The sequence below is a fragment of the Citrobacter portucalensis genome, from assembly GCF_023374935.1.
Classification (GTDB): domain Bacteria; phylum Pseudomonadota; class Gammaproteobacteria; order Enterobacterales; family Enterobacteriaceae; genus Citrobacter; species Citrobacter portucalensis.
This window is the reverse complement of record NZ_CP092466.1, coordinates 230,687-288,357: the sequence shown is the minus strand read 5'-3', so window position 1 is coordinate 288,357 and position 57,671 is coordinate 230,687. Positions and strand designations below refer to the sequence as shown.

Below are 57,671 nucleotides of genomic sequence, written 5' to 3'. Positions count from 1 at the left end.
GTTTTAAAGAAAACCTGCCGCTGATTTCGCTGATTATCATGATGGCGATTAGCTGGGGGCTGGAGCAGTTCAATCATCCCTTCGGTCAGATAGCGTTTATCGCCACCACGCTGGTCGGCCTGTATCCCATTGCCCGTCAGGCCCTGCGTCTGATGAAAACCGGCAGCTACTTTGCCATTGAAACGTTGATGAGCGTCGCCGCCATTGGCGCACTGTTTATCGGCGCGACGGCGGAAGCCGCCATGGTGCTGCTGCTGTTTTTAATTGGCGAGCGTCTGGAAGGTTGGGCCGCCAGCCGCGCCCGTAAAGGGGTCAGCGCACTGATGGCGCTCAAACCGGAAACCGCCACACGCCTGCGTAACGGTGAGCGCGAAGAGGTGGCTATCAATACCCTCCGGCCTGGCGATGTTATTGAGGTTGCCGCGGGTGGGCGTTTACCTGCCGACGGCAAACTGGTCTCCGGCTTTGCCAGCTTTGATGAGAGCGCCCTGACTGGCGAATCGATCCCGGTTGAACGCGCCACCGGCGAGAAAGTCCCGGCGGGTGCCACCAGCGTGGATCGTCTGGTTACGCTGGAAGTGCTCTCCGAGCCGGGTGCCAGCGCGATTGACCGTATTCTGAAGCTGATTGAAGAAGCGGAAGAACGCCGCGCTCCCATTGAGCGCTTCATTGACCGTTTCAGCCGGATTTACACTCCAGCCATTATGGCGGTTGCGCTGCTGGTCACCCTCGTACCGCCACTGCTTTTTGCCGCATCCTGGCAGGAGTGGATTTATAAAGGGCTGACGCTACTGCTGATTGGCTGCCCTTGTGCTCTGGTGATTTCAACCCCCGCAGCCATTACTTCTGGTCTGGCCGCTGCGGCACGTCGTGGGGCGTTAATCAAAGGTGGTGCCGCGCTGGAACAGTTGGGTAGAGTCACGCAGGTGGCGTTTGATAAAACCGGCACCCTGACCGTCGGTAAACCACGCGTCACGGCGATTCATCCGGCAAGCGGTATTGGTGAGGCTGAACTGCTGGCACTGGCGGCAGCGGTAGAGCAAGGCGCGACGCACCCGCTGGCACAAGCAATTGTTCGGGAAGCACAAACGCGCGAGCTGACTATTCCTGTCGCAAAAGAGCAACGGGCGCTGGTTGGCTCTGGAATTGAAGCGCTGGTCAACGGCGAACGCGTACTGATTTGCGCCGCCGGTAAGCAGCCTGCCGATGCCTTTGCCGGGCAGATTAGCGAGCTGGAAAGCGCGGGCCAAACGGTGGTGTTGGTGCTGCGTAACGATACCGTTCTCGGCGTACTGGCCTTACAGGACACGCTGCGCGATGACGCTCGCAGCGCCATCAGCGAGCTTAATCAGATTGGCGTGAAAGGGGTGATCCTGACCGGTGATAACCCGCGTGCGGCCGCCGCCATTGCCGGTGAACTGGGCCTCGAATTCAAAGCAGGACTCTTGCCGGAAGATAAGGTGCAGGCCGTTACCCATCTTAACCAACAGTCGCCGCTGGCGATGGTCGGCGACGGCATCAACGACGCCCCGGCAATGAAAGCGGCTACCATCGGCATTGCGATGGGAAGCGGGACCGACGTCGCGCTGGAAACCGCCGATGCCGCTCTGACCCACAACCGTCTGCGTGGTCTGGTGCAAATGATTCAGCTGGCGCGGGCTACCCACGCCAATATTCGCCAGAACATTGCGATTGCGCTGGGCCTGAAGGGGATTTTCCTCGTCACCACGCTGCTCGGGATAACCGGACTGTGGCTGGCGGTGCTGGCGGATACGGGGGCGACGGTGCTGGTGACCGCGAACGCGCTGCGGTTGTTGCGTAAAGGGTAGTGCCTGTTTCTCGCCTGATGGCGCTTCGCTTATCAGGCCTACAGGTTACTCAGTCTTTATAGGCCGGAGAAGCGTTAGCGCCATCCGGCATGACAAGATTACTGCCCTTTGCGCACTAAATAACGGTACGGCAGCGAGTCGGTCTCTTTGGCCACCAGCTCATGTTCCATAAAGGTACAGAAGCCAGGAATATCGCGGGTTGTTGCCGGATCGTCGGCAACAATCAGCAGCGTTTCACCGGCCTGCATGCCGCGTACGGTTTTACGCACCATCATTACCGGTTCCGGGCAGCGCAGCCCTTGGGCATCAAGAGTATGGTCGGGGGAAGTAAACAGGTCGCTCATCGTCGTCTCATTCATACAAAAACGGCGTTATTTTACGCTCTGTTGTGGCGTAAGCCAATCAGGTTAACGATTGCGTGAAAAACAACCATTGCAATGTGCTCTTAAAGCAGTATCATGCGACGGTTTTTTATTGGGTTCCCTCACCCCATCCAACAAAAAGGTCACAATATGACTCCGTTTACACAAACTCAGCGCGTAAAAGCGTTGTTCTGGTTATCGCTATTTCATCTGCTGGTGATCACCTCCAGCAACTATCTGGTGCAGCTTCCAATCTCCATTTTTGGTTTCCATACCACATGGGGCGCGTTTAGCTTTCCGTTTATTTTCCTCGCGACCGACCTGACCGTGCGTATTTTTGGCGCGCCGCTGGCCCGACGTATCATCTTTGCGGTTATGATCCCCGCGCTGCTGATCTCCTATGTCGTTTCATCACTGTTCTATATGGGATCGTGGCAAGGATTCGGCGCACTGCTGCACTTTAACCTGTTTGTCGCCCGTATCGCCGCCGCCAGCTTTATGGCCTACGCGCTGGGACAAATTCTGGATGTGCATGTCTTTAACCGCCTGCGTCAAAACCGTCGCTGGTGGCTGGCACCGACGGCGTCCACGCTGTTTGGCAATATCAGCGATACGTTGGCCTTCTTCTTTATCGCTTTCTGGCGTAGCCCGGATGCCTTTATGGCCGAGCACTGGATGGAAATCGCACTGGTCGATTACTGCTTCAAAGTGCTGATCAGCATTATTTTCTTCCTGCCAATGTATGGCGTGCTGCTGAATATGTTACTGAAAAGGCTGGCAGATAAATCTGAAATCTCTGCATTGCAGACGAGTTAAAGGTTCATTTTCCGAGTTGTGATAAGATGGACGAATGAGCCGTTATGGCCGTTTATCGAAAGGAAGAAGTCAATGCGCAATCTGGTTAAATATGTCGGTATTGGCCTGCTGGTTATGGGGCTTGCGGCCTGTGATAATAGCGATACAAAAGCGCCAGCCGAGGGTGCTGCCGCAGAAAGTAACGCCACCGGACAACCGGTCAGCCTGCTGGACGGCAAACTCAGTTTTTCCCTGCCAGCGGATATGACCGATCAGAGCGGTAAGCTGGGCACCCAGGCGAACAATATGCACGTATATTCTGACGCAACCGGCCAGAAAGCAGTGATTGTGATTGTTGGCGACAACACCAACGAAGATCTGGCGGTGCTGGCAAAACGTCTGGAAGATCAGCAGCGTAGCCGTGACCCGCAGCTGCAGGTCGTCACCAATAAATCTATTGAGCTGAAAGGCCACACGCTGCAGCAGTTAGACAGCATCATCTCGGCCAAAGGCCAGACCGCATACTCTTCCGTGGTGTTGGGGAAAGTGGACAACCAACTGCTGACGCTGCAAATCACGCTGCCTGCTGACGATCAGCAAAAAGCGCAGACGACCGCAGAAAACATCATTAACACGCTGGTTATCCAGTAACGGTTAAGACGATGACGCGGCCTCCGGTGACACCACCTGAGGCCGTTTTTTTAACCGCCAGGTCAGCAATAACGCCACCGCTACCAGCCCTGCCGCCGCCAGATAGATAACCGGCACACCCGCCCACGTCATGACCAGCCCGGCCAGCGGCCCGGTAACCCCCAGCGATAAATCCATAAACACCGTGTAGGTCGCCAGCGCAGCGCCCTGATTTTGCTGAGGAACGGCTTTTACCGCCACCACGCCCAGCGCCGGGAAAACCAGTGAGAACCCAGCCCCGGCCAGCAGAACGCCGATTTTCGCCATCCACGGCATCGAAGCCATCCCGACCAGCAGTAGCCCGACAATCTCGACACTAAAGCAGATCATCGCCACATTCAGCCCGCCTAAACGGTTGATACCATTTGGGAACAACAAACGAGTACCGACAAACGTGCAGCTAAAAAGCGTCAGCGCGAATGCAGCGCCATCCCAGCCTTTGGCATCATAGAACAAGGTAATGAAGGTAGCGATTACCCCAAATCCGGCGGAGGCCAGGGCCAGCGCCATGCCATACAACCAGACGCGCCCAAGCACCGCGCGAAATGGCAACGGTTTACCTTTACTGGCCTTCACCGCCGGACGAGGGAGCGCCAGCAGTATCGCCAGCAACGCCACGCCCATCACCGTCAGCGCCAGCCCCTGTAAACCACCCCAGGCATAAAACAGAACACCCAGCGGCGCGCCTATCGCCATCGCGCCATAGGTCACGATGCCATTCCAGGAAATCACCCGTCCGATGTGCATTGAGCCAACCACCCCTACGCCCCACAGCGTAGAGCCGGTCCCGGCAAAGCTTTGCCCGATCCCGAGAATCACCCGCCCCAGGCATAACAGCAGCAGACTGGCCAACGGCCATCCGTTCGTTGATCCCGCCAGTAAATAGCCCAGGCCACTTAAAAAGCAGCCGCACAGCCCAAATACCACAATTTTCTTTGGCCCCAGCAGATCGGCATAGCGACCGGCATGCGGACGGCTCAGCAGCGTAGCGAAATATTGCAGGCTGATGACCAGTCCGGCCCAGAAAGCGCTAAATCCCATTACATCATGGACGTAGCCAGGCAACACCGCGAGCGGCAGACCGATGGTCAGGTAGCTGGCGAAGTTAAACATCACCACAGAGACAATACGCAGGTTCAGGCGTAAACCGCTAAGCGTCGGTTCAGCGACGGGTTCGGGCATGGAGGGTCACCACATTTTCACAACAGTGTTTCATTTCTACCATGTTGCAGAGCAGAAATCAGTAGCCAGTTTAGGAGTTTTAGTCGCAAACCAGCCGCTACACTTAATGCAAAAACGCAAACAGGAAGAAGACATGATAACCACCCAGCCCGATAAAACGGGTTTGCACATTTTGCTCAAACTGGCCGCTCTGGTGGTGATCCTCGCAGGTATCCATGCTGCGGCGGATATCATTGTGCAGCTGCTGCTGGCCCTCTTTTTTGCCATTGTATTGAATCCACTGGTCACCTGGTTTATCCGCCGGGGAGTCGGTCGCCCAATCGCTATTACCTTAGTCGTGGTGGTGATGCTGATCGTTCTTACGGCGTTGGTTGGCGTGTTGGCGTCATCAATCACTGAATTCATGGACCTGCTGCCAAAATACAATAAGGAGCTAACACGCAAGGTTCTGTATTTGCAAGAGATGGTGCCTTTTCTGAATCTGCATATGTCCCCGGAGCGCATGCTGCAACGCATGGACTCTGACAAGCTGATGACCTTCACAACCACGCTGATGACGAGTCTTTCTGGTGCCATGGCCAGCGTCTTTCTGCTGGTGATGACGGTAGTTTTTATGCTGTTTGAGGTGCGTCATGTCCCCTATAAGATGCGTTTTGCGTTAAATAATCCGCAAATCCACATTGCGGGGCTACATCGGGCGCTAAAGGGTGTGTCACACTATCTGGCGCTGAAAACGCTGCTCAGCTTATGGACCGGTGCCATAATCTGGCTGGGTCTGGCGCTGATGGGGATTCAGTTTGCTCTGATGTGGGGCGTACTGGCATTCCTGTTAAACTACGTGCCCAACATTGGCTCGGTCATTTCCGCCGTCCCGCCCATGATCCAGGCACTGCTTTTTAATGGCATTTACGAATGTCTGTTGGTTGGCGCACTGTTTCTGGTGGTGCATATGGTGATTGGCAACATTCTCGAACCCCGAATGATGGGGCATCGGCTGGGATTATCGACGCTAATCGTCTTCCTCTCTCTGTTGGTATGGGGATGGCTGCTCGGTCCGGTAGGTATGTTGCTCTCCGTGCCATTAACCAGCGTGTGTAAAATCTGGATGGAAACCACCAAAGGCGGCAGCAAACTGGCGATTTTGCTGGGGCCCGGCAGGCCCAAAAGTCGGCTTCCCTGAAAAACTACCAACCGAGGTAGTTTTTATATTTTTATATGACCGTTAAAATGACGCTAACGCAGTTATATATAGAAGCTTATCTTAAATAAAGAGTGAAAGGGATTTCATTCTTTATAAAGAAAATACATAAGTCAAGATGATGGTTTCTTTACCGAAACGCATAAAAATAATGAATCCCCCCAAAGCATTTAACTTAAGCTATCTACTTAGCTTTAAAGGTTATTTTATTTGATACATTTTCTCTAAAAATCTATACTTCTCGCCAATGATGATGCTGAAAAATTTCTGTTGAAGAAAGTCCTGGGACATTACTATCCGGTCATCTCATTACCTTGCTACCAACCATATGAAATAAAATGCTAATTTAGCTTAAATATAATCATAGGCAATACAAGGTGCCCATGATTTCGGAGTTTATTATTTAATACGTATAAACGGTACTTTGATAGGGAGCTTTAATGAAACAGTATATTAAGTGGTTTGCGGCCATTGCCGTTGTCGGTGCTCTGGCGGGTTGTGCACGTACTGCGCCGATTGATCAAGTTCACACCAGTGTGAGCGCGGGGCATACTCAGGACCAGGTTAAAACCGCGATCCTGAAAGCCGGTATTCAACGCCAATGGGTCATGTCTGAAGCCGGACCAGGTGTTATTAAAGCTCGCCAACAAACCCGCGATCATGTAGCTGAAGTCCGTATCACTTATACCGCCACCAGCTATGACATCAAATACGACAGCAGCCTCAACCTGCAGGCATCTGGTGGAAAAATTCACAAAAACTATAACCGCTGGGTACGCAATCTGGATAAAGACATCCAGCTTAATCTGTCAGCCGGTGCCAATCTGTAATTATGCCTAAAGTCGGGCTGAAAAGGCCCGATACTCTTATTATCTGCCATTTAACAGGTTGTCCCCACATGTACGAACAGGATTCGCTTAGCGCACTGGATGCCATTACTGAAGCACAACGTATCGCCTTTGCCCCTATGCTTTTTCAAACCGCGTTGTGTCTGCGAAATGCGGGAGTACTCACCTGGCTAGACAAGCAAGGTAAACGCGGCGCCACGCTCGACGAAATTACCGAAAACAGCACCATCAACGAATATGCCGCCAGCATCCTGTTGGATATGGGGTTAAGTGGGCGAATCATTACCCACAAAGAAGGATATTATTACCTCGCTAAAGTCGGTCATTTTCTTTTACATGACACGATGACGCGCGTGAATATGGACTTCACTCAGGATGTTTGCTACCAAGGATTGTTCTATCTTGAAAATGCGTTGAAAGATGGAAAACCCGCGGGACTAAAAATTTTTGGCGACTGGCCAACAATCTATCCTGCGCTATCACAATTACCGCTGGCTGCGCGTGAAAGTTGGTTTGCTTTTGATCATTACTATTCAGATGGCGCATTTGATGCCGCATTGCCATATGTATTCGCCAGCGCCCCTGCAACCCTGTACGATGTCGGTGGAAATACCGGAAAATGGGCATTACGTTGTTGTCAGCATGATGACAATATTACAGTCACACTCTTAGATTTGCCGCAACAAATTGCACTTGCCCGCGAAAATATAGAAAATGCAGGTTTATCTCATCGCATAAATTTCCATGCTGTGGATATGCTTAGCGACTCGCCTTTACCTGACGGCGCTGATATCTGGTGGATGAGCCAATTCCTGGACTGTTTTTCCCCGGAACAAATTATCGCTATGCTAAGCAACGTTGCTCGGGTGATGAAACCGGGCGCGAAGCTGTGCATTATGGAGCTGTTTTGGGATGCCCAAAAATTTGAGGCGGCCTCATTTAGCCTGAATGCGTCTTCGCTTTATTTTACCTGTATGGCGAATGGCAACAGCCGTTTCTACAGCGTAGAGAAGTTTTATCACTATCTGAATCAGGCAGGTTTTCAGGTAGATGAACGCCACGACAACTTAGGTGTTGGGCATACTTTATTGATATGTCAGAAGAAAAAATAAGAAACAATCGGAACAACCGATTTACCGCGGATACGCGTTGATGAAATTTGCTTTCAACATTATTGACTGGCAGGCCAAGGCACCAGGGTTAAGCGAAACAGAACAGTGGCATGAATGGTCACGGCTTTCGCACGCCATCGATCCCACCGCGCCGTTGGCTAAGCTCCATGAGTTACCGATGATGACAGCTCGCCGCCTCAGTTCCGGCAGCAAACTGGCCGTCGATTGCGGTCTGGCGATGCTACGCCGTCATGATATCAATGCCGTTTTGTATACCAGCCGCCATGGTGAACTGGAGCGTAACTACAGGATCCTGCACGCTCTCGCGACTGAGCAAGCGCTCTCACCGACCGATTTTGCCCTTTCTGTCCATAACTCTGCTGTGGGTAACCTGACCATCGCCGCAAAAAAACCGATTGTCTCCTCCTCGCTTTCTGCTGGCAGGGATACATTCCAGCAGGGGTTATGCGAAGTCATCGGGCTGTTGCAGGCGGGATATCAGCGCGTATTGATGGTCGATTTCGACGGTTTTCTGCCCGAGTTTTATCACCCACAGTTACCACCAGACATGCCAACATGGCCGTTTGCCGTCGCGCTGGTTATTGAATCCGGTGATAGCTGGCAATGTGAAACCCGTCCACACAGCGCACAGAGCGAGACAACGTTACCGCAAAGCCTGTTGTTTTTACAACATTACTTACAAGATGCCAGGGCGTTTACCCTGCCTGGCGAACGCGTACAGTGGCAGTGGAGTCAGGGATGAACACGATGATCCTGCGGCTTAACCGGGTATGGCGACTGGTGATGACCGGTTTTTGCTTTGCCCTGTTTGGCCTCGGCGGGCTCCTCCTGTCTACGATTTGGTTTAACGTCCTGCTGATCGCGGTATGGGATAAAGCCCGACGTCGGCGTATCGCCAGACGCAGTATCGCCGCCAGTTTTCGTCTCTTCTTAACCGTGGCGAAGCGGCTTGGCGTGCTGGATTACCAGATTGAAGGGCGAGACATTTTACGCAACGAACAAGGGTGTCTTGTCGTCGCCAACCACCCGACGCTCATCGACTATGTCCTACTGGCCTCGGTCATGCCAGAAACCGACTGTCTGGTGAAAAGTGCACTACTAAAAAATCCTTTTCTCGGCGGCGTAGTCCGGGCCGCAGATTATCTGATTAACAGCCAGGCTGATGCGCTATTGCCCGCTTGCCAGCAACGTCTGAAGCAAGGCGATACCATTTTAATTTTCCCCGAGGGAACCCGTACACGCCCCGGAGAAGCAATGACGTTACAGCGTGGTGCAGCAAATATCGCCGTGCGCTGCAGCAGTGATTTACGCATAGTGACTATTAACTGCAGCGAACAAATGCTGGATAAAGAAAGCCAATGGTACAACGTCCCATCTGTAAAACCGATGTTTACCATTTCAGTACACGAACGGGTTAAGATCGACCAATTTTACGACGCAAACTCACAAGAACCGGCGCTGGCCGCAAGGCAGTTGAACCGGCATCTTTTGCTTCAATTACAACCAGGTACTTTACCTCTTTCAGGAATTAATGATGCAAGCGCTTTATCTTGAAATCAAAAATCTCATTATAACGACATTGAATCTCGACGAACTGACAGCTGATGATATTGAAACCGAAGCGGCACTCTTTGGCGATGGCTTAGGTCTGGACTCAATCGATGCCCTGGAGCTGGGTCTGGCGGTGAAAAACGAGTATGGCGTGATCCTCTCAGCAGAGAGCGAAGAAATGCGTCAGCACTTCTTCTCCGTCGCCACGCTGGCATCTTTCATTCACGCGCAACGTGCCTGAGGATAGTCCGTTATGACCGAACAAAAAGCCATTTACGCAGAAGTCTCCTCGCTGCTGGTCAAGCTGTTTGAAGTTGACCCGCAAGATATCAAGCCTGAGGCGCGCCTGTACGAAGATTTGGAACTCGATAGCATCGATGCCGTCGACATGATCGTGCATCTGCAAAAGAAAACCGGTAAGAAAATCAAGCCGGAAGAGTTCAAAGCAGTACGCACCGTACAAGATGTCGTCGATGCGGTAGAACGCCTTCTCAAAGAAGCGTAATTCTCCGTGTCGGGCACACGCTCGTTGCCAGTCGTACAACTGCTGACAGGTCTACTGTTGCTGGCCTGGCCGTTTTTGATCTGGTTTGGCCTGGCGCATAACAGTCTGCACTGGTTGCTACCGTTGATGGCGCTACTCCTTTTTTTACGCTTTCGCCAGACCCGGCGACAGGCGGGGCCGCTGCGCGTCGTGACACAGGTAGTGGCGGTCGCGGGTATCACCTTGTGCATTGCCAGTTATCTGCTCAAAACGCACCAGCTGCTGCTGTTTTATCCGGTAGTGGTAAACGCCGTTATGCTGTCGGTTTTTGGTGGATCGTTATGGTCAGCAATGCCCATTGTTGAACGTCTGGCACGACTGCGCGACCCAAATCTGCCCGATGCGGGCGTGCGCTACACGCGCCGTGTGACACAAATCTGGTGCGCCTTTTTCATCCTCAATGGCAGCATTGCGCTCTTTACCGCACTGAATGGCGATATGACCCTGTGGACCACCTGGAACGGCATGGTTTCCTATCTGCTAATGGGAACATTGATGGTAGGCGAGTGGTTAATTCGCCAACTGGTGATAAAACGAGATACCCAATGAAGCAGCCCCTCACACTCGCTCAATGGCTCTGTGCCCCACGTCCGGACGACGTTCCTGTTGCGTGGCAGGAAGAGCATACCTGGACGCTTGGCCATCTGCGCCATGATGTGGCCCAGTTGATAACATATCTGCGACAGCAGGAAGGTGAACGCTGGGCATTGTGCTTCGAGAACAGCTATTTATTCATCGTCGCGCTGCTGGCAACGCTCCATGCCGGCAAAACACCGGTGATCCCAGGACATTGTCGCGTTTCGTTGTTAAACGAGCAGCACTTGCTGTTTGACGGCGTACTGAGCGATAAAGCGATGGACTGGCAGGGAACGCTGCGGGTGGTCAGCTCCGCCATGACATCCGTGGCTCACGACATCACGTTCCCAGCAATACGCAGTGACGCCTTTGTGGAGCTATTCACTTCCGGTTCGACCGGCCAGCCGAAACGCGTGATCAAACCGATCGCTCGTCTGGATAGCGAAGCGGCATTGCTCGCTACACGCTTTGCCGATCGTCTGGCAGGTTGCCGGGTGGTCGCGTCAGTGGTACCGCAACATCTGTATGGCCTGACGTTCCGTATCTTTTTGCCGATGGCCTTAGGTCTGCCGCTGCACGCGGCGATGCTTTGGTATGCCGAACAACTGGCGGCGCTGAGCGCTGATCATCGGTATGCGTTTATCAGCAGCCCGGCGTTTCTGAAACGCCTCGACCACAACCTGACACCGCCGCCGGTCGAACTGATTCTGTCTGCGGGCGGCATGCTGCCCTGGCAGGACGTCACGCAGGCTGCTGACTGGCTAAATGTCTGGCCCGATGAGATCTACGGCAGCACTGAAACCGGGATCCTTGCGTGGCGCTATCGCCATCAGGATGATGTGGCATGGCTGCCCTTTCCCGGCGTCAGATTCCAGTCAGAAGACGACGCATTTCGTGTGTTTTCACCGCTAATTAACGCTGATGATGGCCTGTTACTCGATGATGTACTGCAGTTTATCGAAAATGGACAGTTCCGCCTGATGGGCAGACGCGGGCGGGTGGTCAAAATTGAAGAGAAACGCATTTCACTCAGCGAAGTGGAGCAACGTTTACTGGCACTGGATGGTATCTGTGAAGTCGCGGCATTGCCGGTCTCACGTGGAGGACGTCAGGGCGTTGGCGTCCTGCTGGTACTGGATGACGAAGCCCGGCAACGCTGGCTTGAGTGCGGTGGTAAACCGCAAGAACTGACCTGGCGACGTTCGCTGCTGCCCTGGCTGGAGCCTGTCGCGGTTCCCCGCTACTGGCGGGTGATTGATGAGATTCCGGTCAACAGTATGAACAAGCGTGTCTATGCGCAATTACAGGAGTTATTTCATGAAACCCCATGAAATCGAGCGCCATCAGGCACTGCCTCATCAGGCTGAGATTGTTTTACAACTCGACCCTTCTCTGTTTTGGTTCAGCGGGCATTTTAGCGTGCAGCCACTGCTGCCGGGCGTTGCACAGCTGAACTGGGCGATGGATTACGCCACCACGCTGCTGGCCCCTGGCTGGCGTTTTCACAGTATTCAAAACGTGAAGTTCCAGTCGCCGTTATTGCCAGAGGCCACCGTCACCCTGAGTCTGAGCTGGCAGGAAGCGCGTCAGATGCTCTCTTTTAGCTACCAGCGCCACGACGGTGACGTGCGCCATACCGCCAGCAGCGGGAAGATTCGGTTATGCCGCTAACCTTTTCCCCGTGCGTGTTGATCCCCTGCTACAACCACGGCGCGATGATGTCGGACGTATTGGATCGTCTTCAGCCGTTCAATCTCCCCTGCATTGTGGTGGACGATGGCAGTGACGAGACTACACGAGATGAACTGGCACGCCTGGCGGCAGAATACAGCAATCTGACGTTAATTCGCCTGCCCATCAACGCAGGCAAAGGCGCGGCGGTTATTCGCGGAATGCAGACGGCGGCAGATGCCGGGTTCAGTCATGCCGTGCAAGTCGATGCCGACGGGCAACATGCCATTGAAGATATTCCCAGGCTGCTTGCATTGGCAAAAGAACATCCGACAGCACTGATTTCCGGGCAACCGATTTACGATGATTCGGTTCCTCGCTCGCGCCTGTACGGTCGTTGGGTAACCCATATCTGGGTGTGGATAGAAACGCTCTCGTTGCAGCTCAAAGACAGTATGTGCGGCTTCCGGGTGTATCCGGTGGCCCCCACGCTGCAACTGGCACAGCGCGTAACGCTCGGCAAACGGATGGATTTTGATACTGAAGTGATGGTGCGCCTCTACTGGCAAGGCAACACCAGCTATTTTATCCCCACGCGAGTCACCTATCCGCAGGACGGGCTATCCCATTTCGACGCGCTTAAAGACAATTTGCACATTTCATTGATGCACACTCGCCTGTTCTTTGGCATGTTGCCACGCATCCCCTCCCTGCTTTGTCGTCGTTCATCGACACACTGGGCGCAGCAACAGGAAGTCAAAGGGTTGTGGGGAATGCGCCTGATGCTACTGGTCTGGCGTGTACTGGGTCACAAAGCCTTCTCCCTGCTACTGTATCCGGTCGTCGGCGTATACTGGCTCAGCGCTTCAACTGCCCGAAAAGCCTCTCAACGCTGGATTAGCCGCGTAAGGGCGCAACTGATCACACGCCGGATGCCAGTACCGCCAAACCTGACCAGTTATCAGCATTTCCTGCGTTTTGGCGGCGCGATGCTGGATAAGATCGCCAGTTGGCGTGGTGAGCTGCACTTCGGTCGCGATGTGATTTTTGCACCAGGTGCAGAAACGACGCTGAATATCAGCGATCCTCGGGGAAAACTGCTACTGGCTTCACATCTTGGCGATGTCGAGGCCTGTCGGGCACTGGCCCAGCTACAGGGCAGTAAAACAATCAATGCGCTGGTATTTAGCGATAACGCCCAACGCTTTAAACAAATCATGCAAGAGATGGCCCCGCAGGCTGGATTAAATCTGCTCCCGGTGAACAGTATTGGTCCAGATACTGCCATTCTGCTCAAAGAGAAATTGGAGCGCGGTGAATGGGTAGCCATCGTAGGCGATCGCATCGCAGTCAATCCCCAACGCGGCGGCGAGTGGCGCGTGTGCTGGAGCCGCTTTATGGGGCAAAACGCGCCATTCCCTCAGGGCCCGTTTATTCTCGCGTCTATTTTACGCTGCCCTGTAGATCTGATTTTTGCCCTGCGTCAGCAGGAGAAACTCCACATCTACTGCGAACCGTTTGCCGACCCGCTGCTCTTACCGCGCGCCACACGACAACAGGCATTACAGAATACTGTCGATCGCTACGCCGAACGCCTTGAGCACTATGCGCTTCAGTCGCCCCTCGACTGGTTTAACTTTTTCGATTTCTGGCAACTGCCGGATACCAATGACAAGGAGTAAAGGGTGCTTAACGATCCCCGCTTTACGGCTGAAGTCGAGCTAACTATTCCGTTTCACGACGTCGATATGATGGGCGTAGCGTGGCATGGTAACTACTTCCGTTACTTCGAGATTGCCCGTGAGGCACTGCTGAACCAATTCGATTATGGCTATCGGCAGATGAAAGAATCTGGCTATCTGTGGCCCGTGGTCGACACTCGGGTGAAGTATCGCAATGCACTGACTTTCGAGCAGCGTATCCGTGTACGCGCCCAAATTAAAGAGTACGAAAATCGCCTGCGTATTGGCTACGAAATTTTTGATGCCGAAACAGGTAAACGCGCCACAACAGGCTACACCATCCAGGTCGCCGTCGACGAAAAAAGCCGTGAACTGTGCTTTGTCAGCCCGGATATTCTGTTTGAACGGATGGGAGTGACACCATGAAATTATGGCCATTGCTCGTGCTGCTCGTCAGCCCTTTCGTCAGTGCCCTGACGCTCGACTCCCTACAACAGCGTTTTACCGAACAACCGGTGGTTCGCGCCCACTTCGATCAAACCCGGACGATAAAGGATCTGCCGCAGCCGCTGCGATCTCAGGGCAAGATGTTGATCGCCCGCGACCAGGGGTTGCTGTGGGATCAAACGTCCCCGTTCCCGATGCAGCTGCTGCTGGACGACAAACGGATGGTTCAGGCAATTAACGGTCAACCACCGCAGACCATTACCGCTGAGAATAACCCGCAAATGTTCCAGTTTAATCATCTGCTACGGGCGTTATTCCAGGCGGATCGTAAAGTGCTGGAACAAAACTTCCGCGTGGAGTTTGCAGACTTAGGAGAAGGTCGCTGGACGCTACGCCTGACGCCAATCACCACACCGCTGGATAAGATTTTTGCGACGATTGATTTAGCAGGAAAGACCTACCTGGAGAGCATTCAGCTCAATGATAAGCAGGGCGATCGCACCGATATCGCGCTTTCCCAACACCAACTAACGCCAGCGCAACTGACCGATGACGAACGCCAACGCTTTGCCGCCCAGTAAACGCCCCGCGCTGTTATGGGGAGTCGTCTGCCTGCTTCTGCTGGGCATCTTTCTGACGCTGCTACCTCAGGCCCGCCTTAACAGCAGCGTGCTGGCCATGTTGCCAAAGCAGACGCTGGGCGCTATACCTCCGGGCCTGAACGAGGGATTTATGCAGCGTCTTGACCGTCAGGTGGTCTGGCTGGTGAGCCCCGGTAAGCAACCGGACCCAGCTATAGCCCGGGACTGGTTGGCTTTACTGCAAAAATCGCACGCGCTAGCCCAGGTAAAAGGTCCAATGGATGCCGACAGCCAGCAAGCCTGGGGGGCCTTCTTCTGGCAACATCGTAACGGCCTGATAGATAACGAGACCCGCGCCCGGCTGCAAAACGGCGGTGAAGCGCAGGGCCAGTGGATCCTGTCCCAACTTTACTCCGCATTCTCCGGCGTCAGTGGCAAAGAGCTACAAAACGATCCCTTCATGCTGATGCGTGGTTCGCAGCTGGCCATGGCCAAAACCGGGCAGCGCCTGCGCCTGATGGATGGCTGGCTTGTCACCCAGGATGAGCAAGGCAACTATTGGTATCTGTTACATGGCGAGTTGACCGGCTCATCGTTTGATATGCAACAGACGCACCAATTGGTCACCACGCTGAATACGCTGGAAGGTGAGCTAAAAGCCCACTATCCACAGGCTCAACTGTTGTCTCGCGGGACGCTGTTCTATAGCGATTACGCCAGCCAGCAGGCGAAACAAGATATCTCTACTCTCGGCATAGCCACTGTGCTCGGGGTGATCCTGCTCATCGTGGCTGTATTTCGTTCGCTGCGTCCGCTGCTGCTGTGCCTGATTTCGATTGGCATTGGTGCGCTGGCGGGGACCGTCGTCACGCTGCTGATTTTTGGCGAGCTCCATCTGATGACGCTGGTGATGAGCATGAGCATCATCGGTATTTCCGCAGACTATACGCTCTACTATTTGACCGAACGGATGGTGCACGGTGCGGAAACATCGCCATGGCAAAGCCTTGCCAAAGTGCGCAATGCCCTGCTCCTGGCTCTACTCACCACCGTAGCGGCTTATCTGATTATGATGCTGGCCCCCTTCCCCGGTATTCGCCAGATGGCGGTATTCGCGGCGGTAGGTCTGAGCGCCTCCTGCCTGACGGTCATTTTCTGGCACCCGTGGTTGTGTCGTCGGTTGCCGGTACGCCCGGTGCCGGCAATGGTACTCATGCTACGCTGGCTTGCTGCATGGCGGCGGAATAAGAAATTATCCGTTGGCCTGCCGGTGGCGCTGGCGTTGTTCTCGTTGGCAGGTATGGCGACGCTACGCGTAGACGATGATATCTCCCAGTTACAGGCGCTGCCGCAGGAAATTCTTGCTCAGGAAAAAGCGATTACAGCCCTGACCGGGCAAAGCGTCGACCAGAAGTGGTTTGTGGTGTACGGCAAATCCGCTCAGCAAACGCTGGAGCGGCTGGAAACCTTTATCCCCGCGCTGGAACAGGCAAAAAAAGACGGGTTACTCAGCGGATATCGCACCATTCCGCTCAATTCACTCGCCCGGCAACAGCAGGATCTGTCTCTGCTAAAAGATGCCGCGCCCGCCATCACGAAAGCCTTAAACAACGCCGGTCTGGCAACGGTGAACCCCGATCTTAGCGCCATGCCCGTAACCGTCGATGCCTGGCTTGCCAGCCCGGCCAGTGAAGGCTGGCGCCTGCTATGGTTGTCTCTGGCTGATGGCGAAAGCAGCGTACTGGTTCCCGTTGAAGGGGTGAAACAAAGTGATGCTTTAAATACGCTCAGCGCGAAATATTCCGGCGTGGCGTGGGTGGATCGCAAGAGCAGCTTTGACAACCTGTTTTCCCTTTATCGCCATATTCTGACCGGCCTGCTATGCATTGCGCTGGCGGTAATTGCCTGTGGCGCCGTCATTCGGCTTGGCTGGCGTAAGGGCTTAATTAGCCTGGTACCCTCAGTGCTGTCTTTAGGTTGTGGTCTGGCAGTACTGGCCCTGAGCGGTCATGCGCTCAACCTTTTCTCGCTGCTGGCACTGGTGCTGGTACTGGGAATTGGCATTAACTACACGCTGTTTTTCAGTAATCCACGCGGTACGCCACTGACATCGCTGCTGGCTATCACGCTGGCAATGATGACCACGCTCCTGACGCTCGGCATGCTGGTCTTTAGCGCCACTCAGGCAATCAGCAGTTTTGGCATTGTGCTAGTGAGCGGTATTTTCACCGCCTTCCTGCTGTCACCGCTGGCGATGCCAGGAAAAAAGAGAAAAAAAGAAGATGATTAAACAGAGATTCTGGCGCACCGCTGCGCTCGTCGCCACGTTGCTGTTGGCAGGTTGCAGCCACTCGCAGCCGGAACAGAAAGGCCGCCCGCAAGCCTGGTTAGAGCCGGGGACTCGTGTAACGCTACCTGCCCCGGGGATTTCTCCCGCGGTGAATTCACAACAGCTACTAACCGGAAGTTTTAACGGCAAAACTCAGTCACTGTTGGTCATGCTCAATGCTGATGACAAGAAAATCACACTTGCCGGGCTGTCATCAGTCGGCATTCGCCTGTTCCTCGTGACTTACGATGAAAAAGGACTGCACACCGAGCAATCGATCATCGTTCCACAATTGCCGCCAGCCAGCCAGGTGCTGGCTGACGTGATGCTAAGTCATTGGCCGATTAGCGCCTGGCAACCGCAATTACCCACAGGCTGGACGCTCGTCGATACGGGTGACACGCGTGAGCTGCGCAATGCCCGCGGCAAAGTGGTCACGGAAATCACGTATCTGAATCGAAAAGGAAAACGCGAACCGATCAGCATTGAACAGCACGTTTTTAAATACCACATCACCATTCAATACCTGGGTGACTGAGATGATCTACATTTCTGCCGTTGGCATGATTAATGCGTTGGGCAATAACACTGATGAAATCGCAGCCAACATCACTCGTGGCATAGCGCCGGGAATGCGCCCGCGCACGGGCTGGCTGCAAGGACACCCATCCGCCGTGTTAGCAGGCGTTGACGGTGAGCTGCCCGCTATTCCTCAGCACTTTAGCGCTCATCGTTCGCGCAACAACCAGCTATTGCTGGCAGCACTGATGCAAATCCAGCCGCAGGTGGACGACGCTATCGCCCGATTTGGTCGCGATCGTATTGCTGTTGTTCTCGGCACCAGCACCTCCGGTCTGGATGAGGGTGACGTTCACGTAGATTTGATGCTCAACGGCAAAGAGAGCACTGACTGGCGCTATCCGCAACAGGAACTGGGCGATCCGTCGCGTTTTCTTAGCCACTGGCTGGCGCTGGATGGCCCGGCCTTTACGCTCTCAACCGCCTGCTCGTCCAGTGCAAGAGCTATCATGAGCGGACGTCGTTTGATCGAATCTGGTCTGGTCGATATCGCCATTGTCGGCGGTGCGGATACGCTAAGCCGAATGCCAATCAACGGATTCCACAGTCTGGAATCACTCTCCCCAACGCTGTGTCAGCCGTTTGGCCGCAACCGTTGTGGGATCACCATTGGCGAAGGCGCAGCATTGATGGTATTAACCCGCGAGCCACAGCCTATCGCGCTCCTTGGCGTCGGCGAATCCAGCGACGCGTACCATATTTCTGCTCCCCATCCACAGGGGGAAGGTGCCATTCGCGCCATCGGCCAGGCGCTTAACGACGCAGGAATGACGCCGGAACACGTGGGCTATATCAATCTGCACGGTACCGCCACACCGTTAAACGATCAGATTGAGTCCAACGTCGTGAGCGCGCTATTTGGCGAAACGGTCCCGTGCAGTTCAACCAAACACCTGACCGGGCACACGCTGGGCGCTGCGGGGATCACCGAAGCAGCGATCAGTATGCTGATTCTGCAACGCGAGCTGCCGCTGCCGCCGCAGGATTTTAGCCAGTCGCCACGCGATGAAACATTGCCACCCTGCGGCATCATTGAACAGCCGCAGCCGCTGACTCGCCCGGTTATCTTGTCTAATTCGTTTGCCTTCGGTGGCAATAATGCCAGCATCCTGCTCGGGAGAATCTCATGAGCCACTATTTATCACCGGGCGATTATTTACCGCATGATGCGCCGATGCTGCTTCTTGAAGAGGTCGTCAGTGTGGCGGACGAAACCGCCACCTGCCACGTGACGGTTTCAGCAAACAGCGTACTGGCCCCTTTTCTCGACCCTGATGGCAATCTGCCTGGCTGGTTCGCACTGGAACTCATGGCGCAGACCATTGGCGTCTGGTCTGGCTGGCACCGCCAGCAACAAGGTCAGGCGAGTATTACGTTAGGCATGGTACTGGGCGCACGTGAGTTAGTCTGTGCTACAGGTGTTCTGCCTGCCGGGAAGAAGCTGAGTATCCATGTCAAATTGCTGATGCAGGATGCTCGATTCGGTAGCTTTGAATGTGCCATCCAGGCAGACAACGAGACGCTGGCAACCGGTCGCGTCAACACCTTCCAGCCGACAACAGAAGAAATTAACACGCTATTTCAACAAGGAGCGTCCACATGAGCCGTTCAGTTTTAGTTACGGGTGCCAGCAAAGGTATCGGTCGCGCCATCGCCAGACAACTGGCCGCGGACGGTTTTGTGGTCGGCGTACACTATCATCGCGATGTGCAAGGAGCACAAGAAACGCTGGATGCTATCCTCGCCGCTGGCGGCGCAGGGCGCCTGTTGACATTTGACGTTGCCAATCGCGAGCAGTGCCGTGAAATACTGTCGCAAGATATTGAGGCAAACGGCGCATGGTACGGCATTGTCAGCAACGCTGGAGTCACTCGGGATGCCGCTTTCCCTGCGCTCAGTGATAACGACTGGGATTCGGTGATCCATACCAACCTCGACAGCTTTTACAACGTCATTCATCCGTGCATTATGCCGATGATAAGCGCACGCCAGGGGGGCCGTATCATCACACTGTCTTCGGTTTCGGGCGTGATGGGCAACCGCGGTCAGGTCAATTACAGTGCGGCAAAAGCCGGAATTATTGGTGCCACCAAAGCGCTGGCTATCGAACTGGCAAAACGCAAAATTACCGTAAACTGCATTGCACCTGGACTCATTGATACCGGGATGATCGAGATGGAAGAAGCCGCATTGAAAGAGGCGATGTCGATGATTCCCATGAAACGAATAGGTCAGGCTGAAGAAGTGGCCGGGCTTGCCAGTTATTTAATGTCGGATGTGGCGGGCTATGTAACTCGCCAGGTGATTTCCATCAATGGAGGGATGTTATGACACGTCGTGTCGTGATTACAGGCATGGGCGGCGTCACCGCCTTTGGGGAAAACTGGCAGGCTGTCTCCGCCAGGTTATTGGCATATGAAAATGCGGTACGCAAAATGCCGGAGTGGCAGGTTTATGATGGACTACACACACTGCTGGGAGCGCCGATCGACGACTTCACTCTGCCGGAACACTATACCCGCAAGCGAATTCGCGCCATGGGGCGCGTATCGCTGATGTCCACCCGCGCAACAGAGCTGGCGCTTGAGCAGGCCGGGCTGATTGGCGATCGGGTACTGACTAACGGTGAAACCGGGATCGCTTATGGTTCATCAACCGGTAGTACCGGTCCAGTGAGCGAGTTCGCGACCATGCTGACCGAGAAACACACCAATAACATCACCGGCACGACCTACGTGCAAATGATGCCGCATACCACTGCCGTTAACACCGGATTGTTTTTCGGTCTGCGTGGGCGAGTCATCCCGACATCCAGCGCCTGCACATCCGGTAGCCAGGCAATTGGTTATGCATGGGAAGCCATTCGACACGGTTATCAAACGGTGATGGTCGCCGGCGGCGCAGAAGAACTGTGTCCTTCCGAAGCCGCCGTGTTTGATACGTTATTCGCAACCAGTCAGCGCAACGACGAGCCGAAAACCACCCCATCCCCATTCGATGAAAAACGCGATGGTCTGGTCATCGGAGAAGGTGCAGGTACGCTAGTGCTGGAAGAGCTGGAACACGCTAAAGCGCGCGGAGCAACGATTTATGGTGAAATCGTTGGCTTTGCCACTAACTGCGATGCTGCCCATATCACCCAGCCGCAGCGCGAAACAATGCAGATTTGCATGGAAAAATCGCTGAATATGGCAGGTATTAGTGCCCGGGATATCGGCTATATTTCAGCGCACGGAACCGCAACCGATCGTGGTGATGTTGCAGAAAGTCAGGCAACCTCTGCAATTTATGGTGATAATGTTCCGCTATCCTCGCTTAAAAGCTATTTTGGACATACCCTTGGCGCTTGTGGCGCACTAGAGGCCTGGATGAGTCTGCAAATGATGCGTGAAGGCTGGTTTGCGCCTACGCTAAATTTGAGTCAGCCAGATGCCAATTGTGGCGCGCTGGATTACATTATGGGTGAAGCCCGCAAGATTGATTGCGAGTTTTTGCAGAGCAACAACTTTGCGTTTGGCGGCATAAATACTTCTATCATCATTAAACGTTGGCCGTGATATGTACCGGATCGTTCTTGGGAAAGTTTCTGTTTTAAGCGCAGGTGCATTGCCTGCCGCACTGAGTGAGCAAGCGCCGCAAGGTGCTCGCCGTGCGCGCTGGCTGGCCGGTCGCGTGCTGCTTTCCCATACCCTTTCGCCATTACCGGACATCGTATATGGCGAGCAAGGAAAACCGGCCTTTTCTGCTGACACGCCGCTGTGGTTCAATCTCAGCCACAGCGGTGATGATATCGCCCTGCTGCTCAGCGACGAAGGGGAAGTCGGCTGCGATATAGAAGTCGTTCGCCCGCGCGATAACTGGCAAACGCTGGCAAATACGGTATTCAGTCTTGGTGAACATGCCGAAGTCGAGGCCGAACGCCCGGAACAACAGTTGGCGGCGTTCTGGCGCATCTGGACGCGTAAAGAAGCGATCGTGAAGCAGCGCGGCGGCAGTGCCTGGCAAATCGTCAGCGTCGACAGTACCGCGTTAACTTCCTCACTCTCCGTCAGCCAGTGCCAGCTCGATACCCTGAGCCTGGCGGTGTGCACCCCCACGCCGTTTACCCTGACCGCAGACGCCGTGCAGCGCCTGGAAGCCTTAGCGTAAATTTTCCGGAAAGTTTTTCGGCAGCTCGCTCGCCGCACAGGCAATAACGTCATCGTTGTTCGCGCCGCAGTCACGTACGAAAGTGATGGTCGCGAACTCATCAATCACCTCGGTGGGATACGCCGGGCCGGTATCGCGGTACGACATCATTAGCGGAATATGGTCATTCTGGAAGCAGACCGTTTTTTCCGGATTATTGATCACCCAGCGAGGGAAAAAGATGGTGCCGTGAAAGAGTTTGTCACCCAGGTTTACGATCAGGCTGACGTCGGTCCCGGTCGGTTCGGTCCATGAAATTTTATAAACGCTCTCCCCGACCCGCACAATATAGGCCCGCTGATCTTTCACCCAACGATTTCCCACAATACCGCTGTGAATGCGGTAATCCAGGGTAGTGTCGTTTTTCACGTAGATCTCGTAATTCCAGCCATTATCGTAGGTATAGACCAGATGTTTGCCAACAAATCCGCTTAAATCATGTTTATCAAACGCGCTCATATTCGTTCTCCTCTTACTTGATGTGAGGATCTTAACGCTTCAAAAATTGGATGAATAACGCTATGTTTGCATCAAATTCATTCAATTATTAGATGAGTTATGCACAAAACAACCCTCGAGCAGTGGGCCCTATTGGAGAAAGTGGTGGAGCTGGGCAGCTTCGCTAAAGCGGCGGAAGAGACCAACCGTAGCCAGTCTTCGGTAAGCTACAATCTGGCACTGTTACAGGAGCGACTTGGCGTAACGCTGCTGACCCCGGAAGGCCGCAAGGCTGTCCTGACCCCGGCCGGAGAGCTATTGCTCAATCAGGTCAAACCGTTACTGAAGGCCTTTTTATGGGTGGAAACCCGGGCCGCAACGTTACAAAACGGTACGCGAACGCGGCTGGATTTGATGGTAGATAGTATCTTCCCACGCAAACGCCTGTTTGCCATTCTCAAACAGTTTCAGCAGGCCTGGCCGCAAACGCAGGTGCGTCTGACCGAAGTCCTGGAGAATGGTGATGCTCGACTGGCAGCACATGCCGATGCGGACGTAATGGTCCTGACCCGGCGTCAGGATGTCACCGGACGCGGCGAATGGCTGATGAATATTGACTTCGTGGCCGTGGCCCACCGCGATCACCCACTCTGCATGCTGGATGCGCCGCTGAATGAAGACGCATTACGCGCCTGGCCGCTGATTCGCATTGCCGATCGCGATAACCCACAACAACCGGCGCGTGATGCCTGGACCTTCTCGACCATTGATGCCGCGATTGATGCGGTGATGTATCAGGTCGGTTACGGCTGGCTGCCCGAGGAACGTATTCAGACGCAGCTTGATCAGGGGCTTTTACGCCCACTGCCGTTAAGCCATGGTGCTCGTCGCGCCACGCCTTTGCATCTGATCGTTAAAGATACTCTCGCTCCGCTGGATGAACAGGTCAGTACCCTCCTGCGTTTATTGCGAGAGCATTAACCTTTTCCCCGGATGCCGGACGTGTGTTACAAAATACGCTATTCCCCTTACCCCCTGTGCGCCAACGCGCCACATGAAAGGTTAACTGCAGATGCAACGAGTCACCATTACCCTCGATGACGATTTACTGGAAACGCTCGACGGCCTGAGTCAGCGCCGTGGCTACAACAACCGTTCCGAAGCGATCCGCGATATTCTGCGTGGCGCACTGGCGCAGGAAACTACCCTTGAACACGGCACTCAGGGCTTCGCGGTGCTCTCGTATGTTTATGAGCATGAGAAGCGTGATCTGGCCAGCCGTATTGTTTCTACCCAACACCACCACCACGATTTATCGGTCGCCACGCTGCACGTGCACATCAACCATGACGACTGCCTGGAAATCGCCGTGCTAAAAGGCGACATGGGCGATGTACAGCATTTTGCCGATGACGTGATTTCCCAGCGCGGCGTGCGCCACGGCCATCTACAGTGCCTGCCGAAAGAAGAGTAATTGCCTGTTTCGTTGCCGGATGCCGGATGGCGGCTACGCCTTATCCGGCCTACGTCCGTTATACTTTGTAGGCCAGGTAAGCGAAGCGCCCCGGCAATAATGATTACGCCATCGTACCAATCGTCTTTCTGAAACGCAGCAGTGCTATCAGGAAGAACGCGCTGCCAATCGCCAGCAGCGTCAGAAACTGCGGCCAGACAATGCTAAACCCGGCGCCGCGGTAAAGTATCGCCTGCGCGAGACTGACGAAATGGGTAGTCGGCATGGTCAGCATAATGTCCTGCACCGCCTGCGGCATGCTTTCACGCGGTGTGGAGCCACCTGAGAGCATCTGTAACGGCAGCAGCACCAGAATCATCAGCAGCCCCAACTGCGGCATGGAGCGCGCCAGCGTGCCCATAAAAATGCCGATCGAGGTGGTGGCGAACAGGCTCAGCGCCACGCCCAGCATAAACAACGGTATCGAACCTTCAATCGGCACCCCGAGCACGCCTTTTACCATCAGCATCAGCGACAGACCGGAAACCACCAGCACCACCAGCCCCATCGACCAGATTTTTGCCATCATGATCTCAAACGGCGTCACCGGCATCACCAGCAGATGTTCAATGGTCCCGTGCTCGCGTTCGCGGATCAACGCCGAACCGGTCAGCACAATCGCCAACATAGTGATGTTGTTGATAATCGCCATCACCGCGCCAAAGCGGGCGGGTTCCAGATTAGGGTTAAAGCGCATGCGCATTTCCAGCGCCACCGGCGGCTCATTGTTATCGCGGTAACGCGCCACAAAGCTGTTCACCTCGCCGCTGATAATATTCTGGATATAGCTGTTGCCGGTAAACGCCTGGCTCATGCGCGTGGCATCGACGTTAACCTGTATATCCGGTTGTCGTCCGGCCAGCACATCACGCTGAAAATCAGGCGGAATGTTTACGGCGAAGGTATAGCGCCCGGCGTCCAGCCCGGCATCCATTTCATCGGCAGTGATCATCTCCGGCGGTAAAAACCACGGGCGATAAAAGCTGTTCACAATCCGATTCGACAACTGCGACTGGTCCATATCGGCAATAGCAATCGGTGCCAGATGCAGCGAACCCGGCAGGACGGTCGCGGAAGAATAAACCGAAATCGTGAAGGCGAAGACGATCAGCGTCAGCATCGCTTTGTCACCCAGCAGGCTGCGCAACTCTTTGATGCCGAGGTTATAAATATTGCGTAATCGGCGCATCACCCCTCCTGTTTTTTCAGCAGTAATACGCTCAGACCAATCACCACCGGAATGGCTACCGCCAGCGGAATAAACAGCTGCCAGAGATCGGTCAGATCCAACGCTTTAGAGAACGTTCCGCGCGCGATGGTCAGAAAATGGCTGGTCGGATAAATTTCACCAATCCACCGGCCCGGCCCTTCCAGCGAGGCAACTGGATCGATCATTCCGGAAAACTGCGTCGCCGGGATCAATGTAATAATCGCCGTACCAAAAATGGCCGCGATCTGGCTTTTCATAAACGTGGAGATTAACAGCCCCAGCCCGGTGGCAATGGTGACGTACAGCAGCGCAGCCAGCGTCAGGGTCACAAAGCTCCCCTTATGCGGAACGCCGAATACAAACACCGACAGCGCGCACAACAGCAGGAAATTCAGCATGCCCAGCACGATGTACGGCAACTGTTTGCCGAGTAAAAACTCGCTGCGGGTCGTGGGCGTAACGTACAGATTGATAATCGACCCCAGCTCTTTCTCACGCACCACGCTGAGGGCGCTGAGCATGGAAGGGATCATCATCAACAGCAGTGGGATCACTGCCGGAACAATCGCCGGCAGGCTCTTCACATCCGGGTTGTAACGATAGCGAGTTTCAATGGTCATCAGCCCGTTTTGCCCGCTGGCATTTGGCTGGCGCGCCATCACATCCTGCAGCCAGGTCTGGTGCATCGCCTGCACGTAACCCCTGACCGTTTCAGCGCGGCTTGGCATTGCGCCATCGACCCAGACGCCAATCTTCACCGGCGTTCCACGCGCGATGTCGCGGCCAAAATTTGGCGGAATTTCAATTGCTACCGCAACTTCGCCAGAACGCATCCGTTTGTCCAGCTCGTCATAACTGGTGAGCGGCGGTTGTTCGATAAAATAGCGCGATCCCGCCAGATTCAGCGTCCACGCCTGGCTGCTGACGGTCTGGTCGCGGTCGAGCACCGAAAAACGCAGGTTTTCCACATCCATGCTGATGCCGTAGCCCATGATAAGCATCAGGATCACCGTGCCCATCAGCGCCAGCGTGGAGCGTACCGGATCGCGCCGTAGTTCCAGCGCTTCACGGCGGCTGTAGCTGAATAAGCGCCGCAGGCTAAAACCTTGCCGCGGCGGCTTACTGTTTTCATGCACTGTCGGGACATTGGCTGGCGCTAACTGAGTTTCCGGCGCCGGGCCTGCCGCTTCCTGCAACCAGGAGATAAACGCCTCTTCCAGACTGGCAGCTCCACGCTGTTTCACCAGTTCCTGCGGCGTACCGCTGGCCAGTACTTTTCCGGCGTGCATCAGCGACATGCGGTCGCAGCGCTCCGCTTCGTTCATAAAGTGGGTGGAGATAAAAATGGTCACTTTGTCCTGGCGCGACAGGTCGACCATCAGTTGCCAGAACATATCCCTCGCAACCGGATCGACCCCGGAGGTCGGTTCATCAAGAATGAGCATCTCCGGGCGATGGATCACCGCCACCGCCAGCGACAGGCGTTGACGGATCCCCAACGGCAGCGCACCGGGCAGCGCATCTTCGACATCGGTCAGCGAAAAGCGCTCGCTCATCTCCTGCACCCGCCCAGGGATTTCTGCTTCGGGGATATGGAACAGCCGCGCATGTAGTTCGAGGTTTTGCCGGACGGTCAGCTCGCTGTAAAGCGAAAATGCCTGCGACATATAGCCTACCCGGCGGCGGGTATCGATATTTTTCGGATCAACCGCTTGCCCAAACAGCCACGCCTCGCCTTCGCTTGCGGGCAGCAGTCCGGTGAGCATTTTCATGGTGGTGGATTTACCGCAGCCGTTGGAGCCGAGAAAACCGAAGATTTCCCCGCGCGGAATGCGGAAGTTAACGTGGTCCACCGCCACAAATTTACCGAAGCGCATGGTCAGGTTTTTCGCCTCGATGGCAATCTCTTCCTGCTCAGCGTGATACGGCGGGATCACTACCGGTTTATGCGCCTGGCGCTGGGCTTCAGGTAACAGCGCGATAAACGCCTGCTCCAGCGTGTTGCTGTTGGTTTGCTCACGTAGCTGCTGCGCGCTCCCGGTGGCTAACACCTCCCCGGCGTTCATCGCCACCAGCCAGTCAAAGCGCTCGGCTTCTTCCATATAAGCGGTCGCAACCAGCACGCTCATGTTGGTCTGCCGCTGACGAATACTGTTAATCAGATCCCAGAACTGGGCACGGGACAGCGGGTCGACCCCGGTGGTGGGTTCATCGAGAATTAACAGTTCCGGGTCGTGGATTAACGCGCAGCACAGCCCCAGCTTTTGCTTCATCCCGCCCGAGAGTTTCCCGGCAGGACGGTCACGAAACGGTGCCAGTCCGGTGCTATTCAGCAGCTCGGTAATCCGCGCCTCACGCTCCGCTTTGTCATGCCCAAACAAGCGGGCAAAGAAATCGACGTTCTCATATACCGACAGCGTGTGATACAGGTTTTTCCCCAGCCCCTGCGGCATCCAGGCAATGCGCGGGCAGACATCCCGGCGATATTTTGGGTCGCGCATATCGCCGCCCAGCACCATCACGTTGCCGTGTTCAATGACCCGCGCGCCGGAGATGAGCGACAACAGGCTCGATTTTCCGACACCATCCGGGCCAATCAACCCCACCATACAGCGGGCAGGGATATCCAGCGTGATATTGTTCAGCGCTACCGTTTTCCCGTAATGCTGACTCACGCCGTCAAGGTGCGCCACGGGAGGAACGGGAACCAGCGCCAGATGCGTCATTGCGGCAACCTCACCACCAGGTCGTCAGGCCAGGCGCGACTTTCATCAACACGCACCCACGCCATGCCCGGCAGACCGGTTTTCACGTACTCCAAATGCTGCTGTAACAGCTCTGGCGGGATACGCGCTTTGACGCGAAACATCAGTTTCAGCCGTTCATCGCTGGTTTCGACCGTTTTCGGCGTGAACTGCGCGACGCTAGCCACAAAGCTGATGGTCGCCGGAATACGCAGATCCGGCGCAGCATCCAGCACCAGCCGCGCTTCTCCGCCAATCTTCAGTAAACCAGCCTGTTCGGTTGGCAAGAAGAACGTCATGTAGACATCGCTGAGATCGACCATATTCAGCACGCGACCGCCTGCGGAAAGCACCTCGCCCGGTTCAGCTACGCGGTACTGTACGCGGCCATCGCGCGGGGCTTTCAACTCGCTGTCATCAATATCAGCCGCAATACGACGTTCGGTAGCCTGCGCGGCTTCTACGCGGGTTTGCGCCTGAATGATACTGGTGCGAGCGGCTTCAATGGCGGCTTTTGCCGCAGAGACCTGCGCCTTTGCGGATTCCAGTGCAGCGCGTGCGCTTTCTGCCGCAGCTCTGTCGTCATCCAGCTGTTGCTCAGACACAGCCCCACGCTGAGATAGCGAACGGGAGCGGACGTGGCGTTTAGAGACCGACTGCAGTTCCGCCTCACGCTGTTTTACCACCGACTGCGCGGCGCGCATTTCACTTTGCCGTTGCTCTAACAACGCCCGCGCTGCCGCCACCGCACTTTCGGCCTCTTTGATTTGGGCTACCGCTTCCAGCCGCTGCTCCTGCAGCACGCGGGTATCCATTTTCGCCAGCACTTCGCCCTGGCGAACGAACTGCCCTTCCGACACGAGGATCGTGTCAATTCGCCCGGCAATCTTGGTGGCAATATCCACTTCGGTAGCTTCAATTCTGCCATTGCTGGCTGCAAACCCCTCCGGTATTCCCGCAGGACGAAGCATCCACCATGCTATCGCGGCCACCACGACCAGAATGCCCGCCACCAACCACATCATATGACGTTTAAACTTATCCATATTCGACCCGCCGTAATCCCTGTTATCAAACGATGCGTGTCACAAAGCCCACTGAACAGCTATTCAGCGGGAGATTCCATCCGGGATAAGAAGGAATGAGAAACAATGGCCAGAGAGCAGACAGGCATGTAAGCAACCTGCGCCGCGAAGGAAGTGAATGATGAAAATGCTGTGATATCGGGTAGTAATGTTGTCATCATCAGCGTTCCTGGCCGGAAATGAAACACGCATACTCATTACTGCTGTCTATTGAATACTAACACCTGGATTCGAGATGTCTATTCGGTTGTAGCAGGTATGTTGCAGGCAAAAAACCGTGCCCGGCAATCCATTTACCGGGCAAATTTCACAAGTGAGCTTTATGTAAAACGCAGCGGGTCCACGCTCAACGTATCGTCTTCGCTTATTCAGACACCAGATCCTGTGCACATGCCCAGGCACTCGACCATGCCCACTGGAAGTTATAGCCACCCAACCAGCCGGTGACGTCCATCACTTCGCCGATAAAATACAGCCCTGGCACTTTGCGGGCTTCCATCGTGCGCGATGACAGCTCGTTGGTATCAACGCCGCCCAACGTGACTTCAGCGGTACGATACCCTTCCGTACCGTTCGGCTGCACCCGCCACTCGGTCAGCGTTTCAACCAGCGTCTGTTGATCGCGCACGTTAAGCTGCTTCAGAGATACGTCAGGAATTTGCCCTAACTGCTGCAAGCATTCCACCAGACGCTTTGGCAACTGCATTGCTAAGGTGTTCTTTAAGCTCTGGTTAGGGTGTGCGCTACGTTGTTCGTCGAGGAAGCTCGCAAGGTCAACATCCGGCAACAAATTAATACTGACAAATTCGCCTGGCTGCCAAAAACTGGAAATCTGCAAAACAGCTGGGCCCGAAAGTCCTCGGTGTGTAAAGAGCAGATTTTCGCGAAATACGGTGCCATCCTCGGCAGTGATAACGGAGGAGACCGACACGCCAGAGAGCACCTGAAGCTGCTCCAGCAGTGGCTTATGCAACGTAAAGGGCACCAGTCCCGCGCGCGTTGGCAACACCTTCAGACCAAACTGTTCGGCAATTTTATAACCAAACGGCGTTGCCCCCAGACCCGGCATGGAAAGCCCACCGGAAGCGATAACCAGTTTTTTCGTGCCGACCGTCATGCCATTCAGTTCGAGGGTGAAACCTTCATCATCCTGCACCACGCTCAGGACTTCGCTCCGTAACCGCATAGTTACGTTACCTTTTTCACACTCGTCTACCAGCATATCGACAATTTGCTGAGCGGAATCATCGCAGAACAGCTGACCCAGCGTTTTTTCGTGCCAGGCAATACCGTGTTTGCCCACCAGGTCGATAAAATCCCACTGCGTATAGCGTGCCAGTGCCGATTTGCAAAAATGGGGGTTTTGGCTCAAATAGGCGGCCGGTTCGACATAAAGATTGGTAAAGTTGCAGCGTCCCCCGCCAGACATGAGAATCTTGCGTCCTGGCTTTTTACCATTATCAATAAGCAGTACTCGACTACCTGCTTGTCCTGCCTGCGCGGCACAAAACATACCCGCTGCGCCAGCGCCTATAATAACGGTATCAAACCTTTCCACGTTGCGATCCTCTCTAAAAAGCGGGTGTGAATTGTAAAGATTCCTCAGTGGTCGCACCAGCACCAAACTACCGATAAAGGGTATTTAACTGAAATATATAGGATAATTCTTTAGTGGTGTAAAACAAAGCAGGAGACAAATCAAAAAAACTCTATATTTCACTTTGCCCGCGCCGCCAAAGTCACTGATAATGCGCCGCGTTCATGTCCTCAAAATGGCGTAACGTCCTATGCTACATTTGTTTGCTGGCCTGGATTTACATACCGGGCTTTTACTATTGCTTGCTCTGGCTTTTGTGCTGTTCTACGAAGCAATTAACGGCTTCCATGACACAGCCAATGCTGTCGCAACCGTGATCTATACCCGTGCAATGCGTTCGCAATTGGCGGTGGTCATGGCTGCGTTGTTCAACTTCTTTGGTGTTTTGCTGGGTGGTCTCAGCGTGGCGTATGCCATCGTGCATATGCTACCAACGGATCTGCTGCTTAATATGGGATCGTCACATGGCCTTGCCATGGTGTTCTCCATGCTGCTGGCGGCAATTATCTGGAACCTGGGTACCTGGTACTTTGGTTTACCTGCATCCAGCTCCCACACGCTGATTGGCGCCATTATCGGTATTGGTTTAACCAATGCACTGATGACCGGCACCTCGGTGGTGGACGCACTTAACATTCCGAAAGTTATCGGTATTTTTGCTTCGCTTATCATCTCGCCAATTGTTGGTCTGGTGGTTGCAGGCGGTCTTATTTTCATTCTGCGTCGTTACTGGAGCGGTACAAAAAAACGTGCCCGTATCCACCTGACGCCAGCAGAACGTGAAAAGAAAGATGGCAAGAAAAAGCCGCCGTTCTGGACCCGTATTGCACTGATCCTCTCCGCTATCGGCGTAGCGTTCTCTCATGGCGCTAACGACGGGCAGAAAGGCATTGGTCTGGTGATGCTGGTGCTGATTGGCGTAGCGCCTGCAGGCTTCGTGGTGAATATGAATGCTTCCGGTTACGAGATTACCCGTACCCGTGATGCAATCAATAACGTCGAAGTCTTCTTCCAGCAGCGCCCTGACCTGCTTAAACAGGCCACAGGCGTAGACCAGCTGATTCCGTCCCCGACGGACGCGGCACCCGCGACGACGACAGAGTTCCATTGCCACCCGGCGAATACCATCAACGCGCTGGAACGTGCGAAAGGTATGCTGGCGAACCTGGAAACCTACGACAAGTTAAGCGTCGAACAGCGTGGTCAGCTGCGCCGTATTATGCTGTGCATCTCTGATACCACCGATAAAGTGGTTAAGCTGCCTGGCGTAAGCGCTGACGATCAGCGTCTGCTGAAAAAACTGAAAGCTGACATGCTGAGCACCATTGAGTACGCGCCTATCTGGATCATTATGGCCGTCGCACTGGCGCTGGGTATTGGTACGATGATTGGCTGGCGTCGCGTTGCCACCACCATCGGCGAGAAAATCGGTAAGAAAGGCATGACTTATGCCCAGGGGATGTCGGCGCAGATGACCGCCGCAGTCTCTATCGGTCTCGCCAGCTACACCGGTATGCCCGTTTCCACCACCCACGTTCTCTCTTCTTCCGTTGCGGGGACGATGGTTGTTGATGGCGGCGGATTGCAGCGTAAAACGGTAACCAGCATTCTGATGGCCTGGGTCTTCACCCTGCCGGCTGCGATTATTCTTTCCGGGGTGCTGTACTGGCTCTCCCTGAAGCTTATCTAAGCGAATGCACGGTAAAAAAGCGGGTCAGGAAGCTGACCCGCTTTTTTTGTATCTGTTGTTGGCATCAGTGCCAGATAATCAGCGCAACCATGCTGATTAGCACCAGGCCGCATAGCGCGCTGGTGAGAATGAACTGACCGCGAACCCGCTCACAGCGGCGAATAAATTCATCATCATGATGATCGCGGTAACGCTGAGCGTAGATATACCACACCAGACGCATCTGCTTGTTCGGTTGCCCATGCGAGGTAAAAAAGCCCCCTCCATCTACATACTGGTAAAGTAATGGATCGCAACCACGAAGTACCACTAACAGTGCGCGTAGCGAAGAAAAATAGCGCGCCATATTAACAATGCAAACGACACATAAAGCCCAGAATAATGCAATGGTGCTTATCATACCTCCTCCCCGGCGACCCGCCCACGGAACTCCTTTCCGGGACTACCGCTCCCCGATACCCTGCCAAACCATTCAATGAAGAGTGCAGCCGAAACCGTTCGTGTTAGTATCACGCATCCGAACGCCTCTTTAGATAGTGTAGGAGATTAGTTAATTTTTTTGCCATAAGGTTAATCGCTATCAATGCAATTAACTAAAAAATTTGTTTAACTATTTGGCAAGCAAGGCGGATTGACGGATTATCCTGGTCGCTATAATGTAAGGATAGTCCTTATATGGTACGTTTTTACGACTGGGCTAGCCCCGCGCACAAGGTTCGCAGGACGCGGATGACGCGGCGGCATATAACGCCAGCAGGCTAGTCATCGACAACTTATGGAAGGAGTAACACTATGGCTTATAAACACATTCTTATCGCGGTTGATCTTTCTCCGGAAAGCAAAGTTCTGGTTGAAAAAGCGGTTTCTATGGCGCGACCTTACAATGCTAAAGTCTCCCTTATCCACGTTGACGTAAACTATTCCGACCTGTACACCGGGCTCATCGACGTGAATCTGGGCGACATGCAGAAACGCATTTCTGAAGAAACCCACCACGCGTTAACCGAGCTGTCCACCAATGCAGGCTACCCTATCACCGAAACCCTGAGCGGTAGCGGCGACCTGGGTCAGGTTCTGGTTGATGCCATCAAAAAATACGACATGGATCTGGTCGTCTGTGGTCACCACCAGGATTTCTGGAGCAAACTGATGTCCTCCGCGCGCCAACTGATCAACACCGTCCACGTCGACATGTTGATTGTTCCGCTGCGTGACGACGAAGAAGCATAAAATGCTTGCCGCCGGAAGTTAACCCGGCCCACTGCAAGTCGTTAAGCCTGTAAACGCCCGCCTTCGCGGGCGTTTTTGTTTTTATCATTCGGTCACAATTAGTACATCAATCCAACAAACAAATCATAATTAGTGTGATCAACTAATTGGATCGAAAACTATCTCTATAATACTCTACCCTTGCGGCCAATAACCGCAGTCTATAACAAAATAAGACTTTTTCGGCGCGTTTAAGCATACGCGTTCATACTTTTCGGGATGGCTTTGAAAGGCGATGGAATATGAATAAAACTGCACCTACGGGCTTGCTGCAGCAACCTCGTCCGTTCTTCATGATCTTCTTTGTGGAATTATGGGAACGATTTGGCTATTACGGCGTACAGGGCATCCTGGCGGTATTTTTTGTTAAGCAGCTCGGATTTTCACAAGAACAGGCATTTGTCACCTTTGGTGCCTTTGCCGCACTGGTTTACGGCCTGATCTCGATCGGCGGCTACGTCGGCGACCATCTGTTAGGCACCAAGCGCACGCTGGTACTCGGTGCCATTGTGCTGGCAATCGGCTACTTCATGACCGGGATGTCGCTGCTTAAGCCGGATCTGATCTTTATTGCTTTGGGTACCATTGCCGTTGGTAACGGGCTATTTAAAGCCAACCCGGCAAGCCTGCTGTCAAAATGTTATCCCCCGAAAGACGCCCGTCTGGACGGTGCTTTCACCCTGTTTTATATGTCGATTAACATCGGTTCGCTACTGTCACTGTCGCTGGCGCCGGTGATTGCCGATAAGTTTGGCTACGCTGTGACTTACAACCTGTGCGGAGCCGGACTAATCGTCGCGCTGTTGGTATACTTTGCCTGCCGCGGAATGGTGAAAAATATCGGCTCTGAGCCAGACCATAAGCCACTGAACTTCCGTAACCTGCTGTACGTGCTGGCCGGTACGGTAGTGATGGTATTTATCTGCGCCTGGCTGATGCACAACGTGCAGATTGCCAACCTGGTGCTGATCGTCCTGTCGATTGCCGTGACCATCATCTTCTTCCGTCAGGCATTCAAACTGGATAAAACCGGGCGCAACAAGATGTTCGTGGCCTTTATCCTGATGCTGGAAGCGGTGGTGTTCTACGTGCTGTACGCGCAGATGCCGACATCGCTAAACTTCTTTGCGATCAATAACGTACACCATGAAATTCTTGGTTTCGCCATCAACCCGGTGAGCTTCCAGGCGCTGAACCCGTTCTGGGTGGTACTGGCGAGTCCGGTACTGGCCGCAATCTATACCCGTCTGGGCAACAAAGGCAAAGACCTGACCATGCCGATGAAATTTACGCTCGGTATGTTCCTGTGCTCATTGGGCTTCCTGACGGCCGCCGCTGCCGGGATGTGGTTTGCCGATGCACAAGGGCTGACGTCGCCGTGGTTTATCGTGCTGGTGTATCTGTTCCAGAGCCTGGGTGAACTGCTGATTAGCGCCCTGGGACTGGCTATGGTCGCCGCTCTCGTGCCACAACACCTGATGGGCTTCATTCTTGGGATGTGGTTCCTGACGCAGGCCGCAGCCTTCCTGATGGGGGGTTATGTCGCGACGTTCACCGCCGTACCAGAGAACATCACCGACCCGCTGCAAACGCTGCCTATCTATACCAACGTCTTCAGTAAGATTGGCCTTGTCACCCTGGCCGTAACGGTTGTTATGGCGATTATGGTGCCATGGCTGAACCGCATGATTAATACGCCGAGCTCCGAGCAATAACCTTCAGTGCCGGATGGCGGCTATTGCCCCTATCCGGTCTACATTCAACATGCCCGGTCGCCTTGCGCTATCGGGCATTTTCACTCACTACCCTTTACGCGCGTCTATCCACTCCTGCACTTCCACCACAAAAGTGTCCGGTGCTTTACGGTACATTTTGCGCGCCAAGTCCAGAATCGTATGCTGGCCGAGCGCTTCTTCCATTCGCTGCTGAGCCATGTCCATTACCGAACGCACGCCACAAATGCCTTCACAGGCCCACTCGGGTGGATGCTCCTCAAATACCGCCAGCCGCTGGCGAATTTCACGACACTCAAAGATGCGCTTATCGCCATCAATAGCATTCACCACATCCAACACCGTGATGTGTTCAGCGGGTTTAGCTAACTGGAAACCGCCACCTTTGCCTTCAATGCTGCGCACCAGACCCGCTTTGGACAGACGGGTGAAAATTTTTGCCAGATAGTCATACGGTACGCTTTGCAGTTCGGCTATTTCCCGCACGCTCATATCCCGCGCGTCGCCCTTACTGTCGACCATACACATCAGGCTATGAATGCCGTACTCAACTCCCGAACTGTAGAATGCCATTCTCTTATCTCAGCAAAAATGAATCTGAGTTTATTGTAGCTTTTTCATCTCATTCATTCCAGACAGCAAAGTGCCACCTTTTCACAAAAGAACTTTAAATACATATTTATCAAACAGATAATCAAGAAACACCACCCTTTAAGGCAAAAAGAAGCTCGATCGCATTGCAATTCATAACTACGACAAATAGAATCCGAGTAAATAATTCGTAGTCACCAGTGAGAAAACCCCAATGTGTAAACAAATTCTGATCGTGGGCGCCGGCTTTGCCGGTATGTGGGCAGCATTAAGCGCCGCACGACTGGCGGATAAACATCAGCAGGCAATTGATATTACAGTAATTGCGCCACAGCCGGAGCTGCGTGTTCGCCCACGCTTTTATGAAAGCGCCGTTCATACGCTGGTCGCACCACTGCAACCGTTGTTTGACGTTACCGGCGTCAACTTCCTGCAAGGTCACGTCGAGCAAATCCTCCCGGACTCTAAAGAGGTGAGCTGGAAAGATGCCAACGGTGACACTCATCTGCGTCGCTATGACCGCCTGGTGCTCGCCAGCGGAAGTCACGTAAACCGCGACGCCGTCGCCGGTGCCGCCGAGCACGCGTTTGACCTCGACCAACTCGAGAGCGCCGCTGTACTGGAGCAGCACATTAATAATCTGGCATTACAACCGGAAAGTGAGGCTCGTAATACCGTGGTGGTCTGTGGTGGTGGTTTCACCGGGATAGAGATGGCGCTGGAATTACCGGGTCGTTTGCGCGAAATATTGGGCGCTGATGCTAAGACCAGAGTTGTCGTAGTTGAACGCGGTGCTCAACCAGGAGGACGCTGGAGCCAGGAATTACGTGACGTGATTATCGAAGCCTCTGCTGAACTAGGCGTCGAGTGGCTGGTCAATGCGGAAGTAGAGTGCGTGGATGCCTCCGGCGTCACGCTGAAAGATGGGCAGGTGATTGCCTCTCAGACGGTTATCTGGACCGTCGGCGTGCAGGCTAATAGCCTGGCAGCACAGATTAACGCCCCGCGCGATCGCCAGGGCCGTCTGCATGTGAATGCCAATCTGCAGGTTGTGGGTCACGATGATATCTACGCCACTGGCGATGTGGCCTATGCCGCCACCGACGACAAAGGCAACCATGCGTTAATGACCTGTCAGCACGCGATTTTGTTGGGTAAATTTGCCGGTAATAACGCCGCGGCGGACCTGTTGGACGTAACGCCATTGCCATATCGTCAGGAAAACTACGTCACCTGCCTGGATCTTGGTGCCTGGGGTGCGGTGTATAGCGAAGGATGGGATCAGCAAGTGAAACTGACGCGCGCAGAAGCGAAGAAGCTGAAGGTGTCGATTGTCAGCGAGCTGATTTACCCACCGAAAGCAGACCGAGCAGTAGCATTTGAGATTGCCGACCCGCTGGCACCGTTTGTTTAATAGGTTATGCCGGATGCGGCTAACGCCTTATCCGGCCTACAAAGACACGCTGTCGTAGGCCTGATAAGCGTAACGCATCAGGCAGTTCAGCGCACCAAGCCGGGATGCGGCCTACAAAGACACGCTGCCGTAGGCCTGATAAGCGTAGCGCATCAGGCAGTTCAGCGCACCAAGCCGGATGCGGCTAACGCCTTATCCGGCCTACAAACTATGCTGTCCCAGCGTAGATATCAAACCGATGCCCTTTCGTGACTACCGCATTCGGCGTAGCGACATCCGCCAGCGGCGGCGCGTAGTCTGGGCGCTTCACCACCACACGTTTGGTGGCCAACTGACGCGCAGGCTCCAGCAGCCCATCCGCATCTAAATCCGGCCCCACCAGCGACTGAAACACCCGCATCTCTTTTTTCACCAGCGCGCTTTTCTGCTTATGTGGAAACATCGGATCGAGGTACACCACCTGCGGGCGCGGCGTAATATCGATTAACGCCGTCAGACTCGACGCATGGATCAGCTGTAAACGTTCCTGCAGCCACGGACCGATTTCCGGGTCGGCATAGCCGCGCGCCAGGCCATCATCAAGCAGCGCCGCCACTACCGGATTACGTTCCAGCATTCGTACGCGGCAGCCTACCGAGGCCAGTACAAACGCATCGCGCCCCAGCCCAGCTGTCGCATCGACCACATCCGGCAGGTAATCGCCTTTAATGCCAACAGCCTTCGCCACCGCTTCACCGCGTCCACCGCCAAATTTGCGCCGATGGGCCATCGCACCGCCCACGAAATCCACGAAGATACCGCCGAGTTTGGGTTCATCACGTTTGCGCAGTTCCAGATGTTCCGGCGTCATCACCAGCGCCATCAGGTTATCTTCATCGTGTTCCAGTCCCCAGCGGGCGGCAAGAACAGATAAGGCGCCGTCTCCGGCGCCTGTTTCATCTACTAAGCAGATTTTCACGTGAATAATCAGCCTTTGATCCCGTAATGCTCCAGCATTGCATCCAGCTGTGGCTCACGGCCACGGAAGCGCTTGAACAGTTCCATCGGCTCTTCAGAACCGCCACGGGTGAGGATGTTATCGAGGAACGATTGTCCGGTTTGACGGTTGAAAATCCCTTCATCTTCGAAGCGAGAGAAGGCATCTGCCGCCAGTACGTCTGCCCACAGATAGCTGTAGTAACCCGCTGCGTAGCCACCAGCAAAAATGTGGCTGAAGGCATGCGGGAAGCGGCCCCACGTTGGGCCCGGCACCACGGCGACCTGTTTTTTAATTTCCGCCAGCGTCTCGAGGATTTTAGCCCCTTGCTGCGGGTTAAACTCCGCGTGCAGACGGAAATCAAACAGACCGAACTCCAGTTGACGCAGAATAAACAGCGCTGCCTGGTAGTTTTTCGCCGCCAGCATTTTATCCAGCAGTTCCTTCGGCAGCGGTTCACCGGTCTCAAAGTGACCAGAGATAAACGCCAACGCTTCCGGCTCCCAACACCAGTTCTCCATAAACTGGCTCGGCAGTTCGACCGCATCCCATGGCACACCGTTAATACCGGAAACGCCCGCGGTTTCGACACGGGTCAGCATATGGTGCAGACCGTGGCCGAACTCGTGGAACAGGGTGATCACTTCATCGTGGGTAAACAGCGCAGGTTTACCGTTCACCGGACGGTTAAAGTTACAGGTCAGGTAAGCGACCGGCTTTTGCAATGTGCCGTCGGATTTACGCATCTGGCCGACACAGTCGTCCATCCACGCCCCGCCGCGTTTGTGTTCACGGGCATACAGATCAAGATAGAAGCTACCACGCAGCTCGTTGTTTTCATCGTACAGCTCGAAGAAACGAACTTCCGGATGCCAGACGTCAACATCGGTGCGCTCTTTGGCGGTGATGCCATAAATACGTTTAACCACTTCAAACAGACCATTAACGGCTTTGTTTTCCGGGAAGTAAGGACGCAGCTGCTCGTCGCTGATGCTGTAGAGGTGCTGTTTTTGTTTCTCGCTGTAGTAAGCGATATCCCACGGCTGTAGCTCATCAACACCAAATTCCGCTTTCGCGAAGGCGCGCAGCTGAGCCAGCTCTTTCTCACCCTGCGGACGGGCACGTTTCGCCAGGTCGGTCAGGAAGTCGAGTACCTGCTGCGGGTTCTCCGCCATTTTGGTAGCCAGAGATTTAAAGGCGTAGCTCTCAAAGCCCAGCAGTTGTGCCAGTTCGTGGCGCAGCGCGAGGATCTCTTCCATTATCGGGCTGTTGTCCCATTTGCCCGCGTTTGGCCCCTGGTCAGACGCGCGCGTGGAGTATGCACGATACATCTCTTCACGCAGTCCCTGGTTATCACAGTAGGTCATCACCGGCAGGTAGCTTGGGATATCCAGGGTTAACAGATAGCCTTCCTGCTCTTTGGCTTCAGCCTGCGCTTTTGCGGCGGCCAGCGCGCTTTCCGGCATCCCGGCAAGTTCCGCGTCGTCGGTCACCAGCTTGGTCCAGCCCATCGTAGCATCGAGGACGTTATTGCTATACAGGTTGCCGAGCTCAGACAGGCGGGTGGCAATCTCACCATAGCGCTGCTGTTTTTCCTTCGGCAGACCAATACCAGAAAGCTCAAAATCGCGCAGCGCGTTATCAACCGCTTTTTTCTGTGCGGTGTTCAGGGTGGCATAATGATCGCCATCACGCAGGTCACGGTACGCTTTGTACAGGCCTTCATGTTGTCCAACCCAGGTGCTGTATTCAGACAGCAGCGGCAGCGTTTGTTCGTAGGCTTCACGCAGTTCCGGGCTGTTTTTCACCGAATTCAGGTGACTAACCGGAGAGAAAATACGTCCCAGCACATCGTCGACTTCTGCCAACGGCTGGCAGAGATTTTCCCAGGTGTACGGCGCGCCCTGCGCAACCACGCGCTCAACATTTTCACGGCAATCGTTCAGCGCCTTAGTGACGGCAGGCACAACGTGCTCTGGCTGAATTTTAGAAAACGGCGGCAGTTCGAAGGGAGTCAGCAATGGATTGGTCATTAGCGCGGTCCTGTTGAAAAGAGTGAATGAAGCGCGTATCCGGCGCTGTGCATATTAATTTGTACAATGGGGTTAAGTGTAGAGGATTTCAATGCTAACCGTGATGGAAAGACGCCCGGTGGCGCTGCGCTTACCGGGCCTACGGGTAATCTGTGCCGATCTGCTGTAAACTGTGGCAAATCGTCATTTCAGCGGAATTTCATTACCCATGCTCAGTTATCGCCACAGTTATCACGCAGGCAACCACGCCGACGTCCTTAAACATACCGTTCAGAGCCTGATCATCGAGTCGCTCAAAGAGAAAGAAAAACCGTTTCTCTATCTGGACACCCATGCTGGCGCTGGCCGTTATCAGCTGAGCAGTGAGCATGCCGAACGTACCGGTGAATATCTGGAAGGGATCGCCCGCATCTGGCAGCAGGACGATTTGCCTGCCGAACTGGAACCCTACATTGGCGTGGTGCAACACTTCAACCGTAGCGGTCAGCTGCGCTACTACCCGGGCTCTCCGTTAATTGCTCGCCAGCTGCTGCGCGAACAGGACAGCCTGCAATTAACTGAACTGCACCCGAGCGACTTCCCTCTGCTGCGCGGCGAATTCCAGAAAGATGAGCGCGCTCGCGTGGCCAAAGCCGATGGTTATCAGCAGCTGAAAGCAAAATTACCGCCAGTTTCCCGTCGTGGGTTGATCCTTATCGATCCACCCTACGAAATCAAAAGCGACTACCAGGCAGTAGTGACCGGGATTAACGAAGGCTACAAACGTTTCGCGACCGGCACCTATGCGTTGTGGTATCCGGTGGTTCTGCGCCAACAAATCAAGCGCATGATCCACGATCTGGAAGACACCGGCATCCGCAAAATTCTGCAAATTGAGCTGGCGGTACGCCCGGACAGCGATCAGCGTGGCATGACGGCGTCCGGCATGATTGTGATTAACCCGCCATGGAAGCTGGAGCAGCAGATGAACAACGTCCTGCCGTGGCTACACAGCAAACTGGTCCCGGCAGGAACCGGGCATACTTCAGTAAGCTGGATCGTGCCGGAGTAATCGCAGCCATCGGTGGAACCTTTTAATATCAGGTATACAATCGCGAATATTTTGGCGGATGGCGTAACGCTTCTCCGCCCTACAATGAACATAAAGGAGCGGTCATGACCAAGCACTATGATTACATCGCTATTGGCGGCGGCAGCGGCGGTATTGCCTCCATTAACCGTGCAGCAATGTACGGCCAGAAATGCGCACTGATTGAAGCCAAAGAGCTGGGCGGCACCTGCGTTAACGTTGGCTGCGTACCGAAGAAAGTGATGTGGCATGCCGCACAGGTCCGCGAAGCGATCCACATGTACGGTCCGGATTACGGTTTCGACACCACCATCAATAAGTTCGACTGGGATAAACTGATCGCCACGCGTACCGCTTATATTGACCGCATTCATACCTCGTACGACAACGTGCTGGGTAAAAATAACGTTGATGTGATTAAAGGCTTTGCCCGCTTCGTTGATGCTAAAACCATTGAAGTGAACGGTGAAACCATTACTGCCGATCATATTTTGATCGCCACCGGCGGGCGCCCGAGCCATCCGAATATTCCAGGCGTGGAATATGGTATCGACTCCGATGGTTTCTTTGAGCTGCCAGCGCTGCCAAAACGTGTAGCCGTTGTTGGCGCAGGCTACATCGCCGTTGAACTGGCAGGCGTAATTAACGGCCTGGGCGCAGAAACTCACCTGTTCGTGCGTAAACACGCGCCGCTGCGCAGCTTTGATCCGATGATCGTCGAGACGCTGGTCGAGGTGATGAACACCGAAGGTCCGACCCTGCATACTCATGCGATTCCGCAAGCGGTCATTAAAAACGCCGACGGCAGTCTGACTCTGCAACTGGAAGATGGCCGTAGCGAAACGGTGGATTGCCTGATTTGGGCGATCGGTCGTGAACCAGCCACCGATAACTTTAACCTGGCCGTTACTGGCGTGAAAACCAACGAAAAAGGCTACATCGTCGTTGATAAATTCCAAAACACCAGCGTACCGGGGATTTATGCCGTTGGCGATAACACCGGTGCCGTTGAGCTGACGCCGGTTGCCGTTGCTGCGGGCCGTCGTCTGTCCGAGCGTCTGTTCAACAACAAGCCGGACGAGCATCTGGACTACAACAACATCCCGACCGTGGTCTTCAGCCACCCGCCGATTGGCACCGTGGGCTTGACCGAGCAGCAGGCTCGCGAACAGCACGGCGATGACCAGGTGAAAGTGTATAAATCCTCGTTTACCGCGATGTATACCGCTGTCACCTCACATCGTCAGCCGTGCCGTATGAAGCTGGTTTGCGTGGGTCCGGAAGAGAAAATTGTCGGTATTCACGGTATTGGTTTTGGAATGGATGAAATGCTGCAAGGCTTCGCGGTCGCGCTGAAAATGGGCGCAACCAAGAAAGACTTTGATAACACCGTCGCTATTCACCCAACGGCGGCAGAAGAATTCGTTACTATGCGCTAATTGCCCACGTGTAGACGTTATTCACTACACGCTTAAGTAACACTCCTCCGGCAACCGGAGGGGTGTTATGTCACCGCCGCCCGCGCTATTCGGCCAACGCGCGCATCTCTTTAATCAGGTCAGATTTACCTTCAAACCCTATGCCCGGCAGTTCTGGCATGACGATATGACCCTCTTCCACCTTAACTGAATCCGGGAAACCGCCGTACGGTTGGAACAGATCCGGATAACTTTCATTCCCACCGAGACCAAGACCCGCCGCAATGTTCAGCGACATCTGATGACCGCCATGCGGTATGCAGCGTGATGGGGACCAGCCAAACTGCGCCAGTACGTCGAGGGTACGCAGATATTCGACCAGACCGTAGGAAAGCGCACAGTCAAATTGCAGGTAGTCGCGATCCGGGCGCATGCCGCCGTAACGCAGCAGGTTGCGCGCATCCTGATGAGAAAAGAGATTTTCACCCGTCGCCATCGAACCTGGGTAAAATTCTGACAGCGCGGCCTGGAGAGAATAATCCAGCGGGTCGCCAGCTTCTTCGTACCAGAACAATGGATAATCTCGTAGCATTTTGGCATAGGCAATACTGGTTTCCAGATTAAAGCGTCCATTGGCATCAACGGCAAGACGCGCTTCATCGCCAATTTCAGTCAACACCGCTTCGATACGGCGACGGTCCTCTTCCAACGATGCGCCGCCGATTTTCATTTTAACCACGTTGTAGCCGCGGTTCAGGTAGCCTCGCATTTCCTGACGCAGCGCGCTCAGGTCTTTACCCGGATAATAGTAACCCCCCGCCGCGTAGACAAAGACGCGTGGATTCGCCTCAACACCCTTCATCTCAGCCAGCAGACGGAACAACGGCTTGTTGGCAATTTTGGCAACGGCATCCCAGATAGCCATATCCAGCGTACCCACAGCCACCGAACGCTCACCATGGCCCCCCGGCTTCTCATTACTCATCATGACGTCCCAGATTTTATGCGGATCCAGGTTATCGCCTTCGGCATTCAACAAACTTTCCGGGTCAGCGTCCAGAATGCGGTTACGGAAGCGTTCGCGGATCAATCCCCCCTGGCCGTAACGGCCATTAGAGTTAAATCCGTATCCCACCACACGGCGGCCCTCTATCTCAACATCAGTCACAACGGCCACCAGGCTGGTCGTCATCTTGCTGAAATCGATATAGGCATTACGAATAGGGGAAGCGATGGGTTTGGTAATTTCTACAACATCGAGGATACGCATGTTTTCTCCGGCGGGTTCTTGGTCAGTTATGCTTGCACTTACGCGCCTGTAAAAAGTGATAACTCATGCCGGTTTATTATTGGCATAATGCACTCAGGCAGCATTTAAGGACGCCATCGTCCTGTATTTCTCCATCTTAAGCAGTGCCTATTTACTGATCTAATGCCAAAGAGGCTGGCTGTAATGCAAAATCGGCATCACCTGGAACTCACCTGGCTTGAAGACTGCGTTGCGCTGGCGCAGTCACTCAATTTCTCCCGCGCAGCCGCTTCCCGATATGTGACGCAGCCCGCATTCAGTCGGCGCATTGTTTCGCTGGAAGAGTGGCTTGGAACGCCGATTTTTGAACGTAACCGCCGTGGTGTCAGCCTGACCCGTGCGGGGGAAGTTTTCGTCGCTCAGGTGCCCGAACTGATCCGGGCGCTATACACCCTGAGAAATGAAACCATCGAAGCGGCGGGAAATTCCCGACCGGATGTTATTTTCTCCGCAACGCATTCCCTGTCGTTCTCATTTTTTCCGGCGCTGATGCGCAATAATGAAAAAATCGCCCGTTTCGGCTCATTTCGCCTGCTGTCAGACACGCTCAGCGCCTGTGAACGGATGATTGAAAAAGGGGATGCGCAGTTTCTGCTGTGTTATTACCACCCTCACATGCACATCAACCTCGATCAGACGAAATATCTTAGCGTCCGTCTCGGTCGAGAAATGTTATTACCTTACTCCAAATGCGATCCCCGCTCTCATCAGCCGCTCTGGCAGGCTACGGGGGGCAAAAAATTTCCGTTTCTCTCCTTCTCTGCAGAATCCGGTCTGGGGAGGATCCTCTCGAACACGTCATCGGTGAATCATGCCCGACGCGGTATGGACATCGCATTCACCGCCGATCTGGCCGCCACGCTGCTGGCGATGGTCAAAGCCGGGGACGGCATTGCCTGGCTGCCGGAAAGTCTGGCGGCCCCGGACGTTCAGGCCGGGACGATCGCCGCGGCGGCTTCACAGAAGAGCGGGTTATGGATACCCATTGATATCCGACTGTTTCGGCCTGCGGGCAGAATGTCCAGAGCGGTAGAAGAATTGTGGGAAATATTCGTGGGCGAGCAGAGATAACAGGATGCCACAAGGGGAGGACACGCGCTCATTTTGCATAAAAATGAGCGCGTTAAATAACTGGCCTTAGTAGGTATTAAAATAATGCTGAATGAGCTCAGGGTTTTTCGTTTGCGTTAACGCGGTCATCAACAAAACCCGGGCTTTCGCAGGATTTAATGAATCAGACACTAATCCCGGCTGCCCCTTATCCGGTGGAACAATGCCGCTGCCCGTTCGGGATGCACGCACCACAATGATTCCCGCTTTCTCTGCTTTTTTAATTCCGGCTTCACTTCTGACAGAGACCGATCCGGCACCGGTTCCCGCATAGACTATTCCGTCTACATGATGCGCAATAGCAGCATCATACATATATTCAGGATCGTCCTGATAACCATAAATAATCGCTACCTGCGGCAGCTTTTTAAGGCTTCTTACATCAAAAACGGAACGCAGGGTGTGCGTCTTTTCAACGCGAGTGTCAAACTGTGGTTTGCCATTGACGATAACCCCTAAATATCCCTGCTCCGGGGCTTTGAAAGTATCCAGCGTGTTCGCGTTGGTCTTGGTCACAAATCTTGCAGAACCAATACGATCATTTAAAACCACCATAACCCCCCGACCCTTTGCATTCGGATCGGCGGCCACCGTGACCGCTTCCAGCAGATTCATTGCACCGTCGGCACTAATAGCTGTTGCGGGTCTCATCGCCGCAGTAAACACCACGGGTTTATCACTCTTAACCGTCAGATTGAGAAAGTAGGCCGTTTCATCGAGCGTGTCAGTTCCGTGGGTAATAACAATACCGTCAACATCATCACGCGCGAGCAGCGCGTTCACCTGCTGAGATAGCTTTAAAATAATGTCACTGGTCATGTTTTCACTGCCAATATTAGATATTTGCTGACCATCAACACTGGCAATATTATTAATCTCAGGCACCGCTTTAATTAATGTTTGAACACCTATCTCACCGGATTTATATCCCGATGTTTGGGTATTGCTTTCGGCAGTGCCAGCAATAGTTCCTCCCGTCGCCAAGATTATTATGTGAGGTTGGGTTGTCGCACTAAAAACGGTTGAACTGATAAATAACATCGCCACCGCGATGAATATTTTTATATTCATTTTAACCCTCTGAATTTAAATAATCAGTGATATAAGAAATGCTTTAAAAAGATCAAGCCAGAATTATTTTCCCGATAATAAGTCCAACAATGACAGCAACAATAACATTCACTAAACCTGGCCGCATAAAGCTATGGTTAAATACATATTTGCCTATGCGCGTGGTTCCCGTATCATCGAAAGCGAGCGCAGCCAGACATTGACCCGCAACTGGAATGAAGAAGTACCCATTCACCGCAGGCCATGCACCAATCAGCGCATAAGCAGGTAAGCCTAATGCCAGCCCCAACGGTAGAAGAATAAGCGTCGTTGCTGCCTGGCTACTGACCATCGCAGAGACAAAAAACATCATGATGGCAATTAACCAGGTATGTTGCTGTAATAGCGTCTGAACTTCTGCCTTAATCAGATCAATATGCCCGTTGACAAAGGTTTCGCTCATCCAGGCAAGGCCAAAAGCGCAGACAATAGCCAGTGCCCCCGCGCGAAACACAGTGCCGCTGATGATTTGATCCACCGGAGGTCGGCATATCAAAACTATCAGACAGGCAAAAGAGAGCATTGTTATTTGGATCGCTGCCGACATCGATAACGGTTGCAGCCCTTTTGCCGTTTCCACCATCGGTCGTAATTCAGGAATGATCCCTAACAGCACAATCACCACGGCACTCATCAAAAACAGTACAACAGAGAGTTTAGCGCGAAAGGTAACTTCTGTTTTATCGCGTTGTTTCTGTGCTGGCTTTATTAATCCCTCAGCAAGCCTGCGTTGATATTCAGGGTCGTCCTTTAGCTCTTTGCCTTTATTAAAGGTCGCTATGGCCCCCATCGCGACACCCACTAATGTTGCGGGGACGCAGATCATCATAATTGTAGAAATGGATATCCCTAATGGCGCCATTAAACCAATCATTGCCGCCATCGCCGCCGATATTGGACTGGCCGTGATAGCCTGCTGCGATGCAATAACAGAAATGGATAATGGCCGCTCAGGACGGATCCCTGAATCACGAGCGACTTCAGAAATAACCGGCAATAAACTATAAACAACATGCCCCGTTCCGGACATAAAGGTGAAGATATAGCAAATAAAAGGTGCCAGCAGCGTAATATAACGAGGATGACGGCGCAGGATTTTCTCTGCCAGTTTAACCAGTAAATCCAGACCACCAGCGGCTTGTAATGATGAGGCAGCTAAAACAACCGAAAGAATAATAAGAATAACGTCAATCGGTGGTGTTGATGGCGTCAGGCCAAAAACAAATACCATGACGCCAACACCGAGTCCGCCGACCATGCCTAAAAATACACCGCCAATCCTGGCGCCAATCATTAAGGCTAAAAGAATAAAACACAATTCCGTCCAAAACATACTTCCTCCTGGCTTATCTGGAGTGAATGTTGGGTTACATGAGTGGAACAGCGTTAACAGGTTTAATACGGTTTACCAAAACCGAATGCACCGTAATCAGACAAAACATTCGCTGCAGATTTACCACCAGCCTGCATGGCACACAGCACCCTTTCTCGATCGGGCTCAGCCATACCTGATTGGATAATGGAGAGCATAAATCCGGTTAAAAACGCATCACCCGCCCCCAGGGTGTCTACTGGCTCAATATATTGTGGCGTCCAGTCAAGAAAACCACCGGCAGAAAAATAATAAACACGCTCATGCCCACAGGTTGCAATAATATGTCGACAACCGTATTGATAAAGTTTAGTTATTTTTTCTTTGGTTTCATCTGGTGATATACCACTGCAGGAAATGAATCCATAATCTACCCAGGGACATACTCTTGCGAAATACTCATCGGTGCCACGTCCAGAAAAATCGAACGATAACATACTATTTTTCTGTTTTATTTTCTCTAACTCAGTTTCCAGATAACCATTAATGCTGGTGTGTACTAAGTCAAAACTGGCAATGTAGCGCAGATCATCCGCCGTTAGCGTGAAGGGATGCTCACGTAAAACGCCATTTTTATTACTGGTGACAAACTCACGATCGCCATTATTGAGGCGAATACAGGCGTAACCATTCTCTCCCTCATAATGCCGACAATGGGTAATATCTATCTGTAACTTATGCAATACATCTTGTATATGTTTTGCCGCATCATCATTCCCAAACGCCCCTATGAAGGCGCTTGAAGCCCCTGCTTGCTTTGCGTAGACGGAAAAATTTAAGGCATTGCCACCTGGATACATCATTCCAGAATGAAGGTATTTATCGACGACATTGTCACCTATACCTATTACGCGAATACTCATAATAATACCCTGCTCTATAATATCTTAAAAAGCGTCCTTGCTTTTACCTTAATCCTTTAGTAATCAGTATGCTACTTTCCACATATAGCGACGTGTAGTGAGCGGATGCTGGCGAGCTTCAGCAAGCGCACGGTTGTAGACAGGGTAAACATTATTGAAGAGCGAATGGTTAAAGTAATCAATAACCGTAGTTTTGATAGTCGACAACCCTAACTCTTTCGCATCTATCACTTCAATTCGCTGACCATATTTTTTCAGAAAATCTAATGCACGCTCATCGACCGGGCGGGTACTACCTTCAGAAAGCTGCACGAAAAATGGTGTATTAGCATCCGTAATCTCGAACGGCCCGTGGAAGAATTCACCGCTGTGAATACAGGCTGAATGAATCCACTGCATTTCCATAAATATGCAGATACTTTGTAAATAGGACGCGCCATAGCCAGCCCCACTGGCAACAGTATAAATAACTTTATCGTCTTTATATTCCTGAGCGAATGCTTGTGCCCGTTCAGCCACATGCTCGCAAGCACGGTATACAATACGGTTAATTTTACTGACGCCATCAAGGAAGTCGTCATAGTGAACATAGCCTTCTGTCTGCTGAAGAAGCTCTACTGCAGTAAGCAAACACTGGATCGTCTTCTCTCCAGCGACATCTTTTCCCTCACCAAAGGTATAGGTCTCAACATAATCACAATGCGCAACCAAAGGTGAATCCATAACCCAGGTCAGCCCAATAACGGTCGCGCCATGCAGACGTGCAATTTCTGCCGCCTTCGTGGTTTCTGGGGTATTGCCTTTATGTGAAGCAACAACCACGATAGCATTTTCACCCAGTGCGACAGGCGGGTTACTGATAAATTCCCCACTGTTGTAAAGGCCCACGCTCAGCGTTTTTGACTCTTTTTCTAAGAATGCTTTTGCAGGGTAAAACGCCGCATAAGACCCACCACAGGCAACATAGTAAACATGTTTAGTCCCCCCTTTTTCCGCCTGGCTGGCCACAATATCGTTCACAATTTCTTTAATGCTCATTATGGTTCCCTCTGGTTTAATCAATGATACAGGCGGATAGCGCCCACAAAATGACTCTCAATGTATTGGTATTTTTATAATACATTTAAAGACATTTGATCAACGAAAGAACCATAAAAAATCGGGATCCGCGACACGGATCCCGATTTTGGCCAGCATCTAAGGGTGTAAGAGGAGGGTTACACGGTGAAGCGAATCTTGTCGCCAACGATCAACTGACGGGACACACAAGATAATTCTCCTTTGTTATCAATCATTTCACTCTTAATTAGAATCAGAGGGTAATTTTCACTCACCCCAAGATAGTGAGCAACCTCAAAGCTTGCATACACGAGCTCAATCATTTTGCGCGAATGAGTAAACCACAGCCCATATTTTTCACGTAAGCAAGCGTATAACGAGTGATTATTGAGGTCTTCTTGTAGCAGAAAGGCAAAACGAGGAGGTAACTGGATGGTTTCCAGCGAAACGGGAATATCGTCAGCATAACGAATACGTTCAATGACTACTGCTTTCTCTTTTTCAGCCATTCCCAGCGAGGCGCTGGTCTCGTTATCTACCGATTCAAAAACCGATTTGATAGTCCGGGAACCGGGCCGCCGCCCCTGAGACTGACACAACTCGCTAAAGCTCATAATCCCGGTCATACTGCGCTGAAACTTTTCATTACTGACAAACGTCCCCTTGCCAGAAACACGCGTCAACAGATTTTCACGCGTTAGGGCATCCAGAGCTTTACGCACCGTTACACGACTAACTTGCCACTGACTACTGAGTTCATTCTCTGTGGGGATCTGCTGACCGGGCTTGTATTCACCGCGCAAAATCGCCTCTTTCAGAGATGCCTCAAGCTGTTTATAGAGAGGTTTTGCGCTATTGCTGTCAGGTTGCTCCATCATTTGTATCCATTTGTATTATTAAAATACCATAACATGTATTATAACTATTTACCTGACATTTGCTGGCATAAAAAAAGAAAATCGGCCACAAAATCAATCTTGTGACCGATTTATCATATTGAAATTACTGATGGGTCTGTATATACGGCGTATAAACCCCGTTCAGACTTTCGAGGAACGCCACGATGTCATCGATATCTTCCTGCGGCAGTTCTTTACCCACCTGATAACGCAGCATCAGTTTGACCGCACCATCAAGCGTAGGCACATCACCGCGATGGAAATAAGGCGCAGTCAGCGCAACGTTACGTAATCCTGGAACTTTCTGACGTAGCTTGTCACGTAGTTCATTGGTCACGTTCATCCGGCCAATATCTGCGGCAGTGACTTCACCGAAATTAAAGTCCTTTTTCAAACCTAATGGCTCAAATGAGCGCCCGCCTAGAATAATACCGCCATGACAGGTCGCGCACTTATTATCTTTAAACAACTGATAGCCATGTTTTTGCTGGGCCGTTAACGCCGCTTCGTCACCACGTAGCCATTTATCAAACGGCGAATTTGGCGTAATTAGCGTTTTCTCAAACTCAGCAATCGCATCGGTAATATTATCCCCGCTGAATCCCTGCGGATAAACCGCGATAAACTCTTGCTTGAGTTGCGGATCTTTATCCAGTTTCTGGATAATTTCATCCCAGGATTTAGACGCCATCTCGATAGGATTCAACGGCGGGCCGCCTGCCTGCGCCTGCAATGTTGGCGCACGACCATCCCAGAATTGTTCAACGTTGAAGACCGAGTTAAACACCGTCGGCGCATTAATCGGGCCAACTGCGCCACCTACGCCGATAGACGTTTTCCGGCCATCCACGCCGCCTGCATTCAGAGCGTGACAATGTGCGCAAGAAATCGTGCTGTCGCCTGAAATACGCGGGTCATGGTAAAGCGTAAAGCCTAGCGCCACTTTGCGGGCATCGGTTGGGATGCTTTCCGGTATCGGCTGCACAGGTTCATTACGATGCTGCGCGGCGGTATCGTTACTGGCGTAATACTGCTCACGCTGTTTCGCAATCCAGCCCAGGATCTCTGCTCGCTCCGTATCGCTTACCTTACCAGCCCAGTGCAGCGCGGTATATCGCGTTGGCGGCATGGTGTTGTACTGCATCACCCATTCAATTTTATTCAGGTCGCTTTGCGAAACGGGTTTATCTGCGACCAGCGCCGCACGAACGGCTTCAAGATTGAATGATTTGTATCCCAGTTGAATGTCGTAATTCATCAACTGCTTAGCGACAGGAAAAGAAGAATAGAACGGTAATTCAGCTGAAGGCGTGTGACAATAATCGCATCCTTTTTTGCGTAAAAATCCTAATACCTTATTATTTTCTTCCAGCGTAGAGGCCTGAACATCAGCCTGTTTGCTACGTTGATTATCGTGATACCACACATAACCGGATAATCCAAAATAACAAATCACGACGCCAGCTATGGCAATCGCGGTAAGACGGGTAATGATTTTCATTATTTTACCCTCACCGTTGTGAGTTATTGTGACCCAGAAAAATTAGAATAATTAATGCACAGTCTTTGTCAGACCTGACCATCATAGGAAATAAAGGGATTACTATTTTGATAAGTATCAAGCAATTACATGGAGGAGAACTATCAATAGAATAGCCTGCGCCTATTATAGAGATAAGACGTTACCTTTCTCTGTTCACACCTCGTTGCAATCGAATGCTCTGAAAATGGAATATATTCAGATTATGCAGAACTTTGAATTATCCATTATTTTCATTGGGATAGTCTGATTCTTTAAATTTTGCTCAGCATTAAAACGTGATCAACCGCACGCTTTACTCACCCGACACCGAAGCGAGTGTCTACGCTTAACTGACGACCGGGCAATAGCCTTAATCTTTCAACGTCCATCGGAGGTCTTTCTCATTATGCTCAACCAGAAACTACCCCACGCCCCTTCTGAAGAAATGACGATCGACATCGATCTGCTTTATGAAATGGATCCGTGCGAGTTAAAGCTGGATGAAATGATTGAGGCGGAGCCTGAGCCGGAGATGATTGAAGGGCTTCCCGCTTCAGATGCGTTAACTCCTGCCGATCGTTATCTCGAACTGTTCGAACACGTCCAGTCATCCAAACTGTTTGCGGATAGTAAAACCTTCCCTGATTGTGCGCCCAAAATGGACCCGCTGGACATTTTAATCCGTTATCGCAAGGTTAAACGCCATCGGGACTTCGATCTGCGACGCTTCGTCGAGAACCATTTCTGGCTCCCGGAAACGCCCTCCAGCGAATACGTTTCTGACCCGGAAAGTTCGCTGAAAGAACATATTGATCAACTGTGGCCGGTGCTGACGCGCGAGCCGCAGGATCACATTCCCTGGTCCTCTCTGCTGGCGTTACCGCAGTCATACATTGTGCCAGGCGGGCGTTTTAGCGAAACCTACTACTGGGATTCCTACTTTACCATGCTGGGTCTGGCAGAGAGCGGCCGCGAAGATCTGCTGAAATGTATGGCAGATAACTTTGCCTGGATGATTGAAAACTATGGTCACATCCCGAACGGCAACCGTACTTACTATCTGAGCCGCTCACAGCCGCCCGTTTTTGCCCTGATGGTGGAGCTGTTTGAAGAAGATGGCGTACGCGGCGCGCGTCGTTACCTTGATCATCTAAAAATGGAGTACGCGTTCTGGATGGATGGCGCCGATTCCCTGGTACTCAACCAGGCCTACCGACACGTGATCAGAATGTCGGACGGCTCTCTACTTAACCGCTATTGGGACGATCGTGATACGCCGCGCGATGAGTCATGGCTTGAAGACGTCGAGACCGCCAAGCATTCGGGTCGCCCGCCCAATGAAGTGTATCGGGATTTACGCGCGGGCGCGGCTTCTGGCTGGGATTATTCATCGCGCTGGCTGCGCGACGCAGGCCGCCTTGCCAGCATACGCACCACGCAGTTCATCCCAATTGACCTGAACGCATTCCTCTACAAGCTGGAAAGCACTATCGCCAATATTTCCGCGCTGAAAGGTGACAAAGAAACGGAAGCGCTGTTTCGCCAGAAAGCCAGCGATCGTCGTGATGCGGTAAACCGCTATCTCTGGGACGATGAAAACGGCTGCTATCGCGATTACGACTGGCGGCGCGAACAAATGGCCCTGTTCTCTGCCGCCAGTATTGTGCCGCTGTATGTCGGTATGGCAACGCATGAACAAGCCGATCGGCTTGCTAACGCGGTTCGCAGTCGCCTGCTCACGCCCGGTGGCATTTTAGCCACAGAGCATGAAACCGGGGAACAATGGGATAAACCCAACGGCTGGGCGCCGCTGCAGTGGATGGCGATCCAGGGCTTCAAACTGTACGGTGACGACCATCTCGGGGATGAAATTGCCCGTAACTGGTTGAAAACGGTGAATCTCTTTTATCAGGAACACCACAAACTTATCGAAAAATACCACATAGCCGACGCCGCGCCGCGCGAAGGCGGCGGTGGGGAATATCCGTTGCAGGACGGCTTTGGCTGGACCAATGGCGTGGTGCGCCGACTCATCGGTTTGTATGGCGAACCCTAGCAGCTGACGGTCTGAGTCATCAGGCTTTTAGTTAATCGCATCGTACAGCTCGGCGTGAATTTTCTGCCATTTCTTGTTCTCAGGGCTTGGCTGGGCGCGAACACGCAGCTCGGCCTGCTCAAGATCATATTGCTGGCGCGCAACGACCGCAGGCACGGAACAAAAACTTTGCAGATAACTTTTATGCAGCGAAGTGAGCGATGCCCCATTCGACATCGCATGGCTGAGCGTAGTCATAAACTGTCGGCATGGTTTGCTTTCATCCATCTGCGAAGGGTAACGCAGCAGCAGTCTCAACACCTCTGTATTGCCCGCCGAAAACGCCTGCTCCGTCCACGCCAGCTTCCAGTCCATCCCGCCCTGCAGGAACAGTGACGTCACGCGGGTGTCATTGCGATCGATAGCCGCCCGCATGTTAAAGGCATCCCAGGTGATGCCCATTCTGGTCACCGCCTCCCGTGCGCTGGGGGCATCGCGTCGCGGTTCCTCCTGCACAATTTCAACGGATTGTCCGGAAGACGCCTGTGGCGCTGGCGAAGTGAATAACCAGAACGCACCCAGCGAAATCGCCAGCACCATCACGCCGACCGCTACCCACAACATACCGGAAATCAGCTGTTCACGTTCTTCCGCAGTGCGCTTGGCCCGCTTTTCCGGCGGATCAATACTGTCTGCGATTTCATGCTTATCGCCTCCCGCTTGCTCGTCTTTTTGCTTTGCTGTTTCCCAAAACTGGCGGACCATGGCCTCATCAGATTCCAAATACGACGCAGGATTAATGCGCGTACGCCGTTCTTCAAATGCCCGTTGCACAGGATGAGTTATCTGTCGGTACTGGTAGTCCAGCAACATCAGTTGTACCGACGTCAGCGGCTGCTGCGCGATAACGCAGTTACGAGCCAGGCGGCAATCATCCAAAAACATGCGTAGCGTGATGCGCGGCTCAACAAATGACATGAGCACTGAGGTATCGTTAAAAATCTGCGTAAAGTGGCGAACGAATAATTTCTTATCGACGACCATCAGCGCCAACTCGCTAAACATCATACCGTCCAGCGCATCCCGACTTTCACCCAGCTTTAACCAGCGACGCAGGCGTTCACCACCAAAGTGCTGTTTCAGAAAGCTGTTGAGAGGATGTTGATCCGGCCATACCCGTGCAATCAGAGATTTGAGGGTTAATTCTATTGCGCGAAGTTGACGCTGCGCCCGCATCTGAGCATCCGGCTCCACAGGTGCAATTTCGGTTTGATACTTCAGGATGGGCTGTTGCTGGCGTAATTGTTCCAGAGAAGCCACAAAGCGCAGCGCTGAAATCAGCTGGTTTTCACTGACGTCCTGGCCATTTTCATATTGGGGTACACTCTGTTGAAGATGACGTAGCCGCAGAGTGAACTGGCTCAATTGCGCATCATTCATCTGCAACCGTCTGGCGACAGCCCCCCAGCCGCCCAGATTCAGTCGTGCCTGATCCAGTTGCTCGAGAAACCACCGTGGGTCTTTGCCTTCTGCGGCATGTACGCCTAGCAGCAGTAATATTTCTACCGACGCCTGGCGGATAATCCCCAGACAATGTTCAAAGGGTGTACATGTCGCTTGTAACGCGCTATTGGTCATCATCTTCCCTAAAAGGACCCAAAACGTGCGGCCTCACAATGGTATGTAATTATCTTTTTTAAACGCAACGTTGTGCCGATGTAGACTAGAACACATTCATATAGCAAATAAATAAGTTTTACAGTGACTTCCGCACAATCATTGAAAATTATTCTGGAGATAAGCCTGTGCCTGTACTGCAAACATCACGTCTGCTCTGCCGCCCACTGACAGAAAATGACTGGACGTTCTTCTTAACGCTACAGCAGAACCCAGATGTGATGCGCTTTGTCGCTGACGCACGTACTGAAGAGGAAATACGGACAGCCTTCGACTCCCGCCTGCCTGAATGGTTTCCCGGCAGCCCGCACTGGCTATGTCTGCTCCTGTGCGATAAGACATCGGGAGCACCGCTTGGCGTGACAGGATACATTCAGGAGAGCAATGAGTGTGCCGAGGTTGGCTTTCTGCTCGCCCCAGAGGCGCAGGGTAAAGGGTATGGCGCTGAATCTCTGCATGCCGTGTGTGAATACGCATTTGCCAGCGGCGGTCTGCGGCGACTGACCGCCTGTGTCACCGCAGGAAACGAAGCCTCACGGCGTCTGTTGGAAAAGGTCGGGTTCATTCATGAAGGCACGCTACGCGCAAGCTACTGGCTACATCATACCTGGCACGATGACTGGATTTTTGGTCTGTTAAAACAGGAATATCAGCCGCCCACGGCATAGGTCGTTTTGCGGTAAATACTGGCTGTCAGGCAACTAGCGTAACGGCGTGTTTTTTTTAGAATAGGTCTCTTTGCACAGAGACTATTATGCCGCTGCGTTCGACGCATTTCACGCCCGCTTGTATTGCATTTATTAAGCAATGGCAGGGCCTGTCGCTGGAAAAGTATCAGGACAAAAAAGGCATCTGGGTCATTGGCTACGGACACGAAATCACCGCCAATGAATCCTTTGATACCCCAATTACGGTGATGCAGGCAGAAACATTGCTGCTCGCAGATATAAGGATCTGCGAGGCATTCATCCATAAGGAAATGACGCAAATAAAAGACAGGTTTCAGCTGGAAGCATTAATTACGTGGATATTCAGTGTGGGAATTACCCAATTTTGCGCTAAAATATCTGGCCGGTGTTTATTTCACAGCCAGAAATATTCTGACTGTGAAATATGTTCCTAGTAAATGGTGTTGTTTAACATCATTGCCGCCTGCGTACGGTTTTTTACCTCCAGGCGCTGGTACAACGATTCAAGATGGGCTTTTACCGTTCCGGTACTGATATTTAACAGTCGACCAATTTGTTTATTAGATTCTCCGGCGGCCAGCATGGTCAAAATCTCCCGCTGACGCGCGCTGAGCAATCTGATATTTTGCCCACCGCTTTCGGTAGCGGTTATGCAGTCTCTGGGGATAAACATCATACCCATCGCGACGCTATTGAGGGCCAGCGTAAAGGTTTCCGCGTCAGAATCGCGCGGAACAATGGCCAGCACGTTCAGTTTAGTGACCTCTTGCAGCCATTTTTTACGGCAGTCCGTTGCGGTCACCAGCACCTTCACCATCGCAAAGCGCTCTGCTATCTGTTGCAGCAAGCTACAGCAGAACTCAGCATCAAGGTCGCCATCCAATATAACTAATGCCTCGGGTTTATCTTCCAGCGTCAGCCAAAGTTCATCTGCCTGACTGACACCCTGAACATCCACTCCTGGAATACGTTGCTGCAAACTTACATTCATTCCATGAATAAATATTGACTGCCTGTCAAACATTACTACCTGCATTATTTATCTCCATCCGAATAGGATA

At 53.0% G+C, this 57,671-nt stretch carries 54 protein-coding genes and 1 pseudogene (1 of these 55 cut by a window edge); 35 read left to right on the top strand and 20 right to left on the bottom strand.

Annotated features, from left to right (window positions below; genetic code table 11):
• Positions 1-1,829, top strand: partial view of a Zn(II)/Cd(II)/Pb(II) translocating P-type ATPase ZntA gene (gene zntA / locus LY264_RS01360; RefSeq protein WP_048227432.1) — the 3' portion only. 370 nt of this gene lie to the left of the window's left edge; only the last 1,829 of its 2,199 coding nucleotides appear in the window; its start codon lies off the left edge, out of view; it ends in the stop codon at positions 1,827-1,829.
• 98 nt (positions 1,830-1,927) lie between these two features.
• Here the strand turns inward: zntA and tusA are convergent, their stop codons facing one another.
• Positions 1,928-2,173: a sulfurtransferase TusA gene (tusA, locus tag LY264_RS01355; protein WP_003827551.1), complete on the bottom strand. Its 246-nt coding sequence runs from the start codon at positions 2,171-2,173 to the stop codon at positions 1,928-1,930.
• 168 nt (positions 2,174-2,341) lie between these two features.
• Between tusA and LY264_RS01350 the strand changes: the two genes are divergently transcribed.
• Positions 2,342-3,007: a 7-cyano-7-deazaguanine/7-aminomethyl-7-deazaguanine transporter gene (locus LY264_RS01350; RefSeq protein ID WP_003827549.1), complete on the top strand. Its 666-nt coding sequence runs from the start codon at positions 2,342-2,344 to the stop codon at positions 3,005-3,007.
• A gap of 72 nt (positions 3,008-3,079) precedes the next feature.
• The gene (locus LY264_RS01345; protein ID WP_003827547.1) at positions 3,080-3,637 is read left to right on the top strand and encodes a DcrB family lipoprotein; all 558 of its coding nucleotides are present in this window, start codon (positions 3,080-3,082) and stop codon (positions 3,635-3,637) included.
• A gap of 3 nt (positions 3,638-3,640) precedes the next feature.
• On the opposite strand, the gene LY264_RS01340 is transcribed toward LY264_RS01345, so the two are convergent.
• Entirely contained in the window at positions 3,641-4,858 is a 1,218-nt protein-coding gene (locus LY264_RS01340) for an MFS transporter (RefSeq protein WP_003827545.1), read from the bottom strand.
• 133 nt (positions 4,859-4,991) lie between these two features.
• Between LY264_RS01340 and LY264_RS01335 the strand changes: the two genes are divergently transcribed.
• From LY264_RS01335 to acpT, 20 genes are all read left to right on the top strand, one after another.
• Complete coding sequence (locus tag LY264_RS01335) at positions 4,992-6,038, top strand: AI-2E family transporter (RefSeq protein WP_048227448.1); 1,047 nt, start codon at positions 4,992-4,994, stop codon at positions 6,036-6,038.
• A 470-nt stretch (positions 6,039-6,508) separates the two neighbouring features.
• Positions 6,509-6,886, top strand: a complete 378-nt coding sequence (locus LY264_RS01330; RefSeq protein WP_122973906.1) for a hypothetical protein — start codon at positions 6,509-6,511, stop codon at positions 6,884-6,886.
• Between the two features lie 68 nt (positions 6,887-6,954).
• A complete protein-coding gene (locus LY264_RS01325) occupies positions 6,955-8,016 on the top strand; it encodes a class I SAM-dependent methyltransferase (protein ID WP_003827540.1) in 1,062 nt (353 codons plus the stop codon).
• A gap of 40 nt (positions 8,017-8,056) precedes the next feature.
• Complete coding sequence (locus LY264_RS01320; RefSeq protein ID WP_048227433.1) at positions 8,057-8,779, top strand: beta-ketoacyl synthase chain length factor; 723 nt, start codon at positions 8,057-8,059, stop codon at positions 8,777-8,779.
• A complete protein-coding gene (locus tag LY264_RS01315; protein WP_048215373.1) occupies positions 8,776-9,591 on the top strand; it encodes a lysophospholipid acyltransferase family protein in 816 nt (271 codons plus the stop codon). Before LY264_RS01320 ends, LY264_RS01315 begins: the two co-directional genes overlap by 4 nt.
• Positions 9,572-9,829: a phosphopantetheine-binding protein gene (locus LY264_RS01310; RefSeq protein ID WP_003827537.1), complete on the top strand. Its 258-nt coding sequence runs from the start codon at positions 9,572-9,574 to the stop codon at positions 9,827-9,829. Before LY264_RS01315 ends, LY264_RS01310 begins: the two co-directional genes overlap by 20 nt.
• 12 nt (positions 9,830-9,841) lie before the next feature.
• A complete protein-coding gene (locus tag LY264_RS01305) occupies positions 9,842-10,093 on the top strand; it encodes an acyl carrier protein (protein WP_003827536.1) in 252 nt (83 codons plus the stop codon).
• A 6-nt stretch (positions 10,094-10,099) separates the two neighbouring features.
• Positions 10,100-10,681, top strand: coding sequence for a COG4648 family protein (locus tag LY264_RS01300; protein WP_048227434.1), 582 nt, complete (start codon positions 10,100-10,102; stop codon positions 10,679-10,681).
• Positions 10,678-12,039, top strand: coding sequence for an AMP-binding protein (locus LY264_RS01295; protein ID WP_048227435.1), 1,362 nt, complete (start codon positions 10,678-10,680; stop codon positions 12,037-12,039). The genes LY264_RS01300 and LY264_RS01295 overlap by 4 nt, the downstream gene beginning before the upstream one ends.
• Positions 12,026-12,379: an ApeI family dehydratase gene (locus LY264_RS01290; protein ID WP_020996070.1), complete on the top strand. Its 354-nt coding sequence runs from the start codon at positions 12,026-12,028 to the stop codon at positions 12,377-12,379. Before LY264_RS01295 ends, LY264_RS01290 begins: the two co-directional genes overlap by 14 nt.
• Positions 12,370-14,061, top strand: a complete 1,692-nt coding sequence (locus LY264_RS01285) for a glycosyltransferase family 2 protein (RefSeq protein ID WP_048215370.1) — start codon at positions 12,370-12,372, stop codon at positions 14,059-14,061. The genes LY264_RS01290 and LY264_RS01285 overlap by 10 nt, the downstream gene beginning before the upstream one ends.
• Before the next feature lie 3 nt (positions 14,062-14,064).
• Entirely contained in the window at positions 14,065-14,487 is a 423-nt protein-coding gene (locus LY264_RS01280) for an acyl-CoA thioesterase (RefSeq protein WP_003827529.1), read from the top strand.
• The gene (locus LY264_RS01275) at positions 14,484-15,089 is read left to right on the top strand and encodes a LolA family protein (RefSeq protein ID WP_048215369.1); all 606 of its coding nucleotides are present in this window, start codon (positions 14,484-14,486) and stop codon (positions 15,087-15,089) included. The genes LY264_RS01280 and LY264_RS01275 overlap by 4 nt, the downstream gene beginning before the upstream one ends.
• Positions 15,058-17,379: an MMPL family transporter gene (locus tag LY264_RS01270; RefSeq protein ID WP_048227436.1), complete on the top strand. Its 2,322-nt coding sequence runs from the start codon at positions 15,058-15,060 to the stop codon at positions 17,377-17,379. Before LY264_RS01275 ends, LY264_RS01270 begins: the two co-directional genes overlap by 32 nt.
• Positions 17,372-17,956 (top strand): DUF3261 domain-containing protein, encoded by a 585-nt coding sequence (locus LY264_RS01265; RefSeq protein WP_048215367.1) that lies wholly within the window; start codon positions 17,372-17,374, stop codon positions 17,954-17,956. The genes LY264_RS01270 and LY264_RS01265 overlap by 8 nt, the downstream gene beginning before the upstream one ends.
• 1 nt (position 17,957) lies before the next feature.
• Positions 17,958-19,127: a beta-ketoacyl-[acyl-carrier-protein] synthase family protein gene (locus tag LY264_RS01260; RefSeq protein ID WP_048227437.1), complete on the top strand. Its 1,170-nt coding sequence runs from the start codon at positions 17,958-17,960 to the stop codon at positions 19,125-19,127.
• Entirely contained in the window at positions 19,124-19,600 is a 477-nt protein-coding gene (locus LY264_RS01255) for a hotdog family protein (RefSeq protein ID WP_048227438.1), read from the top strand. The genes LY264_RS01260 and LY264_RS01255 overlap by 4 nt, the downstream gene beginning before the upstream one ends.
• A complete protein-coding gene (locus tag LY264_RS01250) occupies positions 19,597-20,328 on the top strand; it encodes a 3-ketoacyl-ACP reductase FabG2 (protein WP_008786386.1) in 732 nt (243 codons plus the stop codon). The genes LY264_RS01255 and LY264_RS01250 overlap by 4 nt, the downstream gene beginning before the upstream one ends.
• Positions 20,325-21,554: a beta-ketoacyl-ACP synthase gene (locus LY264_RS01245; protein ID WP_003827516.1), complete on the top strand. Its 1,230-nt coding sequence runs from the start codon at positions 20,325-20,327 to the stop codon at positions 21,552-21,554. The genes LY264_RS01250 and LY264_RS01245 overlap by 4 nt, the downstream gene beginning before the upstream one ends.
• Before the next feature lies 1 nt (position 21,555).
• A complete protein-coding gene (acpT, locus tag LY264_RS01240) occupies positions 21,556-22,146 on the top strand; it encodes a 4'-phosphopantetheinyl transferase AcpT (protein WP_048227439.1) in 591 nt (196 codons plus the stop codon).
• Here acpT and LY264_RS01235 read toward each other — a convergent pair.
• Positions 22,138-22,644, bottom strand: coding sequence for a phenolic acid decarboxylase (locus LY264_RS01235; RefSeq protein ID WP_048215363.1), 507 nt, complete (start codon positions 22,642-22,644; stop codon positions 22,138-22,140). The genes acpT and LY264_RS01235 overlap by 9 nt on opposite strands.
• 99 nt (positions 22,645-22,743) lie before the next feature.
• Here LY264_RS01235 and LY264_RS01230 point away from each other — a divergent pair, with 99 nt between their 5' ends.
• Both LY264_RS01230 and nikR read left to right on the top strand, forming a co-directional pair.
• Complete coding sequence (locus LY264_RS01230; RefSeq protein ID WP_048227440.1) at positions 22,744-23,604, top strand: LysR family transcriptional regulator; 861 nt, start codon at positions 22,744-22,746, stop codon at positions 23,602-23,604.
• Between the two features lie 91 nt (positions 23,605-23,695).
• On the top strand, positions 23,696-24,097 hold the full coding sequence (gene nikR, locus LY264_RS01220) for a nickel-responsive transcriptional regulator NikR (protein ID WP_003827507.1): 402 nt from the start codon (positions 23,696-23,698) through the stop codon (positions 24,095-24,097).
• 103 nt (positions 24,098-24,200) lie between these two features.
• Here nikR and LY264_RS01215 read toward each other — a convergent pair whose 3' ends face one another.
• The 4 genes from LY264_RS01215 to LY264_RS01200 form a co-directional block, all read right to left on the bottom strand.
• A complete protein-coding gene (locus LY264_RS01215) occupies positions 24,201-25,325 on the bottom strand; it encodes an ABC transporter permease (protein ID WP_020996068.1) in 1,125 nt (374 codons plus the stop codon).
• Positions 25,325-28,072 carry a ribosome-associated ATPase/putative transporter RbbA gene (gene rbbA / locus LY264_RS01210; protein WP_048227441.1) on the bottom strand — a complete coding sequence of 916 codons (2,748 nt, stop codon included), beginning with the start codon at positions 28,070-28,072 and terminating at the stop codon, positions 25,325-25,327. Before rbbA ends, LY264_RS01215 begins: the two co-directional genes overlap by 1 nt.
• Positions 28,069-29,136: an HlyD family secretion protein gene (locus tag LY264_RS01205; protein ID WP_048227442.1), complete on the bottom strand. Its 1,068-nt coding sequence runs from the start codon at positions 29,134-29,136 to the stop codon at positions 28,069-28,071. Before LY264_RS01205 ends, rbbA begins: the two co-directional genes overlap by 4 nt.
• Before the next feature lie 403 nt (positions 29,137-29,539).
• A complete protein-coding gene (locus LY264_RS01200) occupies positions 29,540-30,733 on the bottom strand; it encodes a BaiN/RdsA family NAD(P)/FAD-dependent oxidoreductase (protein WP_008786394.1) in 1,194 nt (397 codons plus the stop codon).
• 229 nt (positions 30,734-30,962) lie between these two features.
• On the opposite strand from LY264_RS01200, the gene pitA reads away from it, so the two are divergent.
• Positions 30,963-32,462, top strand: a complete 1,500-nt coding sequence (gene pitA / locus LY264_RS01195) for an inorganic phosphate transporter PitA (RefSeq protein ID WP_003827471.1) — start codon at positions 30,963-30,965, stop codon at positions 32,460-32,462.
• Between the two features lie 64 nt (positions 32,463-32,526).
• Here pitA and uspB read toward each other — a convergent pair whose 3' ends face one another.
• Positions 32,527-32,862 (bottom strand): universal stress protein UspB, encoded by a 336-nt coding sequence (uspB, locus tag LY264_RS01190; protein ID WP_003023371.1) that lies wholly within the window; start codon positions 32,860-32,862, stop codon positions 32,527-32,529.
• A 392-nt stretch (positions 32,863-33,254) separates the two neighbouring features.
• On the opposite strand from uspB, the gene uspA reads away from it, so the two are divergent.
• Together uspA and dtpB are read left to right on the top strand one after the other, a co-directional pair.
• Positions 33,255-33,692 carry a universal stress protein UspA gene (gene uspA, locus LY264_RS01185; RefSeq protein ID WP_003023368.1) on the top strand — a complete coding sequence of 146 codons (438 nt, stop codon included), beginning with the start codon at positions 33,255-33,257 and terminating at the stop codon, positions 33,690-33,692.
• Positions 33,693-33,973: 281 nt separating this feature from the next.
• On the top strand, positions 33,974-35,446 hold the full coding sequence (gene dtpB / locus LY264_RS01180; protein ID WP_048227277.1) for a dipeptide/tripeptide permease DtpB: 1,473 nt from the start codon (positions 33,974-33,976) through the stop codon (positions 35,444-35,446).
• Between the two features lie 87 nt (positions 35,447-35,533).
• Here dtpB and LY264_RS01175 read toward each other — a convergent pair whose 3' ends face one another.
• Positions 35,534-36,037 (bottom strand): RrF2 family transcriptional regulator, encoded by a 504-nt coding sequence (locus LY264_RS01175; RefSeq protein WP_003023361.1) that lies wholly within the window; start codon positions 36,035-36,037, stop codon positions 35,534-35,536.
• Positions 36,038-36,269: 232 nt separating this feature from the next.
• On the opposite strand from LY264_RS01175, the gene LY264_RS01170 reads away from it, so the two are divergent.
• Positions 36,270-37,469, top strand: coding sequence for an NAD(P)/FAD-dependent oxidoreductase (locus LY264_RS01170; RefSeq protein WP_071692520.1), 1,200 nt, complete (start codon positions 36,270-36,272; stop codon positions 37,467-37,469).
• A 208-nt stretch (positions 37,470-37,677) separates the two neighbouring features.
• On the opposite strand, the gene rsmJ is transcribed toward LY264_RS01170, so the two are convergent.
• Positions 37,678-38,427 carry a 16S rRNA (guanine(1516)-N(2))-methyltransferase RsmJ gene (gene rsmJ, locus LY264_RS01165; RefSeq protein ID WP_048215355.1) on the bottom strand — a complete coding sequence of 250 codons (750 nt, stop codon included), beginning with the start codon at positions 38,425-38,427 and terminating at the stop codon, positions 37,678-37,680.
• 8 nt (positions 38,428-38,435) lie between these two features.
• Entirely contained in the window at positions 38,436-40,478 is a 2,043-nt protein-coding gene (gene prlC / locus LY264_RS01160) for an oligopeptidase A (RefSeq protein ID WP_048227279.1), read from the bottom strand.
• Between the two features lie 208 nt (positions 40,479-40,686).
• Here prlC and LY264_RS01155 point away from each other — a divergent pair, with 208 nt between their 5' ends.
• Both LY264_RS01155 and gorA read left to right on the top strand, forming a co-directional pair.
• Positions 40,687-41,529: a 23S rRNA (adenine(2030)-N(6))-methyltransferase RlmJ gene (locus tag LY264_RS01155; RefSeq protein ID WP_003023347.1), complete on the top strand. Its 843-nt coding sequence runs from the start codon at positions 40,687-40,689 to the stop codon at positions 41,527-41,529.
• A gap of 104 nt (positions 41,530-41,633) precedes the next feature.
• A complete protein-coding gene (gene gorA / locus LY264_RS01150) occupies positions 41,634-42,986 on the top strand; it encodes a glutathione-disulfide reductase (protein ID WP_048227280.1) in 1,353 nt (450 codons plus the stop codon).
• An 85-nt stretch (positions 42,987-43,071) separates the two neighbouring features.
• Here gorA and LY264_RS01145 read toward each other — a convergent pair whose 3' ends face one another.
• Complete coding sequence (locus LY264_RS01145; RefSeq protein ID WP_008786398.1) at positions 43,072-44,235, bottom strand: mandelate racemase/muconate lactonizing enzyme family protein; 1,164 nt, start codon at positions 44,233-44,235, stop codon at positions 43,072-43,074.
• Positions 44,236-44,418: 183 nt separating this feature from the next.
• Here LY264_RS01145 and LY264_RS01140 point away from each other — a divergent pair, with 183 nt between their 5' ends.
• A complete protein-coding gene (locus tag LY264_RS01140; RefSeq protein ID WP_048227281.1) occupies positions 44,419-45,345 on the top strand; it encodes a LysR family transcriptional regulator in 927 nt (308 codons plus the stop codon).
• Between the two features lie 66 nt (positions 45,346-45,411).
• Here the strand turns inward: LY264_RS01140 and fraE are convergent, their stop codons facing one another.
• The 6 genes from fraE to LY264_RS01110 all read right to left on the bottom strand — a co-directional run bounded on the left by fraE (position 45,412) and on the right by LY264_RS01110 (position 52,188).
• Positions 45,412-46,455, bottom strand: a complete 1,044-nt coding sequence (fraE, locus tag LY264_RS01135; RefSeq protein ID WP_048227282.1) for a fructose-asparagine asparaginase — start codon at positions 46,453-46,455, stop codon at positions 45,412-45,414.
• A gap of 52 nt (positions 46,456-46,507) precedes the next feature.
• Positions 46,508-47,827: an anaerobic C4-dicarboxylate transporter family protein gene (locus LY264_RS01130; RefSeq protein ID WP_048227283.1), complete on the bottom strand. Its 1,320-nt coding sequence runs from the start codon at positions 47,825-47,827 to the stop codon at positions 46,508-46,510.
• 62 nt (positions 47,828-47,889) lie between these two features.
• On the bottom strand, positions 47,890-48,729 hold the full coding sequence (locus LY264_RS01125; RefSeq protein ID WP_071692522.1) for a fructoselysine 6-kinase: 840 nt from the start codon (positions 48,727-48,729) through the stop codon (positions 47,890-47,892).
• A 63-nt stretch (positions 48,730-48,792) separates the two neighbouring features.
• Positions 48,793-49,770, bottom strand: a complete 978-nt coding sequence (gene fraB / locus LY264_RS01120) for a 6-phosphofructose-aspartate deglycase (RefSeq protein ID WP_122984028.1) — start codon at positions 49,768-49,770, stop codon at positions 48,793-48,795.
• A gap of 176 nt (positions 49,771-49,946) precedes the next feature.
• The gene (locus tag LY264_RS01115; RefSeq protein WP_087857176.1) at positions 49,947-50,666 is read right to left on the bottom strand and encodes a GntR family transcriptional regulator; all 720 of its coding nucleotides are present in this window, start codon (positions 50,664-50,666) and stop codon (positions 49,947-49,949) included.
• Between the two features lie 124 nt (positions 50,667-50,790).
• Positions 50,791-52,188: a cytochrome-c peroxidase gene (locus LY264_RS01110; protein ID WP_071692524.1), complete on the bottom strand. Its 1,398-nt coding sequence runs from the start codon at positions 52,186-52,188 to the stop codon at positions 50,791-50,793.
• A gap of 427 nt (positions 52,189-52,615) precedes the next feature.
• Here LY264_RS01110 and LY264_RS01105 point away from each other — a divergent pair, with 427 nt between their 5' ends.
• Positions 52,616-54,265 (top strand): alpha,alpha-trehalase, encoded by a 1,650-nt coding sequence (locus LY264_RS01105; RefSeq protein WP_003827453.1) that lies wholly within the window; start codon positions 52,616-52,618, stop codon positions 54,263-54,265.
• A 27-nt stretch (positions 54,266-54,292) separates the two neighbouring features.
• Here the strand turns inward: LY264_RS01105 and LY264_RS01100 are convergent, their stop codons facing one another.
• A complete protein-coding gene (locus LY264_RS01100) occupies positions 54,293-55,882 on the bottom strand; it encodes an STY4199 family HEPN domain-containing protein (protein WP_048227284.1) in 1,590 nt (529 codons plus the stop codon).
• 167 nt (positions 55,883-56,049) lie between these two features.
• Between LY264_RS01100 and LY264_RS01095 the strand changes: the two genes are divergently transcribed.
• Together LY264_RS01095 and LY264_RS01090 are read left to right on the top strand one after the other, a co-directional pair.
• Positions 56,050-56,589, top strand: a complete 540-nt coding sequence (locus tag LY264_RS01095; RefSeq protein WP_048215348.1) for a GNAT family N-acetyltransferase — start codon at positions 56,050-56,052, stop codon at positions 56,587-56,589.
• 86 nt (positions 56,590-56,675) lie between these two features.
• Positions 56,676-57,025 (top strand): annotated as a pseudogene (locus LY264_RS01090) (glycoside hydrolase family protein).
• A gap of 15 nt (positions 57,026-57,040) precedes the next feature.
• Here LY264_RS01090 and LY264_RS01085 read toward each other — a convergent pair.
• Positions 57,041-57,646: a helix-turn-helix transcriptional regulator gene (locus LY264_RS01085; protein WP_003827446.1), complete on the bottom strand. Its 606-nt coding sequence runs from the start codon at positions 57,644-57,646 to the stop codon at positions 57,041-57,043.
• Positions 57,647-57,671 lie beyond the last annotated feature (25 nt).

Bases quoted from the DNA above. Each gene is read 5' to 3' on its own strand.
- tusA (WP_003827551.1), bottom strand. From the start codon at position 2,173: ATGAGCGACCTGTTTACTTCCCCCGACCATACTCTTGATGCCCAAGGG.
- LY264_RS01350 (WP_003827549.1), top strand. From the start codon at position 2,342: ATGACTCCGTTTACACAAACTCAGCGCGTAAAAGCGTTGTTCTGGTTA.
- LY264_RS01345 (WP_003827547.1), top strand. From the start codon at position 3,080: ATGCGCAATCTGGTTAAATATGTCGGTATTGGCCTGCTGGTTATGGGG.
- LY264_RS01340 (WP_003827545.1), bottom strand. From the start codon at position 4,858: ATGCCCGAACCCGTCGCTGAACCGACGCTTAGCGGTTTACGCCTGAAC.
- LY264_RS01335 (WP_048227448.1), top strand. From the start codon at position 4,992: ATGATAACCACCCAGCCCGATAAAACGGGTTTGCACATTTTGCTCAAA.
- LY264_RS01325 (WP_003827540.1), top strand. From the start codon at position 6,955: ATGTACGAACAGGATTCGCTTAGCGCACTGGATGCCATTACTGAAGCA.
- LY264_RS01320 (WP_048227433.1), top strand. From the start codon at position 8,057: ATGAAATTTGCTTTCAACATTATTGACTGGCAGGCCAAGGCACCAGGG.
- LY264_RS01315 (WP_048215373.1), top strand. From the start codon at position 8,776: ATGAACACGATGATCCTGCGGCTTAACCGGGTATGGCGACTGGTGATG.
- LY264_RS01310 (WP_003827537.1), top strand. From the start codon at position 9,572: ATGCAAGCGCTTTATCTTGAAATCAAAAATCTCATTATAACGACATTG.
- LY264_RS01305 (WP_003827536.1), top strand. From the start codon at position 9,842: ATGACCGAACAAAAAGCCATTTACGCAGAAGTCTCCTCGCTGCTGGTC.
- LY264_RS01295 (WP_048227435.1), top strand. From the start codon at position 10,678: ATGAAGCAGCCCCTCACACTCGCTCAATGGCTCTGTGCCCCACGTCCG.
- LY264_RS01290 (WP_020996070.1), top strand. From the start codon at position 12,026: ATGAAACCCCATGAAATCGAGCGCCATCAGGCACTGCCTCATCAGGCT.
- LY264_RS01285 (WP_048215370.1), top strand. From the start codon at position 12,370: ATGCCGCTAACCTTTTCCCCGTGCGTGTTGATCCCCTGCTACAACCAC.
- LY264_RS01275 (WP_048215369.1), top strand. From the start codon at position 14,484: ATGAAATTATGGCCATTGCTCGTGCTGCTCGTCAGCCCTTTCGTCAGT.
- LY264_RS01270 (WP_048227436.1), top strand. From the start codon at position 15,058: ATGACGAACGCCAACGCTTTGCCGCCCAGTAAACGCCCCGCGCTGTTA.
- LY264_RS01265 (WP_048215367.1), top strand. From the start codon at position 17,372: ATGATTAAACAGAGATTCTGGCGCACCGCTGCGCTCGTCGCCACGTTG.
- LY264_RS01260 (WP_048227437.1), top strand. From the start codon at position 17,958: ATGATCTACATTTCTGCCGTTGGCATGATTAATGCGTTGGGCAATAAC.
- LY264_RS01255 (WP_048227438.1), top strand. From the start codon at position 19,124: ATGAGCCACTATTTATCACCGGGCGATTATTTACCGCATGATGCGCCG.
- LY264_RS01250 (WP_008786386.1), top strand. From the start codon at position 19,597: ATGAGCCGTTCAGTTTTAGTTACGGGTGCCAGCAAAGGTATCGGTCGC.
- LY264_RS01245 (WP_003827516.1), top strand. From the start codon at position 20,325: ATGACACGTCGTGTCGTGATTACAGGCATGGGCGGCGTCACCGCCTTT.
- acpT (WP_048227439.1), top strand. From the start codon at position 21,556: ATGTACCGGATCGTTCTTGGGAAAGTTTCTGTTTTAAGCGCAGGTGCA.
- LY264_RS01235 (WP_048215363.1), bottom strand. From the start codon at position 22,644: ATGAGCGCGTTTGATAAACATGATTTAAGCGGATTTGTTGGCAAACAT.
- LY264_RS01230 (WP_048227440.1), top strand. From the start codon at position 22,744: ATGCACAAAACAACCCTCGAGCAGTGGGCCCTATTGGAGAAAGTGGTG.
- nikR (WP_003827507.1), top strand. From the start codon at position 23,696: ATGCAACGAGTCACCATTACCCTCGATGACGATTTACTGGAAACGCTC.
- LY264_RS01215 (WP_020996068.1), bottom strand. From the start codon at position 25,325: ATGCGCCGATTACGCAATATTTATAACCTCGGCATCAAAGAGTTGCGC.
- rbbA (WP_048227441.1), bottom strand. From the start codon at position 28,072: ATGACGCATCTGGCGCTGGTTCCCGTTCCTCCCGTGGCGCACCTTGAC.
- LY264_RS01205 (WP_048227442.1), bottom strand. From the start codon at position 29,136: ATGGATAAGTTTAAACGTCATATGATGTGGTTGGTGGCGGGCATTCTG.
- pitA (WP_003827471.1), top strand. From the start codon at position 30,963: ATGCTACATTTGTTTGCTGGCCTGGATTTACATACCGGGCTTTTACTA.
- uspB (WP_003023371.1), bottom strand. From the start codon at position 32,862: ATGATAAGCACCATTGCATTATTCTGGGCTTTATGTGTCGTTTGCATT.
- uspA (WP_003023368.1), top strand. From the start codon at position 33,255: ATGGCTTATAAACACATTCTTATCGCGGTTGATCTTTCTCCGGAAAGC.
- dtpB (WP_048227277.1), top strand. From the start codon at position 33,974: ATGAATAAAACTGCACCTACGGGCTTGCTGCAGCAACCTCGTCCGTTC.
- LY264_RS01175 (WP_003023361.1), bottom strand. From the start codon at position 36,037: ATGGCATTCTACAGTTCGGGAGTTGAGTACGGCATTCATAGCCTGATG.
- LY264_RS01170 (WP_071692520.1), top strand. From the start codon at position 36,270: ATGTGTAAACAAATTCTGATCGTGGGCGCCGGCTTTGCCGGTATGTGG.
- prlC (WP_048227279.1), bottom strand. From the start codon at position 40,478: ATGACCAATCCATTGCTGACTCCCTTCGAACTGCCGCCGTTTTCTAAA.
- LY264_RS01155 (WP_003023347.1), top strand. From the start codon at position 40,687: ATGCTCAGTTATCGCCACAGTTATCACGCAGGCAACCACGCCGACGTC.
- gorA (WP_048227280.1), top strand. From the start codon at position 41,634: ATGACCAAGCACTATGATTACATCGCTATTGGCGGCGGCAGCGGCGGT.
- LY264_RS01145 (WP_008786398.1), bottom strand. From the start codon at position 44,235: ATGCGTATCCTCGATGTTGTAGAAATTACCAAACCCATCGCTTCCCCT.
- LY264_RS01140 (WP_048227281.1), top strand. From the start codon at position 44,419: ATGCAAAATCGGCATCACCTGGAACTCACCTGGCTTGAAGACTGCGTT.
- fraE (WP_048227282.1), bottom strand. From the start codon at position 46,455: ATGAATATAAAAATATTCATCGCGGTGGCGATGTTATTTATCAGTTCA.
- LY264_RS01130 (WP_048227283.1), bottom strand. From the start codon at position 47,827: ATGTTTTGGACGGAATTGTGTTTTATTCTTTTAGCCTTAATGATTGGC.
- LY264_RS01125 (WP_071692522.1), bottom strand. From the start codon at position 48,729: ATGAGTATTCGCGTAATAGGTATAGGTGACAATGTCGTCGATAAATAC.
- LY264_RS01115 (WP_087857176.1), bottom strand. From the start codon at position 50,666: ATGATGGAGCAACCTGACAGCAATAGCGCAAAACCTCTCTATAAACAG.
- LY264_RS01110 (WP_071692524.1), bottom strand. From the start codon at position 52,188: ATGAAAATCATTACCCGTCTTACCGCGATTGCCATAGCTGGCGTCGTG.
- LY264_RS01105 (WP_003827453.1), top strand. From the start codon at position 52,616: ATGCTCAACCAGAAACTACCCCACGCCCCTTCTGAAGAAATGACGATC.
- LY264_RS01100 (WP_048227284.1), bottom strand. From the start codon at position 55,882: ATGACCAATAGCGCGTTACAAGCGACATGTACACCCTTTGAACATTGT.
- LY264_RS01085 (WP_003827446.1), bottom strand. From the start codon at position 57,646: ATGCAGGTAGTAATGTTTGACAGGCAGTCAATATTTATTCATGGAATG.